55 protein-coding genes and 1 pseudogene (1 of these 56 only partly in view) are annotated in these 56,609 nt (G+C 64.4%); 35 read left to right on the top strand and 21 right to left on the bottom strand.

The features are described 5' to 3' along the window. A protein-coding gene (locus tag BT183_RS10385) for an amidohydrolase family protein (protein WP_072342453.1) crosses the window boundary here: on the top strand, positions 1-637 show its 3' portion. 221 nt of this gene lie to the left of the window's left edge; the window shows 637 of its 858 coding nt (coding positions 222-858); its start codon lies off the left edge, out of view; its stop codon occupies positions 635-637. 53 nt (positions 638-690) lie between these two features. Here the strand turns inward: BT183_RS10385 and BT183_RS10380 are convergent, their stop codons facing one another. After that, positions 691-1,497, bottom strand: coding sequence for an MBL fold metallo-hydrolase (locus BT183_RS10380; RefSeq protein ID WP_072342451.1), 807 nt, complete (start codon positions 1,495-1,497; stop codon positions 691-693). Positions 1,498-1,764: 267 nt separating this feature from the next. Here BT183_RS10380 and BT183_RS10375 point away from each other — a divergent pair, with 267 nt between their 5' ends. From BT183_RS10375 to BT183_RS10360, 4 genes are read left to right on the top strand one after another with little or no spacing between them, the layout of a single operon-like run. After that, positions 1,765-3,036, top strand: a complete 1,272-nt coding sequence (locus BT183_RS10375) for an ABC transporter substrate-binding protein (protein ID WP_244545305.1) — start codon at positions 1,765-1,767, stop codon at positions 3,034-3,036. 12 nt (positions 3,037-3,048) lie between these two features. Continuing rightward, the gene (locus tag BT183_RS10370) at positions 3,049-3,996 is read left to right on the top strand and encodes a carbohydrate ABC transporter permease (protein WP_244545304.1); all 948 of its coding nucleotides are present in this window, start codon (positions 3,049-3,051) and stop codon (positions 3,994-3,996) included. Next, positions 3,986-4,873, top strand: a complete 888-nt coding sequence (locus BT183_RS10365; protein WP_072342445.1) for a carbohydrate ABC transporter permease — start codon at positions 3,986-3,988, stop codon at positions 4,871-4,873. The genes BT183_RS10370 and BT183_RS10365 overlap by 11 nt, the downstream gene beginning before the upstream one ends. Before the next feature lie 3 nt (positions 4,874-4,876). Continuing rightward, positions 4,877-5,977: an ABC transporter ATP-binding protein gene (locus BT183_RS10360; protein ID WP_072342442.1), complete on the top strand. Its 1,101-nt coding sequence runs from the start codon at positions 4,877-4,879 to the stop codon at positions 5,975-5,977. A gap of 83 nt (positions 5,978-6,060) precedes the next feature. Here BT183_RS10360 and BT183_RS10355 read toward each other — a convergent pair whose 3' ends face one another. Beyond that, the gene (locus tag BT183_RS10355) at positions 6,061-6,924 is read right to left on the bottom strand and encodes a fumarylacetoacetate hydrolase family protein (RefSeq protein ID WP_072342439.1); all 864 of its coding nucleotides are present in this window, start codon (positions 6,922-6,924) and stop codon (positions 6,061-6,063) included. A gap of 344 nt (positions 6,925-7,268) precedes the next feature. Here BT183_RS10355 and BT183_RS10350 point away from each other — a divergent pair, with 344 nt between their 5' ends. The 3 genes from BT183_RS10350 to BT183_RS10340 are packed head-to-tail and all read left to right on the top strand — an operon-like array spanning position 7,269 to position 9,858. Then, positions 7,269-8,231, top strand: a complete 963-nt coding sequence (locus BT183_RS10350; RefSeq protein ID WP_084603441.1) for an ABC transporter substrate-binding protein — start codon at positions 7,269-7,271, stop codon at positions 8,229-8,231. Next, the gene (locus tag BT183_RS10345; RefSeq protein ID WP_244545303.1) at positions 8,216-9,040 is read left to right on the top strand and encodes an ABC transporter ATP-binding protein; all 825 of its coding nucleotides are present in this window, start codon (positions 8,216-8,218) and stop codon (positions 9,038-9,040) included. The genes BT183_RS10350 and BT183_RS10345 overlap by 16 nt, the downstream gene beginning before the upstream one ends. Further along, positions 9,037-9,858 carry an ABC transporter permease gene (locus tag BT183_RS10340; RefSeq protein ID WP_072342437.1) on the top strand — a complete coding sequence of 274 codons (822 nt, stop codon included), beginning with the start codon at positions 9,037-9,039 and terminating at the stop codon, positions 9,856-9,858. The genes BT183_RS10345 and BT183_RS10340 overlap by 4 nt, the downstream gene beginning before the upstream one ends. Here BT183_RS10340 and BT183_RS10335 read toward each other — a convergent pair. The 6 genes and pseudogenes from BT183_RS10335 to BT183_RS21275 form a co-directional block, all read right to left on the bottom strand. Further along, positions 9,785-10,546, bottom strand: coding sequence for a GntR family transcriptional regulator (locus BT183_RS10335; protein WP_072342435.1), 762 nt, complete (start codon positions 10,544-10,546; stop codon positions 9,785-9,787). The genes BT183_RS10340 and BT183_RS10335 overlap by 74 nt on opposite strands. Before the next feature lie 408 nt (positions 10,547-10,954). Beyond that, on the bottom strand, positions 10,955-12,511 hold the full coding sequence (locus BT183_RS10330) for a coiled-coil domain-containing protein (RefSeq protein WP_072342432.1): 1,557 nt from the start codon (positions 12,509-12,511) through the stop codon (positions 10,955-10,957). Next, on the bottom strand, positions 12,447-13,076 hold the full coding sequence (locus tag BT183_RS10325) for a hypothetical protein (protein WP_072342431.1): 630 nt from the start codon (positions 13,074-13,076) through the stop codon (positions 12,447-12,449). Before BT183_RS10325 ends, BT183_RS10330 begins: the two co-directional genes overlap by 65 nt. A 168-nt stretch (positions 13,077-13,244) precedes the next feature. After that, positions 13,245-14,369, bottom strand: a complete 1,125-nt coding sequence (locus BT183_RS10320) for a metallophosphoesterase family protein (RefSeq protein WP_072344565.1) — start codon at positions 14,367-14,369, stop codon at positions 13,245-13,247. A gap of 5 nt (positions 14,370-14,374) precedes the next feature. Then, a complete protein-coding gene (locus BT183_RS10315; protein WP_072342428.1) occupies positions 14,375-20,350 on the bottom strand; it encodes a DUF3320 domain-containing protein in 5,976 nt (1,991 codons plus the stop codon). Positions 20,351-20,685: 335 nt separating this feature from the next. Continuing rightward, positions 20,686-20,892 (bottom strand): annotated as a pseudogene (locus BT183_RS21275) (DUF488 family protein); the annotation flags it as partial. Between the two features lie 489 nt (positions 20,893-21,381). On the opposite strand from BT183_RS21275, the gene BT183_RS10305 reads away from it, so the two are divergent. The 3 genes from BT183_RS10305 (at position 21,382) to BT183_RS10295 (ending at position 23,346) form a co-directional block, all read left to right on the top strand. Continuing rightward, the gene (locus BT183_RS10305; protein WP_072344563.1) at positions 21,382-22,311 is read left to right on the top strand and encodes an SDR family oxidoreductase; all 930 of its coding nucleotides are present in this window, start codon (positions 21,382-21,384) and stop codon (positions 22,309-22,311) included. A gap of 9 nt (positions 22,312-22,320) precedes the next feature. Next, a complete protein-coding gene (locus BT183_RS10300) occupies positions 22,321-22,977 on the top strand; it encodes a TetR/AcrR family transcriptional regulator (RefSeq protein WP_072342426.1) in 657 nt (218 codons plus the stop codon). Positions 22,978-23,067: 90 nt separating this feature from the next. After that, positions 23,068-23,346 (top strand): tripartite tricarboxylate transporter permease, encoded by a 279-nt coding sequence (locus BT183_RS10295; protein WP_072342424.1) that lies wholly within the window; start codon positions 23,068-23,070, stop codon positions 23,344-23,346. Between the two features lie 72 nt (positions 23,347-23,418). Here the strand turns inward: BT183_RS10295 and BT183_RS10290 are convergent, their stop codons facing one another. Then, on the bottom strand, positions 23,419-24,768 hold the full coding sequence (locus tag BT183_RS10290) for an FAD/NAD(P)-binding protein (protein ID WP_072342421.1): 1,350 nt from the start codon (positions 24,766-24,768) through the stop codon (positions 23,419-23,421). Positions 24,769-24,787: 19 nt separating this feature from the next. Continuing rightward, positions 24,788-25,234 carry an RrF2 family transcriptional regulator gene (locus tag BT183_RS10285; RefSeq protein WP_072342418.1) on the bottom strand — a complete coding sequence of 149 codons (447 nt, stop codon included), beginning with the start codon at positions 25,232-25,234 and terminating at the stop codon, positions 24,788-24,790. Between the two features lie 318 nt (positions 25,235-25,552). On the opposite strand from BT183_RS10285, the gene BT183_RS20495 reads away from it, so the two are divergent. From BT183_RS20495 to BT183_RS10225, 10 genes are all read left to right on the top strand, one after another. After that, positions 25,553-25,768 (top strand): hypothetical protein, encoded by a 216-nt coding sequence (locus tag BT183_RS20495; protein ID WP_143145760.1) that lies wholly within the window; start codon positions 25,553-25,555, stop codon positions 25,766-25,768. Next, positions 25,765-26,376, top strand: coding sequence for an NAD(P)H-dependent oxidoreductase (locus BT183_RS10275; protein ID WP_072342411.1), 612 nt, complete (start codon positions 25,765-25,767; stop codon positions 26,374-26,376). Before BT183_RS20495 ends, BT183_RS10275 begins: the two co-directional genes overlap by 4 nt. Before the next feature lie 51 nt (positions 26,377-26,427). Beyond that, entirely contained in the window at positions 26,428-27,918 is a 1,491-nt protein-coding gene (locus BT183_RS10270) for an NAD(P)-binding domain-containing protein (protein WP_244545302.1), read from the top strand. 147 nt (positions 27,919-28,065) lie between these two features. Next, complete coding sequence (locus tag BT183_RS10265; protein ID WP_072342405.1) at positions 28,066-29,619, top strand: ABC transporter substrate-binding protein; 1,554 nt, start codon at positions 28,066-28,068, stop codon at positions 29,617-29,619. 2 nt (positions 29,620-29,621) lie between these two features. Then, positions 29,622-30,554, top strand: a complete 933-nt coding sequence (locus BT183_RS10260; protein ID WP_072342402.1) for an ABC transporter permease — start codon at positions 29,622-29,624, stop codon at positions 30,552-30,554. Beyond that, the gene (locus tag BT183_RS10255; RefSeq protein WP_072342399.1) at positions 30,554-31,420 is read left to right on the top strand and encodes an ABC transporter permease; all 867 of its coding nucleotides are present in this window, start codon (positions 30,554-30,556) and stop codon (positions 31,418-31,420) included. Before BT183_RS10260 ends, BT183_RS10255 begins: the two co-directional genes overlap by 1 nt. Further along, complete coding sequence (locus tag BT183_RS20245) at positions 31,417-32,418, top strand: ABC transporter ATP-binding protein (RefSeq protein ID WP_084603439.1); 1,002 nt, start codon at positions 31,417-31,419, stop codon at positions 32,416-32,418. Before BT183_RS10255 ends, BT183_RS20245 begins: the two co-directional genes overlap by 4 nt. Further along, positions 32,415-33,365 carry an ABC transporter ATP-binding protein gene (locus BT183_RS10235; RefSeq protein WP_072342396.1) on the top strand — a complete coding sequence of 317 codons (951 nt, stop codon included), beginning with the start codon at positions 32,415-32,417 and terminating at the stop codon, positions 33,363-33,365. Before BT183_RS20245 ends, BT183_RS10235 begins: the two co-directional genes overlap by 4 nt. Further along, a complete protein-coding gene (locus tag BT183_RS10230) occupies positions 33,362-34,438 on the top strand; it encodes an alpha/beta hydrolase family protein (RefSeq protein WP_072342393.1) in 1,077 nt (358 codons plus the stop codon). The genes BT183_RS10235 and BT183_RS10230 overlap by 4 nt, the downstream gene beginning before the upstream one ends. Further along, on the top strand, positions 34,435-35,979 hold the full coding sequence (locus BT183_RS10225) for an FAD-dependent oxidoreductase (RefSeq protein WP_143145759.1): 1,545 nt from the start codon (positions 34,435-34,437) through the stop codon (positions 35,977-35,979). The genes BT183_RS10230 and BT183_RS10225 overlap by 4 nt, the downstream gene beginning before the upstream one ends. Positions 35,980-36,277: 298 nt before the next feature. On the opposite strand, the gene BT183_RS10220 is transcribed toward BT183_RS10225, so the two are convergent. The 4 genes from BT183_RS10220 to BT183_RS10205 form a co-directional block, all read right to left on the bottom strand. Continuing rightward, complete coding sequence (locus BT183_RS10220) at positions 36,278-36,982, bottom strand: DUF1684 domain-containing protein (RefSeq protein ID WP_244545301.1); 705 nt, start codon at positions 36,980-36,982, stop codon at positions 36,278-36,280. A gap of 619 nt (positions 36,983-37,601) precedes the next feature. Continuing rightward, positions 37,602-38,576 (bottom strand): alpha/beta fold hydrolase, encoded by a 975-nt coding sequence (locus tag BT183_RS10215; RefSeq protein WP_072342384.1) that lies wholly within the window; start codon positions 38,574-38,576, stop codon positions 37,602-37,604. Positions 38,577-38,705: 129 nt separating this feature from the next. Continuing rightward, complete coding sequence (locus BT183_RS10210) at positions 38,706-38,888, bottom strand: hypothetical protein (RefSeq protein WP_072342381.1); 183 nt, start codon at positions 38,886-38,888, stop codon at positions 38,706-38,708. Then, positions 38,885-39,730, bottom strand: a complete 846-nt coding sequence (locus BT183_RS10205; protein WP_072342378.1) for a DUF6544 family protein — start codon at positions 39,728-39,730, stop codon at positions 38,885-38,887. Before BT183_RS10205 ends, BT183_RS10210 begins: the two co-directional genes overlap by 4 nt. A gap of 303 nt (positions 39,731-40,033) precedes the next feature. Here BT183_RS10205 and BT183_RS21270 point away from each other — a divergent pair, with 303 nt between their 5' ends. The 4 genes from BT183_RS21270 to BT183_RS10185 all read left to right on the top strand — a co-directional run bounded on the left by BT183_RS21270 (position 40,034) and on the right by BT183_RS10185 (position 43,917). Then, positions 40,034-40,897 carry a universal stress protein gene (locus tag BT183_RS21270; RefSeq protein ID WP_084603438.1) on the top strand — a complete coding sequence of 288 codons (864 nt, stop codon included), beginning with the start codon at positions 40,034-40,036 and terminating at the stop codon, positions 40,895-40,897. A gap of 219 nt (positions 40,898-41,116) precedes the next feature. Then, positions 41,117-41,596: a cytochrome c3 family protein gene (locus BT183_RS10195; RefSeq protein ID WP_072342372.1), complete on the top strand. Its 480-nt coding sequence runs from the start codon at positions 41,117-41,119 to the stop codon at positions 41,594-41,596. Between the two features lie 30 nt (positions 41,597-41,626). Next, positions 41,627-43,114, top strand: coding sequence for an FAD-dependent oxidoreductase (locus BT183_RS10190; protein WP_143145756.1), 1,488 nt, complete (start codon positions 41,627-41,629; stop codon positions 43,112-43,114). A 32-nt stretch (positions 43,115-43,146) separates the two neighbouring features. Further along, a complete protein-coding gene (locus BT183_RS10185; RefSeq protein ID WP_072342366.1) occupies positions 43,147-43,917 on the top strand; it encodes an SDR family oxidoreductase in 771 nt (256 codons plus the stop codon). Positions 43,918-44,019: 102 nt separating this feature from the next. On the opposite strand, the gene BT183_RS10180 is transcribed toward BT183_RS10185, so the two are convergent. From BT183_RS10180 to BT183_RS20490, 4 genes are all read right to left on the bottom strand, one after another. Continuing rightward, positions 44,020-44,826: a universal stress protein gene (locus BT183_RS10180; RefSeq protein ID WP_084603437.1), complete on the bottom strand. Its 807-nt coding sequence runs from the start codon at positions 44,824-44,826 to the stop codon at positions 44,020-44,022. 186 nt (positions 44,827-45,012) lie between these two features. Further along, positions 45,013-45,741 carry a DUF502 domain-containing protein gene (locus BT183_RS10175; RefSeq protein WP_072342360.1) on the bottom strand — a complete coding sequence of 243 codons (729 nt, stop codon included), beginning with the start codon at positions 45,739-45,741 and terminating at the stop codon, positions 45,013-45,015. A gap of 50 nt (positions 45,742-45,791) precedes the next feature. Further along, a complete protein-coding gene (locus BT183_RS10170) occupies positions 45,792-46,658 on the bottom strand; it encodes a universal stress protein (protein ID WP_072342357.1) in 867 nt (288 codons plus the stop codon). An 82-nt stretch (positions 46,659-46,740) separates the two neighbouring features. Further along, positions 46,741-47,301: a hypothetical protein gene (locus BT183_RS20490; RefSeq protein ID WP_143145755.1), complete on the bottom strand. Its 561-nt coding sequence runs from the start codon at positions 47,299-47,301 to the stop codon at positions 46,741-46,743. 166 nt (positions 47,302-47,467) lie between these two features. On the opposite strand from BT183_RS20490, the gene BT183_RS10160 reads away from it, so the two are divergent. The 9 genes from BT183_RS10160 to BT183_RS10125 are packed head-to-tail and all read left to right on the top strand — an operon-like array spanning position 47,468 to position 54,310. Further along, on the top strand, positions 47,468-48,712 hold the full coding sequence (locus tag BT183_RS10160) for a hypothetical protein (RefSeq protein ID WP_072342351.1): 1,245 nt from the start codon (positions 47,468-47,470) through the stop codon (positions 48,710-48,712). After that, positions 48,709-49,506, top strand: coding sequence for an RnfABCDGE type electron transport complex subunit D (locus BT183_RS10155; RefSeq protein ID WP_072342348.1), 798 nt, complete (start codon positions 48,709-48,711; stop codon positions 49,504-49,506). The genes BT183_RS10160 and BT183_RS10155 overlap by 4 nt, the downstream gene beginning before the upstream one ends. After that, positions 49,499-50,299: an NADH:ubiquinone reductase (Na(+)-transporting) subunit C gene (nqrC, locus tag BT183_RS10150; protein WP_072342345.1), complete on the top strand. Its 801-nt coding sequence runs from the start codon at positions 49,499-49,501 to the stop codon at positions 50,297-50,299. The genes BT183_RS10155 and nqrC overlap by 8 nt, the downstream gene beginning before the upstream one ends. Further along, entirely contained in the window at positions 50,299-50,958 is a 660-nt protein-coding gene (locus BT183_RS10145) for an NADH:ubiquinone reductase (Na(+)-transporting) subunit D (protein WP_244545300.1), read from the top strand. Before nqrC ends, BT183_RS10145 begins: the two co-directional genes overlap by 1 nt. Beyond that, positions 50,955-51,557 (top strand): NADH:ubiquinone reductase (Na(+)-transporting) subunit E, encoded by a 603-nt coding sequence (gene nqrE, locus BT183_RS10140; protein ID WP_072342339.1) that lies wholly within the window; start codon positions 50,955-50,957, stop codon positions 51,555-51,557. The genes BT183_RS10145 and nqrE overlap by 4 nt, the downstream gene beginning before the upstream one ends. Beyond that, positions 51,554-52,774, top strand: a complete 1,221-nt coding sequence (gene nqrF, locus BT183_RS10135; protein ID WP_084603435.1) for an NADH:ubiquinone reductase (Na(+)-transporting) subunit F — start codon at positions 51,554-51,556, stop codon at positions 52,772-52,774. The genes nqrE and nqrF overlap by 4 nt, the downstream gene beginning before the upstream one ends. Before the next feature lie 2 nt (positions 52,775-52,776). Next, entirely contained in the window at positions 52,777-53,739 is a 963-nt protein-coding gene (locus tag BT183_RS10130) for an FAD:protein FMN transferase (protein ID WP_084603434.1), read from the top strand. 8 nt (positions 53,740-53,747) lie between these two features. Further along, entirely contained in the window at positions 53,748-53,909 is a 162-nt protein-coding gene (locus BT183_RS20485) for a (Na+)-NQR maturation NqrM (RefSeq protein ID WP_143145602.1), read from the top strand. Beyond that, a complete protein-coding gene (locus tag BT183_RS10125) occupies positions 53,906-54,310 on the top strand; it encodes a CBS domain-containing protein (RefSeq protein WP_072342336.1) in 405 nt (134 codons plus the stop codon). The genes BT183_RS20485 and BT183_RS10125 overlap by 4 nt, the downstream gene beginning before the upstream one ends. Positions 54,311-54,690: 380 nt before the next feature. Here the strand turns inward: BT183_RS10125 and BT183_RS10120 are convergent, their stop codons facing one another. From BT183_RS10120 to BT183_RS21200, 3 genes are all read right to left on the bottom strand, one after another. Then, complete coding sequence (locus BT183_RS10120; RefSeq protein ID WP_072342333.1) at positions 54,691-55,026, bottom strand: hypothetical protein; 336 nt, start codon at positions 55,024-55,026, stop codon at positions 54,691-54,693. Between the two features lie 99 nt (positions 55,027-55,125). After that, the gene (locus tag BT183_RS21205; protein ID WP_072342329.1) at positions 55,126-55,689 is read right to left on the bottom strand and encodes a recombinase family protein; all 564 of its coding nucleotides are present in this window, start codon (positions 55,687-55,689) and stop codon (positions 55,126-55,128) included. A gap of 7 nt (positions 55,690-55,696) precedes the next feature. Then, positions 55,697-55,939, bottom strand: a complete 243-nt coding sequence (locus tag BT183_RS21200) for a recombinase family protein (RefSeq protein WP_342078962.1) — start codon at positions 55,937-55,939, stop codon at positions 55,697-55,699. A 472-nt stretch (positions 55,940-56,411) separates the two neighbouring features. On the opposite strand from BT183_RS21200, the gene BT183_RS20940 reads away from it, so the two are divergent. Further along, positions 56,412-56,609 (top strand): hypothetical protein (locus BT183_RS20940; protein WP_210185466.1); only part of this gene is annotated, 198 nt, incomplete at its 3' end.

Here is a 56,609-nt window from a genome sequence, read left to right as displayed (position 1 = left end):
CGCCAATGTGCTGGCCTGCATTGCGGCCATGGGTGCTTGTGCGCGCGGCGTCGGCGTCGTCACCCGCGAGACGCCGCCGGCCGAAATGCGCCGCCTCGCCGACGCGGGCATCGTCGGCGCGCGGATCATGGACCTGGCGGGTGGCGCTGTCGGGCTCGACCGGCTCGCAGAGGTCGATCGCCATGTGCGCGACTATGGCTGGTGCCTGGCGGTGCAGTTCGATGGCAGCACCATCCTGTCCCATGAGGATCTGCTGGCCGGCCTTTCGAGCCGCTGGATCCTGGATCACCACGGCAAGTTCTTCGCGGGCATCCGCCCCGACGATCCAGAGATCGATTGCGTCAAGCGCCTGCTCGATACCGGTCGCTGCTATTACAAGCTCGCCGGCTGCTACGAATCCTCGAGGTCCGGCGGGCCGGGCTATGAGGATATCGCGGCGGTCACCCGCGTGATCGCCGCCCATGCGCCCGAGCGCATCATCTGGGGCACCAACTGGCCGCATAACGGGGCCCGCCGGACCGCCGATTACCCCGATGATGCGAGGCTGTTCGACACCGTCATGTCCTGGCTCCCTAGCGACGCGGCCCGCCACCTCTGCCTCGTCGACAACCCGGCGGCGCTTTACTTCGGCGCTTGAGCACGCTCACGTCGCCGAGCAAGCCGACATCGATAGGCTCTTGGCCACCGTCGTCAGGTTGTTCCCGTCTGACCGACACCATGGTGCGCATATCCTGACGCGCGGCGTTCGAGGCGGACGAAGGGGGGCTGGCGCAGGTGCATGCCGGCGACCGTGAGGCCGTTGTCGGCCGCCATGGCAAAGGCGCGGCGGCGGCTGGCCTCGGCGCCGGCGGGATCATGGTCGTAAATGGTGGTGATCTCGGGATGGGCCAGCTGCACCTCTGGCAGGTGCACCACATCGCCCCAGATGAAGAGACGGCGCGCGCCCTGCCCGATGAGAAAGCCGCTGTGACCCGGCGTATGGCCGGGCAGGTGGATGGCGGTGATGCCGGGCAGGATTTCCGCGCCGTCGGTGAAGGTCGTCGCGGTCTCGCCATAGGCCTTGAGCGCCAGTCCGGTGAGATCGGCCGGATGGTGATCGCCGGCGGCGCCGGGTTCTGCGCGCGACCAATAGGCAGCCTCCTCGGCATGGAGCAGCATCCGGGCTTTAGGAAACATCCGCGCGCCGTCCCGGTCGACGAGCCCGCCGACATGATCGGCATGCAGGTGACTCATGATGACGAAGCCGATCGCCTCATGGGCGATGCCCAGATCGCGCAGATGCCCCTCGAGACGGCCGGCGGTCGCATCCAGATGCGGCCCGGAGCCGGCATCGATCAGCGCCAGCCCCTCTGAGGTCTCGACGAGAAAACAACTGCTGTCGGTGAAGGGCGCTTCCGCCGTCGCGGCAGGGCCGAGGGCCGCGCGCAGCGCATCGGGGCTCGTGTGGTGATAGGCGGAAAATTCGCTCTTGAGCACCCCATCGAACAGCGCCGTCACCGGAACGCCCCCGGCATCCCTTTGTGCGGGAGGGTGGGAAGTCTCTGCGCTCCAGACCATCGCAAGCCTCATGGAAGCGATTACACGAATCGCCTGAAGAGACCATCAGCTGTGCCACGCGGTCAAGAAGAACAGGCTGAAAAAGGCGATATGAATCTATCAAGGCCAAAATGTAAGCGCTTGACATTTTTCATGACCAGAGACAGCCTCCGAAGGCTCGTAACGGTCAGCTGAAAGCTGGCATGCCGACATGTAGGGGAGGTTCTCGTGGATAGATCGAAATCTGGCCTGATGGCTGCGACGGCGCTCTCTGCGCTCATCGCATTGCCGGTCTCGGCCCAGGACAACAGCGTCTCGTTCCTGCACTACTGGACGTCGGGCGGTGAAGCCGCGGCCGTCGCCGAAGTGCGCAAGGCCTTCGAGGCGCAGGGTGGCGTCTGGATCGACCAGGCCGTGGCCGGAGGTGGCGGCGACGCTCACGATCAGGTCCTGCGCTCGCGCACGCTCGCCGGCGATGCTCCCGGCGCGGCGATCCCGAAGGCCTCCGATGCCATCGAATGGGCCCGTGCCGGCTATATCGTCGATCTCGAAGCCGTTGCCGCCGAAAACAAATGGGACGAGATCCTGCCGGCCGCCTTCCTGCCCACCATCAAGCTCGATGGCCGATACATCGCCGTGCCGCTCTTTGTGCACCGGTTCGACTCGATGTGGGCCAACGCCAAGCTGCTTGCCGATAACGGGCTCGAGATGCCCGAGACGTGGGCGGAGTTCAACGCCGCAGCCGATGCGCTGCTGGCTGCCGGCATCACCCCGCTGGCCCATGGCGGCCAGTCCTGGCAGGACGAAATCCTGTTTGAGGCGGTGGCGATCGGGGTCGGAGGCGCCGAATTCTTCCGCAAGGCCTTTGTCGAGCTCGATCAGGACACCTTGCGCAGCGACACGATGCTGGCCGTATTCGACCAGTTCCGGAAGCTGCGCGGCTATGTCGATGCCAATTTCTCGGGGCGTGACTGGAACCTGGCCTCGGCCATGGTGGCCAATGGCGAGGCTGCGTTCCAGATTATGGGCGACTGGGCGAAGGGCGAATTCAGCGCCGCCGGGCTTGCGCTTGGCCAAGACATCCTGTGCTCGGGCGCGCCGCGCGACCAGCCGGGCGGCTATGCCTATGTGGTCAATTCGCTGAGCTTTTTCAGCAAGCAGCAGAACAACCCCGCCGCCAGCCCGGGACAGGAGCTTCTCGCCAAGGTGCTGCTCGAACCCGAAGTGCAGCTTGCGGCTAACCTCGCCAAGGGCTCCGTGCCGGCGGTGAAGGGGCTCGACCTTTCGAGCTATGACGCCTGCGCCATCAAGGCAGCCGAGTATCTGGCCGCCGCTGACGCCGATGGCACGCTGGTGCCGTCGGTGCAGGGCGGTACCGTCAACATCGCCTCGGTGCGCGGCGCCGTGATCGATACCGCGACGGCGTTCTTCAACTCGGACATGTCGTCGGCCGAGGGCGTTGAAACCCTCGCCGATGCCCTGCGCGACGCCACCGAATAGTCCGGGGCAACGGTGAGCCAGTCTTCACTGCGTGTCGAGCCTGCTCCGCACCCGCGCGGGGGCGCGGGCAGGTTCGGGCGCGGCCGGTCCGGTCTGGGCCGGCACGCTCCGGCCTGGCTCGCCATTTCGCCCTCGCTGCTGGCGATCCTCATCTTCGTCTACGGCTTCGCGCTGTGGACAGCCTATGTCTCGCTCTCCGCCTCGCGCATGGTGCCCGATTTCGCCCTCGTGGGGCTGCGCAATTACGAGCGGATGTGGGGTCAGGACCGGTGGCTGGTGGCGGCGGGCAACCTCGTGACCTTCACCGCGCTCTATGTCGTCGTCACGCTCGCCGTGGGGCTGCTGATCGCCATCCTGCTCGATCAGAAGGTGCGCGGGGAAACACCCTTGCGCACCATCTTCCTCTATCCCGCCGCCGTGTCGCTGATCGTCACCGGCATTGCGTGGAAATGGCTGCTGAACCCCGGAACCGGCGTCGAAGCCTTCATGCGCTCGGCCGGCTGGGAGGGTTTCGCCTTCGACTGGATCATCCGCTCCGAAACGGTGATCTACGCCATCGTGGTTGCGGCCGTCTGGCAGCAGGCCGGCTTCGTCTCGGTGCTGTTTCTCGCGGCGCTGAGGGGCGTCGACGGCGAGATGGTCAAGGCGGCGCGACTCGATGGTGCGGGCCCGATCAGGACCTACTGGTCGGTGATCATCCCGGCCATCCGCCCCGCCTTCATCAGCGCAGGCGTGCTGCTGGTAGCCTTTGCGCTCAAGACGTTCGACCTGGTGGTGGCGATGACGGCGCAGGGCCCGGGCTATGCCTCGGCGCTGCCCTCCACCTTCGTCTACGACATGGCCTTCCAGCGCAACCAGCTGGGCATGGCAGCGGCGGGCGCGATCTCGATCCTCGTCTTTGCCGCCATCATCGTGCTGCCCTATGTGGTCTGGGAGTTCCGCAAGAGCGATGCCCGCTGATCTCAACCCATCCGAGATGGTGGCTGCCCGCCGCCCCGCCACGCGGGCCATGCTCTATGTGGTGCTGGGCATATTGGGGCTGTTCTTTCTGGCCCCGCTCGCGGTCATGGTGCTGACCTCGCTGCGCCCGATCGAGGAAATCCGCAGCGCCGGCATCATCGGCATCCCGCAGACGCTCACCCTCGATGCCTGGCGGGCCGCCTGGAGCCAAGCCTGTATCGCGGCCGTCTGCGAGGGGCTGCAGCCCTATTTCCGCAATTCGCTGGTGATCGCTATACCGGCGACGCTGCTTTCGACGCTTCTGGGCGCGATCAATGGCTATGCGCTGACCAAGTTCCGCTTTCCTGGCGCCGACGCCATCATGGTGCTGATCATCCTGGGCTGCTTCCTGCCGCTCCAGGCCGTGCTGATCCCGGCCGCGCAGACGCTGAGCGCGCTGGGGCTGGCCAATTCGATCTATGGGCTCATCCTGATCTACACCGTCTATGGCCTGCCCTTCACGACGCTGTTTTTCCGCAACTATTATGTCGGGGTACCCAGCGAGATCGTGCGGGCGGCGCATATGGATGGCGCCGGCTTCTGGCGCATCTTCTTCCAGATCATGGTGCCGATCTCCTGGCCCATCGCCATGGTCTCGGTGGTCTTCCAGTTCACCGGCATCTGGAACGAGTTCCTGTTCGGGGTCTCTTTCACCACCGGCGCCTCGCAGACGGTGACGGTGGCACTCAACAACCTCGTCAACACCACGTTCGGGGTCAAGCAGTACAATCTCGACATGGCGGCCTCGCTCATCGCCGCCTTGCCCGTCCTCATCGTCTACCTGTTCGTGGGGCGCTTCTTCGTGCGCGGGCTCACGGCTGGCTCCATCAAGGGTTGAACCATGACGCGGCTTTCCATTTCGGGGCTGAGGAAGTCGTTCGGCGTCGTCGACGTGCTGAAAAGCGTCGATATCGAGGTCGAGGACAACGGTTTTCTCGTGCTCCTGGGGCCCTCTGGCTGCGGGAAATCGACGCTGCTCAACGTCATCGCGGGGCTCGAACGCGCCACCGCCGGCAGCATCCGGATCGATGACCGGGACATCACCGATGTCGAGGCCAAGGACCGCGACATCGCCATGGTCTTCCAGTCCTACGCGCTCTATCCCAGCATGAGCGTGGCGCGCAATATCACCTTCTCGATGGAGGTGCGCGGCGTGCCGCGGGCCGAGCGCCGCAAGGCGGCCGAGACGGTGGCGGCCTCGCTCCAGATCGAGCATCTGCTCGATCGCCGGCCGGCGCAATTGAGCGGCGGGCAGCGCCAGCGCGTGGCGATCGGCCGGGCGCTGGTGCGCAGCCCGAAAATCTTTCTCTTCGATGAGCCGCTCTCCAATCTCGACACGCAACTGAGGCTCGAGACGCGGGCGCTGATCAAGCGGCTGCATCAGCGCGTGGGGGCGACCTCCGTCTATGTCACGCACGACCAGTCCGAGGCCATGACGCTGGCAACCCGCATCGCCGTGATGGCCAAGGGCGAGGTGGCCCAGTTCGGTACGCCAGCCGAGATCTACGCCCGGCCGGCGAGCGTGTTCGTCGCCCGTTTCGTGGGCTCGCCGCCGATGAACTTCCTTGCGGGCACGATTGTCGGGGAGGGCGCCGGAAGGACGCTGCAGCTCGATGGGTTCGCGGACATCGCCCCGGTGGCGCTCGAGGCCACGGGCCTGCCGGTATCTCCGGGCCATGCCGTGACTGTGGGCATTCGCCCCGACCGGATCGTGATCGGCGAGGGTGCCAGCCGCGACGGGCTCAGGCTTTTGGCCACCATCGACCTCGTCGAAGAAACAGGGACGGACGTGCTGGTCTATCTCAAGGTGGGAGGGCTCGAACTCATCGCCCGCCAGCCCCCCGAAGCGCGTCTCACCCCGGGCACGAGCGTCCCCATCCTCCTGCCTGTGAAGGACCTCCACCTGTTCGACCGGGAGACCGAGCTGCGGATCGGGTTCTGAGGTCCGTGCAGGGTCAAGGGCCGGCCCCGATGGCAACGAGGCCGGCCTTCGCGTGCGACCAGCGGCGCGAACCGCTCAGCGGCTCAAGCCCTCGCCTCCGCCACGACCGGGTTGGACAAGGTGCCGATCCCTTCGATCTCCACCTCGATGACGTCGCCATCGCGCAAAAAGACCTGTGGCCGGCGCGAGGCGCCGACACCCGATGGCGTGCCGGTGGCGATGAGGTCGCCGGCTTCGAGCGTCATGGCCTGCGACAGGATCGAAATCGTGCGCGCTACGGAAAACACCATGTCCGAGGTCGATGCATCCTGCATCACCTTGCCATTGAGGCGCGAGCAGAGGCGCAGATCACGCCCGCCGGCCGGCAATTCGTCGGCCGTTACGACGACCGGCCCGTAAGGTCCGGTGGCGTCGAAATTCTTGCCCACCGTCCACTGGCTCGTCAGGCGCTGATAGTCGCGCACCGACACGTCGTTGAAGGCGGTGTAGCCGAAAACATGCGAGAGAGCCTCGTCCTCGGCGATGTTCTTGCCGCCCGACCCCAGAATGACCAGCAACTCGGCTTCGAAGTCGATTTCGTCCGACAGCGCTGTTTTGAGGATCGGCGCGTTGGCCGGCAACATGCTGCTGGGCAGCCTGGAGAACACCGCCGGATAATCGGGAACCTCCGAACCACCCTCGCGCGCATGCTCCACATAATTGAGGCCGAGGCAGAGGATCTTGCCGGGGCGCGGGATGAGCAGGCTGAGGGTAACGCTCGAAAGCGGCACGCCCTGCGGTGCTTCGGCGAGCGCGGCGACCTGCGACTGCACCGAAGGTCCGGCGAGAATCAGGCTCATCAGGTCCGTGGGCGCGTCGGGGAACAACGGACCGACCTCGACGACGTGATCATCGCGAATGACCCCGAGCTTTGCAGCCCCGCCCGTCGTGAACATGGTGAGTTTCAAGAGACACATCCCTCCAAGGACACCATCGTCGATTATCGACGATTTTTCATTTGTGGCTAAAATAGACATGAAGATTCAGCATACGCAAGCCGGGCTTTCTTTCGAGTTTGCGACGCAGGACGGAGAAAGGCGGGCACTCTGCATGGCATTCCGCGCGGTTTCCGGCCGCCTCGGCGATGCGACGGAGGCTTGCCGCGCAGCAGGACGGATTATCGATTGACCGATTTGGTTTCATGATCCTATATTTTTTACGCGACTGAAGAGCATTCTCGACAGCGCACGGAGAGGGAGGATCACCGTTGATTTCGAGACGCAGTTTCCTTGCGGCCTGTGCGGCCGTCAGCATGGCGGCCACTGGCGGCGCAGTGGCGCAGGACCTCACCAAGGTGACGGTGGCCATACCCAATCCATCCATCGTTTACGTGTTCCCCCTGGCCGTCGCGATGGAAGAGGGCTTCTTTGCAGCACAGGGCCTCGATGTCGAAGTCCAGGTGGTCGACGGTTCGGCGCAGGTCATCCAGATGATGGCCGCGGGCCAGGCCCAGATCGGCAATCCCGGCCCGGCGCCGACGCTCGCGGCAGTGGAGCGCGGCGTCGATATCGTCTTCATGTATAATCATTCGACCAAGAACGGCTGGCGTATCGGGGTGCCAGAAGGCTCCGATGTCACCAGCCTCGCCGATCTCAAGGGCAAGACGGTGGGGGCCGGTACCGCTGATGGCTCCGATGCCGGCTTTGCGCGCTCGGTGCTGGCTTCCGCCGGCCTTGGACCCGACGACTACAACCTCATCGCCGTGGGCGATGGCGGGCTCGCCATCGCGGCTGTGGCGCGCAATGACATCGACGCCTACGTCGCCGGCATCAACGACGCCGCGATCATGAGCATGCGGGGCGTCGAGCTGACCAACCTCACGCCGCCCGAATTTGCCGGCTTCTTCAGCAACGGGCTCGCCGTGATGCGCCCCTGGGCCGAGGAGAACCGTGACCTGGTCGTCGGTTTCGGAAAGGCCTGGGTGCAGGCGGTGCGCTTCGGCATGGATGACGCCAACGAGGACAAGGTTCTCGCCGACATCGCCGCCGTCAGCCCCGCCGAAGGCGAGGATCCGGAGTTTGCGCGCGCCTTTTTCAGGGTCTTCAAGGACCACATCTCGCGCCTCGACGACACCAAGGGCTGGGGCTACCAGGATCCTGCGGCCTGGAAGCGCTGGGAAGAGAGCATCGTGGCCAGCGGCGGCCTCAAGGGCCCATTGCCCGACCTCACGCGCGCCTACACCAACGACTACATCGACGAGTGGAACGCGAACTGACCATGGTCACCAACACTGCTGCGGGCACTCCACCCGCAGCATCCCCGATCGTCTACGAGCTGGCCGGCATCACCAAGTCCTATGCCGGCCAGAGGCTCACAGCCCTCGAACGCGTCGACTTCGTCCTGCGCAAGGGCACCTTCGCTTCCGTCATCGGCTCGTCGGGCTGCGGCAAGTCAACGCTGCTCAAGATCATGGCCGGCCTGATCCCGCCCTCGGGTGGCCGGGCCACGCTCGATGGCACCCCGGTAACCGGGCCGAGGGCTGATATCGGCATGATGTTCCAGCAGGCCACGCTCCTGCCCTGGCTCACAACCCTGCAGAACGTGCTGCTGCCCATCGAGGTGCGCGACGGCAAGGCGGCCGCGAGAGAGGCGCGCCCCAGGGCCATGACCCTTCTCCAAACCGTCGGCCTCAAGGGCTTCGAGGCCTCCTATCCCGACCAGCTGTCCGGCGGCATGGCGCAACGCGCCGCGATCTGCCGCATGCTGGTCTCCGAGCCCGTGGTGTTCCTGCTCGACGAGCCGTTCAGCGCGCTCGACGAGATCACGCGCGACTTCATGAACATGGAATTGCAGCGGCTGTGCGCCGCCTGGGAAGCCACGGCCTTCCTCGTCACGCACTCGATCAACGAGGCGGTCCTCCTCTCGGATGTCGTCTATGTCATGGCGGCGCGGCCGGGGCGGATCGCCGAAATCGTGCCGATCGACCTGCCACGGCCCCGGACACTCGACATGGTCAACAGCCCCGAATTCGGCGCCTATGTCCGCCGCATCCGCGAGCGGCTCGATACGGGGGCATTCAAGTGAGCACGCCTGATACCGCTCGAAGCGACACCGTCTGGGTGGAGCATGTCGCACTGATCGACCGCATTCCGCGCAGCCTCGGCATGGCCGCGCTGCTGGTGGGCTTCGTCCTCGCCTGGCAGCTCCTGTGCATGAGTGGCGCGGTTCCTGCGATCCTTCTGCCGACGCCGGCAGAGACGGGCGCGGACCTGCTGTTTGTCGGCCAGAACCTCCTGAGCGGCGGCTATGTGCTCAAGGCTGCCGCAACCACCGCCAGCGAAATGCTTCTCGGTTTTGCCATCGCAACCAGTCTTGGGATCGCGCTCGGCATCCTCGTGGGCGAGACGCGGTTCGGGGAGCGGGCCGTGATGCCCTATCTCGTGGCCATCGACACGATGCCCAAGATCGCCTTCGCGCCGCTTTTCGTGGCGTGGCTGGGCTTCGGCATCGCCTCCAAAGTGGCGCTCGCTGCGTTCATGGCGACATTCCCGGTCGTGGTCGCGACAGCCGCAGGACTGGCCGCGGTTGATGCCAATGCCCAGATGCTGTTCCGCTCGATGGGCGCGAGCCGTCTCAAGACGCTGACGCGGCTCAAGCTGCCCATCGCGCTGCCCTATTTCTTTGCCGGGCTCAAGATTGCGGCCGTCAGCGTCACGGCCGGGGCAATTGCCGGCGAGTTCATGGGCGGCGGGGAAGGCATGGGGCAGCTCATCCGCGTGGCCGCCGGCCAGCTGGCGACGGCACGGGTCTTCTCGCTGATCTTCTATCTCAGCCTTTTCGGGCTGACGCTTTTCGTGCTCGTGGGCTGGATCGAGCGGAAGGTGGTTTTCTGGCGTCGCTGAGCGGGGCCAGGAAATGACTCTCGATCAGCTCGAGCGTGCGATGATAGTGGCGCACGAGTTGATCGACCGCCAGATCGGCATTGCCTTCGAGCGCTGCATCCGCAATGGCACGGTGATCGTCGGGCCGACTTTCGAGCACCACGGGCTGGGCAGTCTCCGCAATGATCCGGTAGCGATCGGACCGGTCGCGCAGATCCTGGCAGAGCTGCAAGAGGATCGGCGAGCCGCAGGCGCTGATCAGTGACTGATGGAAGATCCGGTGCCGCTTTTCCCATTCCGGATTGAGCAGCGTGTGCTCCGGGTTGAGGTAGCGCGGGAAGCGCGACAGCCAGTGCAGCGCCACGATCAGACCCTCTTCCCATTCCGGCGTGCGATTTGCGATCGACTGGCGCAGCGCGCGCTCCTCGACCCAGCAGCGGGTGTCGACCAGATCGCGCAGGATTTCGGCGCTGACGGGGGTGATGAAGAACCCCCGCTGCTCTTCCCGATGAACCAGCCCCTCCGACGCCAGCCGGTTCAGGGCCTCGCGGATCGGGCTCTGCGAGGTGGCATAGGTCTGCCCGAGCTGTTCGATGCGCACTTTGGCACCAGGTTCGAGCCGGCCCGCGAGAATGTCGGCGCGGATCTTGTCATAGACCATCGTGGTGGTCGTGGCCTTGCTCGACACCTTGGGGGCCTTGGTCGGCATGAGAGTGTCGGAAGATGACATGGGTCACGCAATCGAATGAGCTATCGCCTCTCGATCAAACCACACATCGGCCAATTCTGTCGATAATTCTCTGGCTTCAGCGCTTTGGCAGACTGGAGCACACTTTGTGTCCAAGCGGATGACGCAGAGCGGAGGCTTACGCTTTCCGCCCGCGCCTGAGGCGCCGGTCTTTGGATGCTTTCAAGGCGAGGACATTCGTGGGCCCATGAGTACCACCGTTGTGCACCACCAGAGCCGCCAGAACTCATGGAAACGTCAGAACCTTAGAAAGACCAGCAGGTTCTGAAAAGGGATGGCGGAGAGAGAGGCTGCCAGGTTCCCGTCTCGCCCAATCTCAGTCTGTCGCCTTTCCTTTTATTCGTTAGATATTTGGCCCGTTGACGTAGATCAGAAGGCAACGGTGATGTCGTCAAACAACAGGCCGATGAGCGGGCGAAGCTCGGTGATGACGGGCTTCAAATAGAGATCGCGGGCGGAGGAGCGGGCGGTGGTTAAGGCCTGCCTGAGCCGGTCGAGCGTCTTGACTTCGATCTCGTAGCGCCGGGCCTTTTGCCGGGCAGCGGCGAGCATGTCCTGGGTTTCGAGCCAAGTCTCCTCCACAGCATTATTGGCCTGGACGCGGATCTGGCCGTTGAGATCGGCAAGTTCCTGGCTGTGGAGCTTGATCTCCTGATCGGCGGCCTGGGCGACGGCGCGGACGCGTTTGAGGGTCAGCTCGGTCGCCGCCAGATCCTGGATGGTGGCGCGCAGCGGCTCTACCGACGCTTCCGAGGCATCGCGGCGGTCGCGGCTGGCATGGGCCGCGCCGGCGAGCGCCTGGTGCTTCGACTGGCGCTGGTCGGCGGGGCCGAGGATGGTTTCCAGAGCCCGCAATTCGCCATGCGTTTCGGCCTGGGCGGCGTGGGCATCAACCAGACCCTTGCGGGTGGATTCGACCAGCGGCAGCACCTGGCGCGCTTCGTTGCGGCTTGCGGTGATCCGGGCTTCGGCGAGGCGCAACCCCTCGATGATGGCGCTGGCGTCGAATTTGAATTCGAGGGCGTCGCCGCGCAGGGCATCGAGACGAGTGACGGTTTCCCGCAGGGTTTCCACACCCTCGGGCGCGGTCTGCTTGAGCATCTGGCGCTCGAGGACCAGTTCATTGGCCTTTTCACGCGCCTTGGCCTGGCGCTGGCGGGCAGCGGCGAGGCTGCCGACGCCAGTACCAGCGAGCAATGAACGGATCTTGCCTTTTGTCAGCGTAATGGCCTCGGCCGCGTCGTCCACGTGCTGGCTGCGAATGGTCAGGCGGCCGAGATGGCCGATGTCGAGTTCGATCGTGCCGCTGAAAACCTGGTCGCTGTCATGCGTCAGCGCCTTGCCTGCAAGGGAAATCTGGGGATCGGCAGGATTGGCATAGGCCATGCGCAGGCTGGGCAGGGCGGTCGACTGCAGCGCGTGGAGACGCGCCAGCTCGATGTCCAGAGCCTCCAACTGCTCGATCGCTTTTTCCGACACCTGCAGGGTGGCCAGCAGGGCTTCGCCGGTCTCGATCCGGGTGCGGATGGCCACGGCCTGGTCGAGCAGATCGCTTGCCACGGCGTAGCGCTCGGCGGCGTCGCGGGCAGCCTCGGCGGCATCGAGCATGGACTTGTTCTCGCGCGCCGTGCGCTCGTCGGCTTCGGCCGCCTGCATGGCAGCCTGCAGGCGGTCGTTTTCCGCCAGCGCCTCATTGTGACGCGCCTCGGCCTGCTGCAGGCGCTGGATGGCGAGGCCGGACTGCCGCTCGACCACGCTGGCGCGAGCGAGGGCATTTTCATAATTCCCGAGGGCTGCTGCGGCGGTGCGATATTGCTCCTCCGCCAAAGCCAGATCGGCTTCGGCAGCGCGCAGGGCGTCGCTATGCGATTGCGCGGTGCGATAGGCGGCTTCGGCCGTGGCAATGGCCTCTGCGCGCGCGGCCACTTCGTCTGGCGCCCTCGATCTCGGCCAGTCGACGCGTGGCGGCGCGGCGACGATCCAGAGCGTCGCGCAGCAGGGTGAAGTCGGCGGCCAGTTGCTTTTCGCGTGCCTCCAAATCTTCGCAGTCGTCCAGCGCCTCGCGATAGGGACCGCCAGCCTTTGGCTTCATGCCCGCTGTGACGAAGCGCGCAAGCGCTTCCTCGCAGGCGGCAAGAATTTCGGCCATGCGGCGTCCGCCGGTGAGCGCTTCGACCTCGCCTTGCACCGAGGAGAGCAGGGTTTCGCGCACGCGGCGATCGCTTTCCTCGTCCGACTTGCTGCGCTTTTCGAGGCCCGTAAGGCCTTGTCGCACCCAGAGCAGGCCTGATGGTCCGCCTGCGCCGCCGCGCGTCAGATCGGCGATGAATTTTTCCGCTTCGTCCGATTGGGCGACGAGGCGGCCGCTACGGAGCTCCGTCACGCGCGCCTGGCGGCCGCTGTAAAATTGCTTGGTGAGCCGAAAGGCGCCGTCCTCGGTTTCGATATCGGCCTCGACCAGCGGATTGCCGCCCGCATAGGGGCGCAGCATCTGCACGCTGCCCGGCGTGCCGGTATGGGGCTGGAAGAACAGGGCGTGCAGCGCCTCGAAGGAGGTCGACTTGCCGAACTCATTGGCGGACGCCGTCGCCGATGTTCTCGATTGCGACGCCGCGACCGGCGAAGCGCTTCACATTGTGGAGGCGTAGGGCGCGGAGCTTCATGCGTCGATCTCCGCGCAATAGGTGAAGAGGCGCATGAGCGCCGCCTGGGCCACGGCGCGATCTTCGGCCGACCGGGTAGCGTCATCGCCTTCGGCCAGCAGGGCCTCGGCGGCGAGACGAAGCGCCCCGGCATGATCGATGCGTTCAAGGTCGCTGGCCTCGCAGGCTGTCAGCAAAGCTGCGTCATCGACTTCGAAATGGGCGAATTCGGGGGTGAGGGCCTCGGTCATCGCTGCCAGTGCCGTGCGCGTGGCGATGCGGGCATGGCCTGAAAGGCTGAGGCGCAACAGGGTCTGGCGACGATCGCCGGCCGGTGGCAGAAGGGCGTCGAGCGCTGCAAGGCCATCGTCATCGCCCAGCAGTTCGAGCGGCTTTGTTTGCCAGGCGAAACTGGCCGTGGGGACGGCAGACACTTCGGGCACCGCGCCAGAGGCGGCGATGGACACCAGAAGCGCTTCGCCGGGCCGGGCATGTTTGAAGCGATCCGGCTCGGGCGCGCCGCTGTAAAAACTGCGCTCATTAAGGCGCATCTGGCCGTGCCAATCGCCTAGCGCCAGATAGTCGAGACCGGCCAATGCCGCCCGATTGGGCGCGATGACATCGCCCTTGGCGCCGTCCTCGGAAAAATCGAGCACCGGGCCATGGGCGAGCGCCAGCCTCAAACTGCCCTCGGGCGTTGTGGCGCCGGTCATCCAGTCGGTGAGATCGCGTCCGGGACGACGCGTGGTGCAGGGCGCGGGCAGCAGCACGACATTGGCGGCCAGCTCGACCGGCTTTGGCTCCAGCGCCAGGATCACATTGGGCGGTAGGATGGCGCGAGCGCGCTGCCAGAGTTCGTCGGCCAGGAGGGAATCGTGGTTGCCGGGCAGGATGACCCAGGTCAGGTCCTCCGCCTGCCGCATCTCCTGCATGGCGTGATGCAGCATTTGCGGGGTCGGCGTTTCGGTGTCGAAGGTGTCGCCGGCCAAAAGCACGGTGCCGGCGCCATGGGCGCGGGCCTGCTGGGCAAGGCGGACGAGGGCGCCATGACGCGCCTCGCGCAGGCGGCCGCGCAGGTCTTCCGGGAAATTGCCGAAGCGTTTGCCGATATGCAGATCGGAGGAATGAATGAAGCGAAACATGATCTTCAATTGTGCATAGATTGGCGGGCGCGCGCGATAGCCTCGTCGAGCCTTGTGCGCGAACTGGCCGCGAGGCGCTCGACGCCGAGGAGACGGGCTAAATCGGACGCGGGATCGCGCTGGTCGAACAGATCGGGATGGGCAATGACTACCGATGCCAGTTCGGCGATGGCAATGTCGCCGATGCCGCGCCGGGATTCTTCGTTGGCATGGGGGCGGTAGTCGAGGAGCGGTGTGACACTGTCCTTCCGCCACAGAAAGGTGCCGCTGCTCTCCTCGGTGCGGTCAACGTCGCGCAGATAGATGTCGATCCTCGCCCGGATGCGCTGGCCGGTGCGCTGCCAGCCATGGGCGCGGGCAATGCGCTGAGCGAGGACATCGTCCCGCAGTGGGGCTTCCTGCGCGATCACCGCATCGACCATGGATTTGAGCGTGCCGCGATAGTCGAACTCGTAGAAGCGGTCGGGATTGGCGGGAAAAGCGGAGAGGTCCGTGATATGGTACCGCGCAACCTCAGGACTTGGCGGCGACACTGAGGGCGCGATCACCGGGGCCGGCGGCTGGACCGGCGTCGCCGCTTCCATCAGCCGCATGGGTTCGGGCGCCGCCATTGGTGGCAGGTCCGATGGAACCTCCGGCAGCACATCTTCGGGCATGATATAGGCCGGTGCGGCCTCTTCGCTGAGGCCGGTTTCGGTTGCGGCTTCGACCTCCTCGCCCATGTCCCAATGGCGGGTGGAGGCCGCTTCTGCGTCCGCCGCCTCTGTCTCGGCGCGCTTTGCGCGCACGGTTTCTAGCTGCTCGGTCAGTGCGGTGTGGAGGCGCTTAATGGCGCCAGCGGGGTCAAACCACCAGTCGGTCGACCAGACGCGCAAAATGGTCCAGCCCAGGCCGCGCAGCACCTGCTCGCGCACCTTGTCGCGGTCCCGCGCCGTGGCGGAGCTATGGTAGGTGGCGCCGTCGCATTCGACGCCGGCGAGATAGGTGCCGGACCGATCGGGATCGCGAATGCCCATATCGACACGGAAGCCCGAAATGCCGACCTGCGGCACGATCTCCCAGCCGCGGGCTTCGAGCTGAGCGGCAACGGCCTCCTCGAAAGGCGATTCCAGCGCCCCGACCGAGCCTTTGTCCTGTGCCGGCAGGGCAATAGCGCCGCGCTCGGCAAAGTCGAGGAAGGCTTTGAGGTGCCTGACACCCAGCGCTTTGGTGCGATTGACGTCGATCTGGTCGGCGGTGAAGCCGGAAAAGACCAGCAGTTCTTGGCGGGCGCGGGTGACGGCGACATTGAGGCGGCGCTCGCCGCCGTCGCGATTGAGGGCACCGAAATCCATGCTGCGCTTTCCGGCAGCATCCTCGGAGAAGGTGATCGAAAAGAGGATCACGTCGCGCTCGTCGCCCTGCACGTTTTCGAGGTTCTTGACGATAACCGGTTCGATGCGATCTTCGGCGAAGAACCATTCGAGCTCGGGCTGGTCGCGCCGGGCGGCGTCGAACAAGTCCTGGATCAGCGATTGCTGCTGGGCGTTGAAGGTGATGACGCCCAGCGTCGGGCGCTCCCCTTCGGGCAGCGCCAGCGAGGCGCGCAGCCGGCCAACGGCCTCGTCGACAATGGCCTGGCCTTCGATGCGATTGGAGCGGCTTTTGCCGCGATCATAGGTGCCGGCAACCCTGTGCAGCTGCACCGCGCGGTCTTCCACGTGGGGCGAGGGGAAGGTGACGAGGCGGTTCTGATAGTAATGGTGGTTCGAAAAGGCGATCAGCGATTCATTACGGCTGCGATAGTGCCAGCGCAGGTCGCGCACCGGAATGCCTGAAGCCTTCACCTCGTCGAGAATGCTTTCCAGGTCCTTTTCGTGCTCGGCGACCTCTTCATCTTCCTCGTTGCGGCCGAAGAAATTGGTGGGCGGCAGCTGTTTTGGGTCGCCGACGACAATGGTCTGGCGAGCGCGGGCAATGGCGCCGACCGCATCCCAGGTGGTGATCTGCGAGGCTTCGTCGAAAATGACAACGTCGAACAGCGACTGATTGGGCGGCAGATATTGGGCGATGGAGAGTGGGGACATCAGTATGCAGGGCGCCAGCTTGCCGAAATTTTCCGGCATGGCGCCGATCATCTCGCGGATCGAGCGGCTGGGGCGCTGCAGTTCCATCTGGTGGCGCAGCAACCCGAGTTCGGAATTGCGAGGCACAGACTGGATGGCTGGCAAGCCATGGGTGATGGCACGGAGCACACGCTGGGTGGCCTGGGCGCGCACTATGTCGTCGATCTCTCGGAAATCGGCGATGGCATGCTCGTGCTGGAAACGGCGGAAATCGCGCAACACCGGATCGGTGTCGAGCACCAGCGGCGCCCACCAACGGGCATAGGCTAGCTTGAAGGCTGTGGCGGCCTGGTCGGGCTGGATCATGCCGGCTTCAAGATCGGTGACCAGTGGCCCGAGGCCATGCTGGATGGCCTGCTGGCGCGAGCGGCACCAACTGGTCCAGTCGCGCAGCAGATGTGCGACCTGCGGCAGCTCGGTGAGAAGGCCCTGCAGATCGCCCAGCGGGGTGGGGCCGCTCAGCGAAGGAGTGCTGCCGGCACTGGCGGAAAAGGCCGCGAGGGCTGTGTCGAAGCCCGCGCGTGAGACGACAAGGCGCCGCGCGGTCTGCCGCGCCTGATCCTCGGCGCCGGAGCGGAGCGTCTGGTCGAGCGCACGGATCATGGTGCGTACGGCTTCGCCGTCGCTGGCAAAGGGCGAGAGCACACGGCGCATCCGGCCGGCAAGGGTCAACAGATGGGCGACCTGTTTGGTGTCGGTATCGAGCCCGGCAAAGCCGATGGGCTTGGTGGCGAGCGGGTTGGCTGCGATGGCGCGGGCCCTGGCCTGCATGGCCAGGAGACCCGGCAGGTCGGTATCGGGATCGGCCGTGCCGCTTTCGACAAACGTCTGGAGCAGTTTCTGAGCCTTGCGCTTGTCGAGCTGGGCCTTGGGCCAGAAGGCAGCCTGCGCTTCTCGCCATTGCGCATCGATGGTGTCGAGGTCGGCACGCTGGACTGCCGCGTTGTCGTAGTTAGCGGAGAGAAGAGCATGGGCAGCGGCGTAGGCGGCGATGTCGGCTTCGAGCGCGGCGAGGGCCTTGGGGAGATTATTGAGATCGGGATCTAGGAAGAGGGTGAGGTCGTAGCCGGTGCTGTCGATCAGCACATGGGCAATCTCCCCGAGCACGGCAATGTCAGCCAGAGGCGCATCGGAGCGCGGCTGGAAACCGATGGCGCCGAGAAATGCACCAAGGCTGGAGGCGAGGATATCGCTGGCGGCGCCGAGGTCACTGGCCCGGGCGAGGAGATCGGCCTGCCAGGCAGAGGTCCACTCGGCATGGTCGACCAGATGCAGCGCCGGGCGTGTCTCGATCGAGCGGAAGGCGAGGCCGACTTCATCGGCCATACGTTCGAGATCCTGACGCTGCAGGTGATCGTGGGCATCGAGATGGGACCATGCGAGTTTGGGCGCGATCTGGCTCTGCCCACGGAGCGCCAAGCCCAGGGCGGCATAGGGCGTCAGGCCATTGCGATAGGTCTTGTGCAGGGCGGTGACATAGCGGTTGAGCTCGTCGCGGCGCAGGCGGAGCTCTTCGTTGACCCGCACCCACTCGTCGTCGCTGGCCTTGGTGCCCTTTTCCCAAGAGGTCTTGAGTTGGCCGAGGAAATTGCGGCGATCGGCCTTGCTGGAATGCAGTTCGATGCAATGATCGCCAAGGCCATGTTCGCGCAGGCGGCGATATACCACGTCGAGCGCAGCGGTCTTTTCGGCGACGAAGAGAACGGATTTGCCTGTAGCCAGGCAATTGGCGATCATATTGGCGATGGTCTGGCTCTTGCCGGTGCCGGGCGGGCCGATGATGACGAAGTCGCGCCCCTCGGCTGCGGCGAGGCTGGCCGCTGTCTGCGAGGAATCGGCGGGGAGCAGCGAGACAACATCGGCGGGCGGGCGCTTGTCGAGGCTGGCTTCCCCGGCAAAGGGCTCGCCGGCGCCGGCGAAGGCCTGTTCGGGCGTGTCGATCAGGTGGCGAACGACGCGGTTTTCACGCAGGGCCTCGGTGCGCTCGACCAGATCCTTCCACATCAGGAATTTGGCAAAGGAGAAAGTGGAAAGCGCCGTTTCGTCCACCACTTCCATACCGGGCACATCGCGTACGGCCTGCCGCATCACAGTAAGGAGGCGCGGCACGTCGACGCCATTGGCGTCCATAGGCAGTTCGCCATTGAACTGCGGCAGCCGGAGGTCGAACTCGCCTTCGAGGAATTGTAGCAGCGTGGCGTTGAAGCGCGGCTCATCCTCGTGAAAGCGTAGTGAAAAGGCCGAGCTGGCGCTGCGGCGTTCGAGCTTTACGGGCACGAGCAGCAACGGAGCTCGGTAGAAGCGGGTAGCATCGGTCTTCTTCTTCCAGCGCAGAAAGCCGACGGCAAGAAACAGCGTATTGGCTCCGCCCTCGGCTAAATCGTTCCTGGACTGTCGGTGCAGTTCGATGAGGCGCGAATCGAGGTCGCGGCCCGAGAGGGGCGAGGGCAGTTCGCCGCGTTTCAGGGCCTCGGCGGCAAAGCCCTGCTGAAGGTCCTTGCCATGCACTTCGCGGTAGAGCGCGGGATCGCGTTCGCCCAGCGGATTTTGCTCGGGCAGCGAAATAAGGCGGATGGCCGTGCCGCCAGCGAGGATATCCTCAAGCGCGGCCGCATCGGCGCAGAGGAAGGGGATGGTCTTGCGGCCTTCGGCAAAATTGAGCAGGCGATTGCGAAGCGTTAGGTCGAGCAGCTTGCGCTGCCAGCGATCGATGCGGCCGGCTGCGGTGGTGGGCTTGATCTCGACGATCTCGGCCGGGCCCGTGCCGATATCGGGGGCAGCGGGCAGGGGCAGGGCACTGACGGGAGTGAGGTCATCGCTGGTGGCGCGCCGCAGCGGTTCGTGCGAGGCCAGCGGGGTGATGCCGCCACTTCTGGCGCGGTGGACGTCGATTGCGGCGACGAAATCTTGTGCATTGGCCCCGTCGAGGCGGCGTTCGAGCAGGCGCTGGGCGGCATCGAGCGGCATGGCGGGGCGGTGAGAGACGCCGGTGGTCTCGAAAACCAGCAGTTCGCGCGACGCCAGTGCCTTTCGGATCTCCATCGCGTCGAGCTCGATGCTTCTCGAAAGTGTCCGCTTGGTGAGCCAGACGCCGACGGCGGCGTGATCCCTGAACAGCAGGACAACTGGATAAAGCCCGGCGCCCTCCAGCGCCGCGGCGAAGAGCAGGCTGGTGTCGAGGCAGGTCGCAAGCCGCTCGGTTTCGATCGTCGAAGGGCGGCGCACCTTCTGGCCGCGCTGTTCAAAGCTGGTTGGCGGCTCGGCATAGTGCAGTCCCATGCCGGTAATGGCGGAATAGATCGCTGCGGTGAGGAGGAAGGCGCGCTGCGGGCTGCCGCTCTGATAGCCGTCGAGGCCCGAACTGTGTCCATGTGCGGCGAGGTGATCTGCGGCCTGACGCAGAATGCCGGCGCTGGACGGGTCATTGGGCATGACGAAAGCGGGCAGCAATTGCGCCATGTCATGGACGCCGCCCCACTCGTCGCGGGCAAGCAGGCGGACATCCACGCGCTCTTCAGCCAAAATTTCGGCGCCGCGCTTCAAGACCAGTGAAATGCGGCCGCGCTCGGCTTCATTGAGACCGCCGAGATAGGCGGGATCGAGATCGACCCTTCTGTCGCTCAGGGAGATTTCGTCGCCTTGCAGCAGGCGGTCAACCGTCCAGGTCTTGGGCCGGAGGAAGGCAGGGTCGGCGGTCAGATCGAGTGTAAGGTTTTGAAGGTTACCGCCGGTCGCATTGGCAAGCCGGATCGAGCGGAGGACCGGAATTGCATTCTGGTAAGATGCATAAGTGAAGCTCGCCGCAATGTCGGCATGTATTGCCAGCCGCTCGGCGAAATCCAGCGACGCACTATTGGTAACTGTCTCTGAACTCATGTGCCCCACCCCCGAGTTGAAACACTAATCTCCAATCATCAGAAATGGAACTCTGATTTTCGGTGTCGGTAAATGACCGGCCTTAAGGCGGGACACTCCTGCAAATCACCCTAATTCAGGATTGCCTGTTCCAAGAAATGGCCGCTTTCAGGAGATTGACGATCGATTTGGAAAGGCTGGAAAGAGGGCGCATTGCCGGCCGACCGGTGCTACTTGTCCCTCATGCGTCAGGCGTCAGGTCTGCAAAACCGACATTGACGAAAAGGTCTGTGACTGTGGCTGTGGGCAGTGCGGCCGGAACGAGGAGAGAGCCATGACAGCCACTCGGTTCGCGTTCAAAGCAGAGCAGGGCGGTTCGGTGGCGCTGGGCCAGATCCTAAAGCTGCGAGTCGAGCCGCGTGAACCGACGCCAATCTTGCGTGGTCATGCTTGCGGGCAGCTCCCCGTCCTTCCGGGGGCGTGCCGAGTGCCTTGAGATGAATGTAATCGATGTCCGCCGCGCGAAGACCTCGGGCTAGAATCTCCTTGGAAAGCCCAGACGACTCGAAAGTGGGACGGCGCGGATACTGCGAGCAGTTCGACGCTCGCTCGTTTCAGCGTCGCGATGACTTCGGCCTGTGCTGCGCCTGGTAGCCGATGGTGAAGACGTCCCTTGTTTCTCTAGCGTGAGAGTTTGCGCGCCAATTCGGTGAAGGGGCACACATCAGCCTCAAACGGAACGTGCCGACGCCGAAACGATGTAGCAGGCAGGCATTCGGGCGCAATGATGGGATCCATGCGGAAGTGACGAAAGTCTGTCTGCGCCTTGTCCCACCCAACCAGTTACCATAACGGCGGCAAAAATCAGCCTCGCCTGCGGCTCAGCCTCGCCCGTCGATATCAGCGAAGTCCAGACCGGCCTGACGCCTGTACGACACCTCAAAATCTGTCGAGCTCCCAATCTGGATTCACGCCGCCGGAAAACCAAAGCTTGACAGAAGACCGGCGGTCTCCTATTTAGAGACTACTGGTTTCTTATGAGGATGCGCAGCATGACCTACTCCGAACGTGACATTCCCGATCTCTCCGGTAAGACTGCAGTTGTTACCGGCGCCACCGGCGGCCTGGGTTACGAGACCGCGCGCATGCTGGCCGTGCACGGCGCCCGCGTCATCCTCGCCGGCCGAAATGCCGAAAAAGGCAGAAAGGCCATTAGCGACATTCGCACCGTTGCAGCCAATGCCGACATCGCCTTCGAACTGGTCGACCTTGGTAGCCTCGCCTCGGTCGCGGCACTCAGCGACCGGCTGATATCAGCGGGCGAGCCGCTCGACATCCTGGTCAACAATGCAGGCGTCATGACACCACCCACCCGCAAGATCACGAGCGACGGCTTCGAACTGCAGTTCGGCACGAATTACCTGTCACACTTTGCGCTAACCGCTCGTCTGCTTCCGCTGCTGCGGGCGTCGCCCAACGCACGCGTCGTGTCGCTGTCGAGCGTTGCCGCCCGGCAGGGAAAGATAGACTTGAGCAACCTGCAGTCGGAGCCTTACACGCCGATGGTGGCCTACGGCCAATCCAAGCTGGCCTGCCTGATGTTCGCCTTTGAGCTGCAGCGTCGCAGCCAAGCAAACAACTGGGGCGTTACGAGCCTAGCTGCCCATCCGGGCGTCGCGCGCACCGACCTTATCGTCAACGGTATGGGCGAGCAGAACCCAGCGGCCTTTGCGCGACGATACCTGACATTCCTGTTCGCACCCGTGCCGCAAGCTGCCCTGCCGACGCTATTTGCCGCCACCGCAGCTGATGCCGTCCCCGGCGCCTATTATGGCCCGAAGGGCCTCATGGAAGTGAGAGGCAAGGTGGGCGTCGCAACCACGCCCAACGCAGCACTCGACGTCGCCTTAGCGCAACGCCTCTGGGATGAGACGGAGAAACTGACGGGCGTCCCCTTCCCGGGGACGGTCCGCGCGGCTTAGACTGGCGGCATGACCCTCGCCCAATCCTTCCAGCGTGCTCGACAGCCCGAACAGATCACGCTCCGCCGCAAGCAACTGCTTGCGGCGGCCGCCGAACTGTTTGATGCCGAGGGGCCGTCCGGGGCCGGCCTCAATGCGATCGCTGCCAAGGCCGGCTTCACCAAGTCCAATGTCTATCGCTATTTCGAAAGCCGCGAGCAGGTCCTGCTCGAGCTGTTCCGCGACGAATTCGTGAAACTGGTGGACGCCATGGAAGCTACCATCGGCGCCCAGCCCAGCGGCGACGTGCCGGCCCTGGCTGAAGCCATCAGCACGACTTTCCTTGCGCATCCAAGGTGCTGCGCTTTGATCGCTATCCTGACCACCACTCTTGAGCAGAATGTCTCGGAAGACACCATTGCCGCGACCAAGCTGCACATGAATGCGCAGACCGCGAGGATTATTGCGGCGCTGACCGCGCGCCTGCCCGGCACCACGCCGGCCGATTGCGGCTGGGCAATTGCCATGATCGGCACCCTGCTTGTCGGTATGTGGCCGAATGCTAACCCGCCCCCGGCCGCCCGGGCCGTGCTGGCCCGGCCCGAGTTCAAGCATGTCCGCATGGATCTGTCGCGCGACCTCAAGAGGGCCGCGCAGGCGCTGCTGCAGTCGATCGCCTGGTCGTAGCGCCGTACAGCCCCCCTCGACGCATTGCGCAGCGCGATCGTCATCACGAGACCCAGGACAAACACGCGCATTGGCACCGCACGTAATCTGATGCACGGCATCTATGCCGGCCCCTCCACCGTCATCATCTTCATCTGCGTCGGGGTCTATTCGCTCACCTACAGCTTCACCGATGTCGTGCTGGTGCTCGGCTTCGGGCTCCTGGGCTACGGCCTGAAGCTGGCCGGCTACGAGCCCGCGCCGCTGCTGATCGGCTTCATCCTCGGCCCGCTGATCGAGGAATATCTGCGCCGGGCGATGCTTCTGGCGCGGGGCGATTTCCTCACCATCCTGCAGCGCATGCCGATCTTCGCCCCACCGTGCTTTTAGGGCTCACCCAGGGCCAGCCGGCCGGCAAGATCATCGTGCGGGCAGACAGCGAATTCTTCCGCGTCGGCGATCTCAAGGGGCATCGCTTCGGCACTTGAGGCGTTCGGCGAGGAGGGATGCCTGGACGCGGATGTCGGGCATGGCCTCGATCTCGAAGAAGGTGCCGCGGGTCAAGGGCCCCAGCGCGAAGACGCGGGCGGATGCCACACCGTCGCGATCGACGACCGCGAGGTCGGGGGTCACATCCATCCCGATCCGCAGCGCATCGGGACGCGCGCTGCCCCTTGCGATCAGCGCGGTGACCAGCGGGTTGGAGCTCTGCGTCACATCCACCGAGACCCCGCCGCAATCATAGATGCGGTCGATATCGCGCGAGAGGGTGCGCGTTTCGCCCTTGGGCCGATACTGCATGCGCGCCCTGGTGCCCACTGCTTCCACACCGATGAATTCGGCGGCCAAAAGGCGGATGCGGCCGGTTTCGACCGCTGCGCCGAGGCGGGCATGGATATCGGGCGGAATGCGGTGGCGATGGATGTTCCAGAACGGCCGCACATGGCGCAGGAAGCGGCGGCGCGCCTCCACCGTCCAGCCCTGCCAGATGCGCTGGTTGAAGGGCCGCAGCGCATCGACCACCGAGCGCCAGTCGCCGCCGCGCTGCTCGACCTCGATGCACAAGGCGCGGAACCAGCGGGTGAAATAGCCGGTATCGGTGCCGAACGGCACATCGGCGGCTTCGAGCGGAATGGGCGTGACCTGGCGATGCGCCTGGGGCAGCAGCCCGCGCCGCGAGAGCACGGTCACCGGACCGCGGTGGCCGGAATGATCGAGGCGCAGCCAGGCATCGACCATCGAGAGGCCCGAGCCGAGGATGACGACCTCCGCCTCGGGGTCGAGATCGGTATCGGCGTCGGACCCGACGCGGACGGCGACGCCATTGGCCCGTGGCGGCTTTTCCTCATGGCCCACGCAGATCACAGCCACCTGGCCCACGAGGCTCGTGCCATTGTCGAGCGCGACCTCGACGCCGCGTCCGCTCGTCACGAGGTCGACGGCGCTCGCCTTGGCAAGCGTCAGCCGCCCGTCATTGGCCGCAAGGGCAGGCGCAACGAGGCTCCACAGATACTGCCCATAGAGGCGGCGGGGCACGAAGGTGAAGCGCTCGGAGGGACCGATCAGCCCGCGCTCGACGAGCCAGTCGAAAAAATGCTCAGGCCGGTCGGGAAAGGCGCTCATGCCCTGGGCCGGCACGTTGAGCACATGCTCGCGCTGGCGGGCCGAATAGGCGACGCCTTCGCCCACCCGGTCGCGGCGCTCGACAAGGGTGACGCGGATGGGGCGGGTCACATCCTCGAGCAGTTGGGCTGCCAGCGTGACCCCGCTGGCGCCACCACCCACGATGATGACAGAGAGCGCGGCCGTCACGCCCGAAACTCCCGGCCGTTCAGGCGGGGCGGCGCAGGTCGCGCAGCAGCCCGAGATCGTTGGCGCGCATCGAGGCCAGCGATGTGTTGTCGAGCACCTGCGCCACCGAATTGCGCACCTCGAGCATGATGCGCCGCACCTGGCAGGTCTCGAGATTGCAATCCTCGCAGGGCTCGAACCGGGTGTGGCTGGCGCAGGGAATGGGCGCGAGCGGCCCGTCGAGCACGCGCACGATGGAGCCCACCATGATCTGTTCGGCCGGCCGGGCAAGACGGTAGCCGCCGGCCTTGCCCTTGCGGGTCAGCACCAGACCCGCGTTGCGCAGCTCGCCAAGGATCGCATCGAGAAACTTTTTCGAGATGGTGTTGGCCGCCGCGATATCGGCCGACATCGCCAGCTCGCCCGGCGGAAGGCCGGCGAGGTGCACCATCGCCTTCAGCCCGTATTTTCCCTTTGCGGTCAGCATGCGCCAATTCAATCCAGCAAAGCATCGATCGGCACCTCATATATTCTATTGAGCCGGTCTACAACGACATGCGGGGCGTGATGGTGTCGCAGCATGCCGGGGGAGGATTTTCCACGGCATCGCCGCGCAACGCAACAGCAATACTCGACTTAGTCACTAGATATTATAAAGATTACGCCGTCGGTCGGCATCCGAGCGACTTGGCGGTTCCCTGTCCGCCAGCGCCGATCCCGTCGCGTCTTCCCTCCTCCCTTGGGCGCGACGGGACCTGCGGCCGCCAAAGCCGAGCGTTCACAGCCCCGCAGTGGAGATCACGATATGAACCGTGCCAGTCCCGAGCCTTCGCTGTCCAGCCTTGCCGACGCAGACGACACTACCGGCCCCGGTATCCGTATCGCGCGGGAGCGGCACTGGCGGTTGCTGCCCGAAGAGCGGCAGCATCTGATCCTTGATGGCCGCTGGCCCGAACATGATCTCGACCACGCCGGTAGCGCCGCTCTTTTCAGCGCCTCGGAAAGGCGTCGGCACAGATGACGGTGCTCTCCCTGTTCGATCCCTCGGCGATCCCGCCATCCCGACCACGCGTGGCGGCCTTGAGCGGCAATATTTCACGGCCGTCGCGGGGCCGCGCGCTGGCAGGTGAACTGGGCCGGCGCGTCGCCGGCGCCGTCCGTGGGGAACTCGAGCAGTTCGACCTTGTCGATGCCGGCCAGGACCTCGGACTTGCGCGGACGCGCTCCGAACTCTCTCCTGCGGGCCTCTCCATCCTGCAGGCCATGGAAGCCGCCGATCTAGTCATCGTGTCGGTCCCTGTCCTGCGCGGCGGCTATCCGGGCCTCTTCAAACACCTGATCGACTTCCTCGATCCCGAGGCGATGCACGCCCGGCCGGTCATTCTGGGAGCAACGAGTACATCGCCTCAAGATGCCGGGCTGATCGAGCATCAGCTCGTTCCGCTGTTCCAGTGGCTGGGCGCGACCATCGTGCCCGAGACGGTGTTCGCCCAGGACCGCAGCTTTCTCGACTTTCGCCAGATCGACCCTGACGTCGACCGGCGCATCGCTATGGCCAGCGCGCATGCCGCACGTCTTCTGCAGGCCGGTCAGCGCAGATCGGCGTCACGGCAGCGCGACACGGCCTGACGCAGGGTCAGGCCGGGCGAGGTTCAACCGGGCGAAAAAAGAGGGACGATGATGGCTGAAGCCGAGACGAGCGCTGGCGACCTGCGCAGTTGGGTGCCTGACAGGCCCGGCATAGATCACAATGTGGTGGTGGTGGGCGGCGGCCAGAATGGCTGTGCATTCGCGTTCGCCTTGTCGCGCTCGGGCATCGGCAAGGTCTCGATCATCGACGCGGCTCCCGATGCCGATCATGCCGGCGTATGGTTGACGCGGGCTCGCATGCGCAGGCTGCGGACACCCAAGGCGGTCTCGGGCCCCGAACTCGGCGTCAGGGAGCTGAGCTTCCAGTCCTGGTACGAGGCCACCCGCGGCGCTGCGGCCTATGACGTGTTCGATCGCATTTCCCGGACCGACTGGGCCGACTATCTCTCCTGGTATCGCACGACGCTCGGCCTGCCGGTTCGCTATGGCACGCGCCTCGTCCGTATCGAGCCCGACGGCGCCTTCTTTCGCCTGCACCTGGTCGAAGGCGACCGGCCGGTTGTCGAGACCGCGCGCAAGATCATTCTGGCCAATGGCGTCGCCGGCAGCGGCGGCCCCTCCATCCCTCCGGTCCTCTCGACGCTGCCCCGCAGCCATCTCGCACATACCGCCGATGCGATCGATTTCGACCGGCTGGCCGGCAAGTCCGTTGCCGTGGTCGGAGCCGCGGCATCGGCCTTCGACGCGGCCGCTGTCGCGCTCGAAAGCGGCGCCGCCAATGTGCACCTGTTTGTCCGGCGCGACCACATTTCCAGCCTGCCGGTCTATCGCAACCGCTTTTATCCCGGCGCCTTCGAGCACTACTCCAACCTGCCCGACGCAGTGCGCTGGCGGCAGGCGCTGCTCGGGCGGGATGCGGGATCGACGCCGCCGGCGGAATCGATCGACCGTGTCACGCGCCACCGCAATTTTCACCTGCATCTTTCCGCGCCATGGTCGAGCGCCATCGTGCGCAACGACAGGGTCGAGGCCGGAGTAAACGGGGAAACCTTCGCCTTCGATTTCGTCATTGCCGGCACGGGCTATTTCACCGATCTCTCGGCACGGCCCGAACTGGCCGACATCGTCCAGCACATCCGCCTGTGGCGAGACCAGTATGTCCCGCCCGAGGGCGCGGCTTATGAGGAGGGCGGGGCCCATCCCTATCTGGGCCTGGCCCACGAGTTCCTCGAAAAGACGCCGGGTACAGCGCCGTATCTGCGCAACATCCACGCCTATAATCCGGGCGCCTATGTCAGCTTCGGCCTGCCCACCGGGGATATCTGGACGATGCGCCGCGACGTTCCCATCATCACCAAGCGCATCGGGCTCGACCTCTTCCTCGATGACGTCGCCCATCACGATGCCAGGATGCTTGCGCCGCTCTCCCCGGAGTTCGGCATCGAGCGCTACGCATCCGCCATCTGGCGCGGCCGACAGCCGATCCTGGGTGAAGGGAATGCAGAGCCTGCCGACGTGCAGCCCCGTGCCGAAACAGGGAGCGCCGTGCCGGCCGTCGCGAAATCGCGGTCGCGATCCTGACGACTCGTCACGAAGGGGACGCGCTTTGCTCAGGCTGTGCGATAGGCAAAATAATTTATCCCTAAAATAGATCGACTTAATGGTCATTAAGCCGCAGTCTCACGGCCAACAGAGAGCCCTCGGCTCTCGATTTTGGGGTGAGCTTTCATGAAGACGCACATCAAACGGTGGCAGCTGGCGCTGGCCGCCATCCTCCTGACCTCGGTCGCGATCCTGCCGGCAGGGGCGCGCGACCTTAACGTGGCGATCAATGCCGATCCCTCGCAGGTCGACCCGATCACGCTATCCGAGCTGATCTCGGGCGACATCCTCAAGAACGTCTATCAGGGCTTCACCGATACCGACGCGGAAGGCAATGTCGTCCCGCTGCTGGCTACGAGCTGGGAAGCCCATGAGGATGGGCTGGGCTTCACCTTCCGATTGCGCGAAGGCGTAAAGTTCCACACCGGCAACGTCTTTGGCGCCCGGGACGTGAAGGCGACCTTCGAGCAGCTGCTCATTCCGGGCAACAAGGGCGGAGGGGCGAGCCAGTATCTCAATCGCATCGTCGGGGCCGAGGCCGTCAAGGCCGGCACCACGACCGACCTCGAGGGCGTCAAGGTCGTGGACGACCTGACCGTCGAGGTTCGGTTCACCGAGCCCGAAGTGCTGTTTCCGATCTATCCCTTCAACTTCTTCGACGCGAGCCTCGTGGGCGAGGCGGGCAGCAATTTCTTTGCCGAGAATTCGGGTGGAACCGGCCCGTTCCGGTTCGTCGAATGGAAGCGCGGCGAGCAGGTGGAGCTGGACGCCTTTGCCGATTACTGGGGCGGCGCGCCGGCCATCGACGGCGTAACCTTCAAGATCGTGCCCGAGGAAACCACCCAGCTTGCGCTCTACGAGACGGGCGAGCTCGACGTGCTCTACCTCTCGGCCGCAACGGGCCGGCGCGTGCTGCGCGATCCGCAATATGCAGACCAGCTCCAGAGCGCCACGGCAGCCCAGATCAACTATCTGGGCTTCAACGCTGCGCTCTACGAACCCTTCAGGGACAAGCGCGTGCGCGAGGCCTTCTCGATCGCTCTTGATCGTGAGGCCCTGGTCAACGGCCTGTTCGGGGGCGCCGCACAGCCGCTCTATGGCCAGATTTCGCCCGGCGTCGGCGGTTATGATCCGGAATTTCCGGCCATCCCGCACGATCCCGAACGCGCCAAGCAGTTGATCGCGGAGGCCGGATATGCCGATGGCCTGCCGCCGCTCACGCTTGGCAGCCTTGAAAGCAGCCGTACGGAAGCCACTTATTTCGCCGATCTCTACAGCCAGCTGTTCAATGTCGAGGTCACGCTCCAGACCCAGGAGCGGGCGACCTTCATCCGCGCGCTTAATGCGAAGGAAGTGCCCTTCTTCCATTTCGGCTGGACGGCGGGCTATCCGGACGCGCTCTATTTCCTCTCCCAGGTCTGGTACTCCAAGAGCCCCTATAACCGCACCGGCTACAGCAATCCCGATTTCGATGCGCTGATCGAAAAAGCCACCGCGACCACCGACCCGCAGGAGCGCTACGCGCTCTATCATGAGGCCGAGCGCCTGCTCGTGCTCGAAGACTGGGGCACCAGCGGCACCTATGTCCGTACCCAGCTTGCTCTGGTGAAGCCCAGCGTCAAGGGTGTCACGCTGACCCCCTTCCGCTTCCAGCCCTATGCCGACGTGACGATCGACTAGGCATGTCGCAATACCTCGCCCGCAGGATCGCGTCGTTCGTCGCGATGATCGCAGTTGCGGTCATCGCGACCTTCATCGCCAACCGGTTCGTCCCGGGCGATCCCGTGCTGGTCATGCTGGGCGACCAGAGCTCCAACCTCGACCTCGCCGCGAGGCTGCGCGCCGATTACGGGCTGGACCTGCCGCTGCATGAGCAGTTCGTGCGCTATGTCACCGGCCTCCTGCGCGGCGATCTCGGCCTGTCCTTCCGCTTTCCCGGCGTTCCGGTCGGCGAAGTCATCGCCGATGGGCTGCGCATCAGTCCGGTGATCGGGCTTGCGGCGCTCGTGCTCTCCCTGACCCTGGGTACGCTGCTGGGGGCCATCGCTGCGGTGCGGGCCGGCAGCCTTGTCGATACCGGCCTAATGTTCGTCGTGGTGATCGGGCTCAGCGTTCCGGGCTTCGTGGTGGCCACAGGGCTGGTCTGGCTGCTGAGCGTCAGGCTGGGCTGGCTGCCTGTGGCCGGGTGGGGAACGCCGCAGCAGGCGATCCTGCCTATAATCGTCGCCGCCATCGGACCCATCGCCTATTTCGCGCGGCTGACGCGAACGTTCCTCCTTGAAACGCTGGGCCAGGACTATGTCCGCACGGCGCGCGCCAAGGGGGTGCCGGAGCGTGGCGTGGTTCTCCACCATGCGCTGCGCAATGCCACGGTGCCGTTGCTGACGGTGGCCGGCATCATGATGGGCGGGCTCATCACCGGCACCATCGTCGTGGAGAACATCTTCAACATCCAGGGTCTCGGGCGGATCGCTGTGACCTCGATAGCGGCACGCGACTATCCGGTGACGATGGGCATCGTGCTGCTTTTCACCCTGTTTTACGGCACCATAAACCTGCTCGTCGACATCGCCTATGTGCTGGTCGACCCGCGCATCCGGCTGGCGGTATCCTGATGAGCCATGCCCCCCTTGCAGCAGGCGCCCCGGGAGCGCGCATCCCTGGCCGGCTTCTGCGCAGTCCGAGCGCCGTCATAGGCAGCGTCATGGTGGTGTTCATAGTCCTTGTGGCGGTGTTCGCCCACTGGCTGGCACCGCATAGCTATACCCGCACCGACCTGTTCATGAGCTGGTCCCTGCCCGATGCGCGTTACCTTCTGGGGGGAGATGCCGTCGGCCGGGACATTCTTTCGCGGCTTCTGGTGGGCGCACAAGTGTCCCTCACCATCGCTTTCTCCGTGCTGACCATCGTCCTGATCGTCGGCACGGTGCTCGGCACCATAGCCGGCTGGCATGGCGGCTGGGCGGACGGGCTGATCACGCGGGCAACAGACCTCACGCTTGCCTTTCCCGAGCTGATCATCGCCATCATCGTCGCAGCGATCATGGGGCCGGGGGTGCCGGCGGTGATCGTGGCGCTCTCGCTGGTGGGCTGGACAGGCATTGCCCGCATCGTGCGCTCGCTCACCCTGTCGCTCAGGAACGAGGCCTTCGTCGAGGCAGCCATGGCCGCTGGGACGCGCCCCGCGGCCATCATCGTGTTCCACCTCCTGCCCAACATGGTGCCGGCGCTGGTGGTGCGCGCCACCGCAGGCATCGGCTTCATCATCATGGAGGAAGCCACCCTGAGCTTCCTCGGGCTCGGCGTGCAGGAGCCCCAGCCGACCTGGGGCGGCATGATCCGTGATGGCTTGCCGGCGCTGCGCACCGAGCCCTGGATGGCCATGGCTGCCAGCGCCGCGCTCGCCTTCACCATCGTCGGCTTCAATCTGTTCGGTGATGGATTGCGCGATGCCCTCGATCCGCGCGGGGCCCGGCGATGACCATCCCCGTCGACCTTCATGAGGCGCTGACCATCGAAGACCTGCGCGTCGGCATCGGGCGTGGCCGGGACCGCGTCGAACTGCTCGACGGCATTTCGCTCTCGCTGCGACGCGGCGAGATCCTCGCGCTTGTCGGCGAAAGCGGCTCCGGCAAGTCGATGACGGCGTTGGCCGCGGCGCGGCTTCTGCCTCCGGGGGCGGAATTGGGCGCGCGGCGCCTCGTCGTCGGGGGCGCCGATGTTGCGTCTGCCGGGGGCGCAGCGCTCGATCGCATCAGGGGAAAGAGCTTCGGCTTCGTGTTCCAGGAGCCGATGACCAGCCTCAATCCGCTGCTCACCATCGGCGAGCAGATCGCCGAGCCGATCCGCCTGCACCTGCACCTCGACAGGGCGGCCACGCGGTCTCGGGTGATTGACCTGTTGGGCGCGGTGGGCTTCCCCGCCGCCTCGACACGCCTCGACGATTATCCCCACCAGCTCTCGGGCGGGCAGCGGCAACGCGCCATGATCGCCATGGCCATCGCCTGCAATCCGCCCTTTCTCTTTGCCGACGAGCCGACGACGGCGCTCGACGTCACGACCCAGGCGCAGGTTCTGACGCTTTTGCGGTCCCTGTGCCGGGAGCGCGGCATGGGCATGCTGTTGATCACCCACGACCTCGGGGTTGTCTCGGCTGTCGCCGACCGCGTTGCCGTGATGTATGCCGGGCGCATCGTGGAGACGGGACCGGCGGCCGCGGTCCTCGCAGCACCGCACCACCCTTATGCCGACGCGTTGCGGCGCGCCCTGCCGCGCGTGTCGGCCAAAGTGGCACGCCTCGAGGCGCTCGAGGGCCAGCCGCCATCTCCGCGCGCCTTTCCCACCGGGTGCCGCTTTCACCCCCGGTGCGCACGCGCCACGGCCCGCTGCAGGACGAGCGTGCCCGCGCTTGTGCCTTCCGGCCTCAGGACCGTCGCCTGCTTCAATCCGATCGCAGAGACCAAGGAGACCGCCCCATGAGCGATCCCGTCCTGACCCTCGATCGGGTCTCGCGCGACTATGTGCGGGCTGGCAGGCGCCTTGCGGCGGTGGATGAGGTGGACCTCGTCGTCCATCGCGGCAAGACGCTGGGCATCGTGGGAGAATCGGGCTGTGGCAAGTCGACGCTCGCGCGGCTGGCCCTGCATCTTGTTCCCCCCTCATCGGGCCGCGTGCTGCGTGAGGGCCAGGATATCGCCCGGCTCGATGCCGGGGCGCTGAGGCGACTGCGCGCGCGCATGCAGATCGTCTTCCAGGACCCCAACGCCTCGCTCAACCCCCGCTGGCGGGTGGGCGCGATCATTGCCGAGCCGCTCAGGGCGCAAGGCTGGAGCCGCCAGAAGCGCCTGGATCGCGTGAGCGAGGTGCTCGATCTGGTGGGATTGCCGCAGGATGCGGTCGATCGTCTTCCCAGCGCCTTCTCAGGCGGCCAGAAGCAGCGGATCGGCATCGCCCGGGCGTTGGCGCCCGAGCCGGACCTGTTGATCTGCGACGAGGCTGTTTCCGCCCTCGACGCCTCTATCCAGGCCCAGATACTCAACCTCCTCACCGACCTGCAGGCACGGCTGGGGCTGACCATGGTGTTCATCTCGCACAATCTCGCCGTGGTGCGTCACGTCAGCCAGCGTGTGGCGGTGATGTATCTGGGGCGGATCGTCGAACTGGCGAGCGAGGCCGATCTCTTCGACCGCCCTCAACACCCGTACACCCGCACCCTGATCGCCGCCGTGCCCGAGCCGGGCCGTCCGCTTCAGGCCGGATCCGTAAGGGGCGAACCGCCCGACGCGCTGGCGCCACCCTCCGGGTGCCATTTCCATCCCCGCTGCCCGCTGGCCCAGAACATCTGCCGGCGGATCAGCCCACCACTCATCGAGGCGGCTTCGGGGCATCTGGCCAGCTGTCACTTTCCGGGAGCATCCGCTTCATGACCCTCATCGAAACCACGCGCTACTGGGCCAAGCCCGGCCAGGCGCAGGCTGTCCGCGACACCCGCATCGCTGCATCCCGCATCAGGGTTGAACTCGGGCTGCCCGCCGGCTCCATCCGCGTCAGGCGCGATGATGGCGACGGACCGGACGTGTCCTGGAGCCAGACCTTCCGGGACGAGGCCAGCCATGCGGCCGACCTGCGCGCCCGCGACCAGAGCGAGGAATTCGCGGCCGTCCGTGCGCGCATGCGCGACCTCATCGATCATTTCGAACGGCATGTGGAAGCCCCGATCGCGGACGAGGACGGCTTCGCACCGGCGCCCGAAATCAACCTCGTGCCCGCGCGCTGCAGCTTCGTCTCGGCCGGCCGGCAACTCGTGGGCTATCTCTACCTGCCGCCGGGCGAGGGCCCGCATCCTGCGGTGGTCTACAGCCATGGCAGCAGTCTCGACCGCGGTTCTGCGGAAGTGGCCTCCCCGGGGGTCGCAGCCAATTTCCTCGCCTGGGGGATCGCGCTGTTCTTCCCCCATCGCCACGGCTATGGCGACTCTCCGGGGCCCTCATGGCGGGAGGAGGTGGCCGAACCGGTCTTTTCGGAAGCCTATAATCGCGGGCTTCTGGCACGCCTCGACCGCGAAAGCGACGATGTGGTGGCCGCCGCCGCCTATCTTCGCAGCCTGCCCGAGATCGATGCCGACCGGATCGCGGTGGCCGGTTCGTCCTTTGGCGGCGTCAACACCCTGTTTGCGGCCGGCAAGGATGCGAGCCTGCGCGCCGCGGTGGAATTTGCCGGGGCCGCGATGAACTGGGATCGCAACCCCATCCTGGCCGAGGCCATGCTCGAGATCGCGCGGCAGCTGACCCCGCCGATCTTTTTTGCCCAGGCGGCCAATGATTTTTCGATCCGGCCCACCATCGAACTCGCCCAGGCCCGGCTCGATGCCGGCAAGCCTGTCGTCTCCCGGATCTATCCCGCCTTCGGCGTCAGACCCATGGAGGGGCACCTGCTCGCCGGACGTGGTCCACAGGTCTGGGGCGAGGACGTGCGTCGGTTCCTGGGGCGCTGGCTGTGACCCTCGTTCTTCCCCCGCCTGTCCGATGGGACAGGGAAGCCGATGTCGTCGTGGTCGGCTGCGGCTATGCAGGCGCCATTGCGGCCATTGCCGCCCATGACGCGGGTGCCGGTGTCATGCTGTTCGAGAAAGGCGATACGCCGGGCGGCATATCGATCTGTTCGGCTGGCGGGGTGCGCGTGGCCCGGAGCCAGTCCGATGCCCTGGCCTATCTCGAGCGCACCAATGGCGGTCGCGCACCCTCGGAATTGCTGGAGGCGCTGGCCGAGGGAATGGTGGCGCTGCCGCAACGGCTCGGGGCACTTGCCGATGCGGTCGGGCTGTCGACGGACTACCGGGCATCGGCGGGGAACTATCCGTTTCCCGGCGGGGACACTTTCGGGTTCGTGACGGTTTCCCCGATCGAAGGGTTCAACGAAAAGCAGCATTATCGGCATGTGAGGGGGGCGGCCGAGGGCGTTCGACTGTTCCACATGCTGGCTCTCAACCTGCAACGGCGTGCCATAGTGCCACAACTGCGCACTCCCGTGACGCGGCTTTTCGCCCAAGATGGCCGCATTGTCGGCGTGCTGGTCGAAACGCCCGGCGGAGCCCAGGCGGTCTTTGCGCGCGGGGGCGTGGTGCTTGCGAGCGGTGGGTTCGAGGGCGCGCCGGATCTGCAGGCCCGGCACTGGCCGGCCCAACCGGTGCTCACAGCGGCCTATCGCGGCAATACCGGAGATGGCATCAGGCTGGCCCAGGCTGCCGGGGCCGATCTCTGGCACATGTATCACTGGCATGGATCTTATGGATTCCGGCATCCGGACCCCGCCTATCCCTTCGGTATCCGCACCAAACGCCTGCCGGACTGGCTGCCGGGCGCGGGTCCGCCATCGGGCGTGCAGATGCCATGGATACTGCTCGACAAGCGCGGGCGCCGCTTCATGAACGAGTACGAGCCCTATCTGCAGGACACGGGCGCCCGGCCGATGGAGCGCTACGACCCGGACCATCAGGATTTCGCCGCGCTCCCGGCTTGGCTGCTGCTCGACAGCGCAGGGCTCGCCAGATGGCCGCTGGGGCGGCCCACATCGCACGAGCCGGGCATCGCCTATGACTGGAGCCCGGACAACAGCGCCGAGATCGCCAATGGCATCCTGACGCTCCTGCCCGACATCGATGCACTCGCCAAAGCCACCGGCATTTCCGTCGCGCGATTGTCAGACACCATCGGCCGCTGGAACGCGGCCTGTGCGCAGGGGCGGGACGAGGACTGGGGTCGTCCGGCAACGAGCATGGTGCCACTGGGCGCCGGCCCCTTCGTGCTCGCGAAGGCTTGGCCGATCGTCTCCAATACCCAAGGTGGTCCTGTGCATGACGCACGCCAGCGTGTGCTCGGACCCGACGGCGACCCCGTCACCGGCCTTTATGCCGCCGGAGAACTGGGGAGCCTGTTTGGCCACCTCTATCTTTCGGGCGGCAACATCGCGGAATGCTTCGTAGGCGGCCAAATCGCCGGTGAGAACGCGGCGCGCGCCGCTGCAGGCCGCAGCGCTGAATAGGCGGTTCTCCTGGATATTTCATCGCTTCGGTCGTCGGGGCCGGACAGTTTCGCACGGTCCCGTTTGAAGACTACGGTCTGTCGCCATTTTGACCGCGGATTGACCCTGCTGAATCCACCTTCATTGAGGCGTCCCCTCGCTAGCGGTGTCCACAGGTGCTGGAGGCTGCTAAAAAAGCCGGATTGGCCGGAACAGCACCGCGATCTAGACTGGAACCGTGAGGGCCGCCACCGCCCTAGGCGATTGACGTGTTGGCTAGCCGGTGAATCCGACCCATCTGCGATTCCGGCGGGTTAAGTCATTCCCAGTCCCCCTGCGGACCTCGCGCAAAGGAATGGCGCATTTCGCCGGCTTCTATCCGGACGCCGAGAATGTTGGTGGGGGGCGGCAGTGGGCAGACGGCATGTTCGGTAAACGAACAGGGAGGATTATAGGCCCTGTTAAAATCGAGCACGATGCTGTCCTCTTTGGGGTGCTCCCCGATGATCTGGCCACCCTGCACCGTCTGGGTCGCACCTGGGCTGCCGACCATCACTTGCCCGGCGTGACCATGCAAGCTGACGTGCGTGCCGCCGACAGCCTTGAGCGCCTCAACCGGCTTACCATCGATTAGGCCCAGCCGCGGGTCATCCATAGTGTCCCCAAGTAAGCGGTCCATCTGTACACGGACTTGAGACCTGAGCTTGTCGAAAATGCGGGCGATGGGGGAGTTGCCCGGAGCGCCAAATTCCTTGAAGGCCTGTTCGACCTCAACTTGCAAGGCTTCGAGTGGCGCTCGTAGAGCATCGACATATATGCGAGCCTGAGCGCCCTCAACGGCCGCCACAGTGCGAGCCGCATCAAGGCATATCTCTCGGAAGCCTTCCTCGGCAATCTGCTGCTCGGCGCGCAGGTGCGCTCCGCTGTTAAGCCTCCCGACGCGAATCGCCTCAAACATGGCCTGTTGGCCACGCTCCCGTACCTCGGCGAGCTTGCGCACGCCGGCCCGGCTCGCGGCTGCCACCACTTGCTCCCGAACGGCCACGTCCCAATCCACCCCGACTGCGGACAGCATATTCAACCCATCGCCTGATGCAAAGATTGGCGAGCAACGCGAGGCCGTCAGCGGCAGCTTGGGTGGCGTCCGCCCTGGCCGAAGTCCGAGCGGTTCCATACGGGGCCGTCACTCGCCCGAGTGATGGGCGGCATTGCCCGCTCCACAAATTCCCGCCGAATCCCGGCTGATCCCGGTCAATCGTTCGGAAGCGTCCATCGCCGAACATGGCCGAACACTGCACAGCCTTAGGGCAATCCTTAGGGCGAGTACCGGTTTGGTCGGACCAACAGCAGCAAAATCAAGTGCTTAGGTAAGGTTTATGGCGGAGGGAAGGGGCCTGGCATCCAACCTTCTCCACATTAGACGGGCTTCATAGCGCCTGGATCGAATGCGCAGTCACGGTTTCCGAGATGCCAAGCAATTCGCGACAATTGCGCCTTTCTCGGTGACTTGGATCGCGACTTGGTGGGCGAGGCGTCGTCGTGATGCCCGCGCGACTTCGATGGCTTTGTGAAGCAGCGCCGTGGCAACCGATAATTCTAGAGTCCCTCCTTGTGGCTCACGCCTACGACGGTGATGCAAGACGTCAAACGTACCCATTCTGCTTTAGGAACCTATCGACCTGCATGAAGCACTCGGCATCGTGGCCGATGCCGATATGCCCGCCGTCCGCGAAGATGTGCACCTGCGCGCCAGGGACTTGCTCGGCAATGTAGCGGGCGGCTGCCGCCGTACCGAACCCATCGTCCTCGTAGGAAATTGCCAAGGTGGGCGCCGTTATCGACTTCAGCGCCATTGGCGCAGGGTTGCCGGCCAGCAGTGCGTCGTTCAGCAGCCCCTTCGCTCGGCGACTTACCGGCAAGATGGAATCGAGGATGTGGCGGGCACGCGCCTGCTCGCCCGTATTGGCAGCCCTCACCAGCGCTGGGCTGGTAGCGAGCAGTGCTTCAGTCAGAAGATCAGGCACCGTCGCTATTGCGAGCCAGAAGAGGAAATCGGATTTCAGCACCTCCATGGCCATCTGCATCTGGCCGGGCGGGACCGACTGGACAGGTTCGTCGCGCGGTACGTGGGAAGCCGGCACGAGCGGTATCAAAGCTGCGCAGCGATCGGGGTGGCGAATGGCGAACGCCATGGCAGAGAGGGCACCTGCCGACCCGCCCGCGACGGCAATTCGGTCGATCTCAAGCGTATCCAGCAGGTCGGCAAATGCGTCAGCCTGATTTTCGGATGACGGATCGTCTGGAAAGTTGGATCGCAGGTACCCAAAGCGGGACGGCGCAAGCACGCGGTAACCCCCCTCCCAGTAACGGCGGGTGAAGAAGAGCCCTTGGTCAAACCCGCCGCCGGTTCCATGCACCATGAGGAGAGGTGTCCCTGCACCCGCCTCGGCATATTCGAGGTCGCCGAAGCGCGACCGCACCACCTTGCTCAGCCCAGGGGAGACCAAAGCCTCGGCCTTGGCCATCGCCGCATGGTAGGCCGCAGCCGCCCCACCGCTGGCTGCGACCAGGCCTGAAGCCGCAATTGCGGCACCGATCAACGCCCTTCGAGATATCATTGATCAACTCCTGTGGGCCAGCATCCGGCGCCGAGGCGCAACGGAGCTGGGAGGCAGCGCCGGAGTCATCGTCGGCCGTGCGAGGCAGATCGGGTCAGACAGAAAATGCGCCCCTGGGGTTCGCCTTCTTCACTTGAGGCTGCGGAGTGTCGCGGCTACCAGCCCCCGCGCTTCGAGTTCCTTGCGGATGCCTGGTGGCATGTCGCGGCAGCCACATTCGGCTGCGTGAGCCAGGTGCCAGGCCAAGCGGGCCTCGATCGACGCATGTCGCGGCAGCTGGTGGGCCAGGTGCCAGTCACGGTTGATCGTCATGGTTCTCCACCTCCGGGATCGTAGCTGATGACTTCACCCCGCCAATAGACGAACAGCCCGTCTGGAAGGACCCAGCCCACTTCGCCATAGGATGGGATGCGGTGGCGGCCGAACTGGGCATAGCGGGAATAGACGCCGTGCCACGGGATGTGCACCGTTGTGCCCCTGGTTTCCATTGGGCGGTCATCCGCCTCCATTCGGACGATGTCTCCGGACGGGTCGAAATAGAAGCGCACTGTTGCCTCACCGGTCGCCGACCGTGCTGTCACGGACACGGTCGCGTCGTCGATCTGCCGCCAGTCGACGCCACGCAGGTTAAGGATCGCATCGGGATAGACAGGCAGTTCGGAGAGATAGCGCATGAGTTCGCCCTTGTCGTAGTCCGCACCCGAGCCGCCCGCGACCTGGAAGGCGCCCAGAACGCGCGCCGAGAGCTCGCCGTGGCCCTCCACGAAAGCATCGAACACAGAAACTGGCAGGCCAGACATCCTGCCTCGTGCGGTCCACACGATGCCGGGGACCAGTATTCCCGTCCACTGATCGGCTTCGATATCGATCGGCCTGGCGCCCTTTGCGGTCTGCAGCGTCGCCCTGTGGCGCGCATGAAACACCGTTGATGCGCCTTCGCGGCCGCCTGCCTTGACGGCATAAGATCGGACAATGTCGGGAAGGACAGGTGCGGCATCATTTGCCTGCGACTGGCTCGCGATCAGCAGCTGTTTAAGGCCGTCCGTCCGCTTAGCAAAGCCACGCGCTGTCGACCGGACGGCGACGAGCCCAATAAGCGCGATCAGGACTGTCGCTGCCACAAAGCCCGCCAAAAGCCACACGATCCGCTCCACCTACCCGAGCAAATCATAGGTTGCGCGGGTGAGAGCGTATTGATTCAGGTCAAGTGGCAGCATCGTAGCGACAGTGGCTGTCTGCCTGGCAATTGACTTGGGTCAATGCGCAGTGGCGAGCCTCGGTATCCCAGTAGGCACATACGCATCTACTCGCTCTCGGGTCACCCCGATTAGCGAGCTTCAACGGTGCCTTGGCCGGTGCCTGTGAGAAGACAAATGTGAATTGGTTACCCGCCTCGCCGGATTTGGCCCTCTAAACCTCGGACCAAAAGCGGGCCTGATCAGGGAAAGATTGGGCTAATGGCGGGAAGCCCATGCAAATCAAAAGAAGGGAGAGCAATGCTTAACGATGTTCTAATCCCACTGCGTACGCAGCCCTTGCCGGACACTCCGGAGACTGCCCGAAGTCTCCTTAGGTTGGCCGCCACGTTTTGCACCCATGCAAGCCTTTGTCCGCTTGAAGTCTCCGTCCGTCGCATGCGCCATTGGTCTGCTGCATTCTCCGGTCTTGGCGAAGCTTCGGTTTTTGAGCGCGTCAGCCGAGAAAACGCGGACTGCCTTCTCGCTGTGGCCAAGGAGTCTCATCAAATCTCAGTTTCCGCTCGAGTATTGCCAATCGTGCTCGGCGAGACGATGTCATCGCTTTCGTTAGCTGCACGCTGTCATGATATGACCATGATCGCATTTACTGACCCTAAGGCGGGTGCTGCGCTTGCAGAGGTGGCCCTTTTTGGGACAGGACGCCCGGCGATGCTGATACCGTCAGCCATTCCTGATGGGCCACGGCCATTCGCGAGGGTAGCAATTGCTTGGGATGGTAGCGCTACTGCGAGTAGAGCACTCCGGGATGCAATGCCCCTGATAGTTGCAGCCGACAAGGTCGTCGTCATTAATGCGCCTGCCGACAAAGCACTCGAGTCAGGTTGCGAGAGAGGTCTGACGGATTATCTTGCCCGCCGCCGTATCAATGCAAAGTTCGTCAAGGTTGACACCGAAATCCTTGATATAGGGTTGGCTCTGCAACACTCCGCGGGTGTCGCCGGTGCCGACCTGCTCGTAATGGGCGCATATGGGCATAGCCGCCTACAACAGTTCATCCTCGGCGGAGCTACACGGGGGGTTCTAACCAACCTTCAGCTGCCTGTGTTGATGTCGCACTCATAGTCGGGCCCCTGACGCCGGACGAACCATTTGAGGGAGCTTGCAGCTTGTCGCTACTTGCTCGCCGGATCGCTCACGCGTCGCGGTAAGATTTGGGGCCCACGGCAGGACGTTTTCCTTCGGACCAAATCGGCTTCCCGCTCCGGGTTCGGCGGTGGTTGACCTAGATCAAGGAGCCGGCGCCACCCTTGAGGCAATGTTCCGCTACAGGAGGAGGACACCATGCGACTGCTCGTTGTCCGCACGCTCATTTGCATGGCGTTGTTGCAGGCCGTGGCTGTAGCGGGACAGGAGTATGAGGCGGACCTTCGCTTCCTTGAGAGATGGGGTGGAGGCAGCCAGATGTCGAACTGGCATCCTAGCCTAACCACCGCGCGCTCTCACTTGCTCTCCGTTGCCGACGAAACAGCACTGTTGATCGATAGGCACACAGCAGCCGGCGTGCCTTGTGAGAGTTGTCATGTCGGCGGGCTGGGTATGCGTTCCCCACCGTCTGCCCCCAATTTCAACTCCACCTGTGTTGCCTGCCACGGCACCATGATCGACCTACAAGCCGGTGAACTCAAAGCGCCCAATCCCCATGTCTCGCCTCATCTGGCACCTGGGGAAGTCCCACAATGTACCGAGTGCCATCGCGTGCATGAGCCGGGCGAGGTCACCTGCAATATCTGCCATCGAGGTTTTCGCTTTTCCATCGACTGACCCATTCCCGTGAAGTTCCAGGAGGCTATCATGACCCCGAGCATCGATTCCCGCATAACCCGGCGTGGCCTGCTAGGGGGTATCGGCCTGGGGGCCGGTGCACTCAGCCTTGGCTCATTCCATCCGGTGCAAGCGGCGTTACTGCCCGAGCCTGAGCAAAGCGAAACCTTCGATGTAGTCGTCATTGGTTCGGGCTTGGCAGGGTGCTCCGCGGCGCTCGAGGCCGCGTCCAGCGGTGCTAGGGTCGTAGTCCTTGAGAAAGCCTCCCAGAGCCGGATGGGTGGCAACTCATTTCTGGCAGGAGGGAGCTTTTCGCTACCCTTGGCCGAAACGGATGCCGCGCGTGCCGATTACGTGGCCGACTATGAAGCGTATACGCTTGGCCGCGGCAACGCTGCGATATTTGCCCTGATGGCTCAGCACATCCATGCGGACGTCGCTTGGCTGAAGGACAATGGAATTGAGGTTCTGCCTGCCGTCGAACGCCCGCCAAACCGCGTGGCGACAGCGACGGTTGCTCCTGCCTCCTTTGCCGGGATGCCCGTTCTGTTTCGCAGGATGAAGGCGCGACTCGAGGAACTGGGAGCCCGGTTCGTCTTTGACGCCAAGGCCCGCCAACTGATCATGAGTGAAGATGGGGCCGTGGTGGGCGTGCGTGCCATTGGTCGTAGAGGTATGGTGGACTACCGTGGCACCTCGGTCGTGATCGCGACGGGGGGGTATGCGGGCAATTCCCAGTTCCTCGAATCTTATTCGGATCCCAATGCAGGCGCATTGATGGTCCGGGGAATTCCCCACGCCACCGGTGACGGGCTCCTGATGGCGCAGGGTGCCGGTGCGGGCCTCAAAGGCATGGGTGGGCTAATGGCTTTGCACATTGCCGCCGTAGATGGAGTTGAGACGGCAGCAGGCCAACCTGCCGCCGTCGTGCCCTATGCGGTGAGCATCAACCGCAATGGCCGACGCTTTGTGGATGAATCTCTGGGTTATGTGACGCATGGAAAGGCCGTGCTCGAACAGCCCGGTCAATCGACTACCTTGGTGTTTGACCAGCCGATCCGGGAAAAGGCAGCCGAGGGAGTGATTTCGACATTCACCCGGCTCGGGCTGACCGTGCACCAAGCAGACACTCTGGAGGAGTTAGCCGAAAAAGTCGGCCTACCGACTGCTGCACTTCAAGAGACCATCGAGAGCTTCAACCAGAGTGTCGAGAACGGGGCGGCCCCCGCCGCAAATCCCCCCAAGAGGACACTTGCCACCCGCATCGAGACGGCGCCCTTTTACGCGTTCAGCCCCCTTGTGCCTGGGATCACCCTTACATTTGGGGGGATCATGATCGACGAGCGGGCGCGCGTGCTTGAAGCCGATGGCCGGGTCATCCCGGGTCTTTTAGCGGCTGGTGAGGGCGCCGGGCCTGTCTTCTTCCAAGACTACATCGGAGGTGGGTCGATGACCAACTGCCTGGTCATGGGGCGCATCGCTGGCCGCGAGGCCGTTTCAGTAACACGCACTGCCTGAGGCGGCATCGAACCTGGATAGGGAGAAAACACATGTCCCTGATGCGAGAAAAAGTTGCTCTGGTCACGGGCGCGGGTGCGGGGATCGGACGGGCCACAGCACTGCGCTTTGCCCAAGAGGGCGCAAGGGTCGTGGTCTCGGACGTTGATTCAGAGGCCGGCCATGAGACGGTGCGGATCATTCGAGAAACCGGAGCCGACGCCAATTTCGCACGGGCCGATGTCTCAAATGCCGCCGACGTTCAGGCGATGATAGACCACGTCATCGGCTCGTATGGCCGACTCGACTGCGCCTGCAACAATGCGGGGATCGAAGGTGCAGTCCTCCCACTAACCGACCAGAGCGAAGAGAACTTCGACCGCATCATAGCGGTCAACCTCCGGGGTGTCTTTCTCTGTCTCAAGGCTGAAATTTCTGCCATGCTGAAAACGGGCGGTGGGTCGATCGTTAATCTCTCATCGGTTGCCGGACTGATCGGCTTTCCGGGTCTGTCGCCCTATGTCGCGTCAAAGCACGGCGTGAACGGGCTCACGAAAAATGCTGCTCTTGAATATGCCAAGCAGGGAATTCGGGTGAACTCGATATGCCCCGGAGGGATTGATACAAGAATGCTCGACTCGCTGGCCGCGCAGGCGACCGGCGGAAAGGCCTCGACCTCCGAGATGATGGCGCCTCTGCATCCGCTGGGGCGGATCGGAACGGCCGATGAAGTCGCTAACCTCATCGTCTGGCTCTGTTCGCCGCAGGCAGCCTTCGTTACTGGCGCCCATGTCCCCGTGGATGGGGGCTATGTCGCACAATAATCCGAAAACGGTGTAATTGTCGCAACAAATAGCCGCCACGCTTCCCGCGCTTGCAGGTACGTGGCGGCCGTTCTCCCGTGGCGTGTGCTGCCTCCGGCGCTGTCAGTGCGACATGAAGATTGGCAATCGCGTCTCGGCGAATACCGCTTCGGTGGCGCCTCCCAGGATGAAGTCCCTCAGTCTGCTGTGCCCGAATGCCCCCATCACCAGCATGTCGGCCCGGTGGCGAAGGGCGCCGTCCTGCAATGCCAGTCCCACCCCCTCGCCGTTTGCAGAAACGTCCTCGCAAAATGCGTCAAGGCCCCGACGGGCCAGATAGGCCTGCAGATCCGCCACTGTCTGCTCGCTTATTGTCTTGTCGTCGAACGCCGTGATGATGGTGAGCGAACTCGAGGTCGAGATCCACGGCATGGCATCGTGAACGGCACGGGCTGCCGCCCGACTTCCGTCCCATGCGATGGCTATGCGGCTGATCTTTGCCGCATTCGTTTGCGCGGGCACCAGCACGACCGGCCGACCGGCATCAAAAACCAGCGTTTGACCCAGTTGCCGGCTCTCGATGGTCTCGGTACCGATCAAGGTGAGATCGTGGCTGCGGGCGCGCACGGAGATCGCCTGTTGGATCTGACCCTCGCTGATACGGACAGCCTCTATCGTGGCCTGCCCGTCCAGCTGTTGCCGAAGGGCCTCGGCCGCTGCATGCTGGCGCGTTTCGAGGTCTTTGGCCATGCCGGCGACGCCAATTAGTTTCGAGCCCCAATGGCCTTCGAGCCTTGGGAGGACTGCCTCGACGATGAGGGCGGATGCGGCTTCGCCAAGTTGCCGGCCCACTCGAACGGTTTCGGCAACATGCTCAGGCGTCGGAATATCAGGATAGAGGAGGATCGGAACCAGTAGATCGATTTTCATGGTCTGTCCCTTTGCTGTTGCGGCTTTATCGCACGAGGGACAGCAACGTCGCCATGATCTGGATCAATTGCTCGGTGGCAGCAATACAAGCAGGACCTAGCGGCAGCTGAAAAGGAAGATCGAACGGGCTGCGATTGGCGCTCCCAACGCCGCCAAAAAAAGGCCTGGTACCATTCTGTCATCAGTTCAATCAGGGCCGGCCCTGGTGCTCTGCGACGCTCCCCCACGGTCTTCCTCTCCGACGTCAGAGCGGACACTCTGGCGATAGTTCACTGCACTTGGCGCGTTCGAGCCCGCGGTCACGATGAAGGCCATTGCGTCCTCGAAGCTCCAGTCCGTCAGTACCACGTCCTTAAGAGGCAGTATTTCAAGATACCCTGACGTAGGATTGGGCGTGGTCGGGACATAAACCACCCCGAGTTCGGTTCCCGTGTCGGTATCGACAAGGGTCCGGGTGAGCAGCCCTACCGTCTTCATCGCAGGAGACGGAAAGCTGATCAGGACAACGCGCTGTTTTTTCTTCTCATCACTATTGCCGGCCACTTCAAGAAAGCGCTTGACCGCGCGGTATATCGTATCAATTAACGGGATATGCTGGACGATATCATCGAATACTGCGAGAAGTCTCCGGCCGACGACACGCTCGGCAAGCCAGCCGAGAATGTAGAGCGCCAGGACGACGACGGCCACGCCGACAACGGAAAGCACCAGATCGTTGGCCAGCAGATTGGCCAAAGGCGGAGCGGTATGCCTTACGGCCCGTGCCACTCCAAGGACCAGGGGTCGCCCTACGCGGGCCAGTTGATCAAAGAGGAAAGCAAGCAGGACCCAAGTTACGACCAATGGCGCGGCCGCGACGATTCCGGCCATCAGGCGGCGACCCATCGTGTTCTTGCGGCGGCGAGGCAGGTCCACTTGCTAAACGCTCCGGTAGCTATACAGGGCGACAGGCCCAGGTCCACTGTCTACGAGGAGGGCACGATCAGCACATCTGCCGGCGCCCTTTCCAGAACTGACCGGGCAACACTTCCGAGCAAGGCTCTTGCGATAGCGCCGCGGCGGTGGCTACCCGTAACGACGAGATCGACGGGCTTTTCCCATGCATAATGGTCGAGCAGCATCGCTGGCTCGCCATAGACGACCACCAGCTGAAGTTGTTCGGCTTCAGCGGGACCAAGCTGATCGTTCAGCCACTGGCGGCAGGTCTTTGTTGCACCCTCTTCAACACTACGTCGCGTGCCTTCCAGATCGCCGATAAGGTTGGCGTAGCTGAGATCGACGGCGTGAAAGACAGTCAGGATCGCGTTGGGAAAACAGCGTCGGGCGAAACGAAGCGCGCCAACCGAGTTCTCCGTCAATTCTACTGCAACCACGATATGCCGGTATGGCGCTAGAGGCTTGCGCTTGACGACGAGGAGTGGTGTACCGGTATGGGAGGCGAGTTCGCCGACAAGGCGACCGGGTTGACTGGCGCCATAGACCTCTTCCCGGGCAACACCCGTCACGATCAGCTCGCTCCCCGAGCCTTCGCTCGCTTTGCGCACGAGCTCAAAGGGATCGCCGCGCTCAACCAGCACCTGAATGTCGAGCGCCTCCATCTCCGGAAGTTCCAGACGAAGTCGTCGGCGCGCCACCTCAACCAGATTGGGTGACCGACGCCAGGACGGACCGTGATCCCAAAAGGCGTAATTGTCAGCTTCGACCGCATGGACGACGAGGAGCTGCGCATTGAACTCTGACGCCAGCATCATCGCGCGCTCCGTGGCCCGATCGCTTCGCGCTGTCAGATCGGTGGCGAGGGTCAGGCGGCGAGGGACGGTTGCTTCAGTCATGAGGGGCCTCTCTCGCGGGGACGGGCCGACGCGAACAAAAAGCGACGCGTACCACGCGCCTCGACACGTGGCCTCATCGCCATCAATCCTTGTCTGCGAGCGCTTCGGGCACGGGATCGAGCGCCAGAGGCGTCGTTATGGCAGCGTAGCCGGCAAACATCTCACGCTCGCCCTCTCCGGTCAGCTGGCGCCGGTGATAGGGTGCATCGAAGATGCCCATCCAAGCTTCGAAATCCTTTTCCTGCCTGAGGAAATACTTATCGCCGCCATGGCAGGAGAGGCAGTTGTCGACGAAAAGCTGCTTCCCGTCGGCCGGCAGCGCCGCGACGATCGACGTGACGTCGGAAGCTTCGGTAGGGGCGGGGGCGATACGGGCAAGATAGTCGCCGAGGGCGGCCAGGACTGCAGGGTCGGCACTTCCCTGCAACTCCGCCTGCCAAGCTTCTGCCGATCTGGACTGGCCGAGTAGCGTCTCAAGCGTAGCTACATCGTTGCCTACCCGATCTGCCAGCGCCTCCCTGGGACCGGGCGGCAGAGCGCTGGCGGCGTCAGCCAATGAGGGCAGCGACAGTACGCAGGAGACAGAAGCCCCGAGAATCAGCGCCGCTACGTGGCGGATGGCGGGGAAAATATCTAGGGTCATGTCTATCTCCGTTATGATCTTGTGCGTTCGCCAGCCGATGCAGGAACTGACGGCAGGTCAAAGCCATCTTAACTCGGTACAGGCGCCCGAGAATTGACCTCGGTCAATATGCAGGATTTCATTCTGATCAATATGGTCGTGGCGTCCAGACCGAATCGGGAGCGGCATGAAGATCAGGATTGCGGGCAGGTTGAACTACTGGTTTGACTTCGCCCATTACGGGCAAGAAACCCGCATCGCCATAAGCACCTGCGGAATACAGGGCGGTGACGTGCCACGCCTGCGGCCGGCGTTGCACATCACCGAGGGCACCAGCGTCGCCGCCGGCGACCTGCTGATTACGGACAGAATACGCCCCGAGATACGCATTGTGGCACCGGTCGGGGGCATCGTCCGGCAAATTGTTCGCGGCGCTCGTCGGGGCGTAGATCGCTTGGTCTTGGCAATGGAAGACGATGCCAAAAGGCGCTTTAATATTCCCGATCCACTTGACCGCCCCAGCCTTGTGGCGCTGATGATTGAGGCCGGAATCTGGCCCAGCCTACGTACCCGACCCTTCGAAAACGTGCCGCGATCGGATCAGAAGCCGGATGCGCTCTTCATCACCGCAATCGATACCCGACCTCTGGCGCCTGATCCGGCAGCAGTTATCGCGCCGCGCCGCGAGTGGTTCGACCGGGGGGCATCGGCGCTGCGGCACCTCAGCACCGGCCGGACCTATCTCTGCCATGCGGCGGGTGCCAGCCTTCCCACGCCCGAGGGCGTAACGGCAGCAGCATTCTCGGGCGCCCATCCGGCCGGGCTTGTCGGCACGCACATTCATTATCTCCATCCGGTGGGAGCCCGCGGCCAGGTCTGGCATATCGGGTATCAGGACGTCATCGCGCTTGGCCACCTGCTGGCGAAGGGCACGATCTGGACCCGCCGGATCGTCGGCGTTGCTGGCGACGGGATCAACCAGCCCATGCTAGTCGAAACGGTCCCGGGAGCCGACATACACGAACTGACCCGCAGCGTATTGCCTGCCGCCGCTGTCCGATTGATGTCGGGTTCGCCCATCGATGGTCGGATCGGGCGGTATCTGGCACGCGGCGACGTGCAGGTTTCCGTCCTGCGCCACGCACCTGTACCGGAACGGCGCGGACTTACGACCAGAGCGGCCGACTGGCTGATGCGCGGCAACTACGCGATCGTGCCGAATGCGCTGCATGAACGGGCCGCGCCTCCCGGAGTCCTGGCCATTCCGTTCCTGCGCGCCATCAGTGTTGGAGACGTCGAGACGGCACGCCGCCTAGGGGCCCTCGAATTGGCCGAGGACGACCTCGCGCTTCTCGGCCATGTCGATTGTCGTGGCGGCGATTATGGTCGCATGCTGCGCCAGGTGCTCGATCATCTGGAGGCAGAACGATGATCGGTCCGCGTCTCGTTCAATTCTTGCTGCATCCGCTGATGCGCGGGCAATTGCCGGTATTTGCCGGGCTCCTCCTGCCACTCATCTACCGGCTAATCAGCGAAGGCCCGGCCATCATCGGCCCTTTCACAGTCCTTGGCGCTGTGGCGCTGGTCTGGCAGGTGGTGTTCGCCCGAGGGCGCGGCCAGAAGTTCGGACTCGAGGGTCTCGTCATGGCGCTCCTGATCGCGCTTCTTGTTCCCGCGTCGGCGCCGGTCTGGCACCTGGTGCTCGGCGGTACGTTCGGCATCGTTATCGGGCTTCTCGTATTTGGGGGACATGGCCGCAACATTCTGCACCCTGCGGTGGTGACTCTCGCCTTCCTGATGTTCTCGTTTCCGACCGAAGGCTATCGCGCCGGGATCGCCCTGCCGCTCTGGACGATGGTACCGGCGCTGCTGCTGCTCGTCGGATCGGGTCATGCAAACTGGCGCATCCTGCCGGGGGCCGTCGGGATGGTCATGGGACTGGGCGGGCTGTGGAACCAGGAGGCGCTTGTGGCTCTACCCGGCGAGGGGATCTTCTGGCTCGTGCTGCTGGTGCTCGTTGCCGACCCCGTGGCCTCGGCCGCCACGAACTGGGGCCGCATCGGACATGGGCTGCTTTTCGGACTGCTCGTCGTGATGTTTTTCGGCGCTGGTCCGGCGCTGGGTGCACTCGTCTTTGCGACGCTGATGGCAGCGATCTTTGCACCCCTGCTCGACCAGACGGTCATGGCACTCAACGCTGCGCAGAGAGCGAGGCGCCATGGCTGAGCTACGAAACCCGTGGCGGCGCTTCCTTGCGCGCCCCAATTCAGACCGGACCAAGACCGTCGGGATCGCCCTCATCGTCGCCGTCGTCTGCGGGCTTTGCATCTCCACCACCTCGGTGCTGCTGCGCCCGCTGATCGCCGTCAACGTGGAGGCCGATAGACAGGGGCGCATGAGCGCGATGCTGGCGGGGCTGCCGGGCATTGGCGCGATACTTGCGCAGGCGGGGGCCGACGCCGTCGAGGCGGTGATCATCGATCTCGACCAGGGTCGCATAGCCGAAGACCTCGACCCGTCCGGCTTTGACCAGGCTGCGGTAGCAGCGGACCCGTCAACCAGCACGGCGCTGGCGCGAGCCGAGGATCTGGCTGGCATAGGCCGGCGCGAGAACTTCGCCCAAGCATATGTCGTCAGGAGCGAAGGCGAGCGCGCCCTCGTTGTCCTGCCGGTCTACGGCAATGGCTATCAGTCGACCATCAGGGCCTATCTGGCACTCGAAGCGGACCTTGCCACCGTCGCCGCCTTCACCGTCTACGAGCAGGGCGAGACGCCCGGCCTCGGCGCCCGCATTGCCGAACCGGCGTGGCAGGCGCAATGGGCAGGCAAATCGGTGTCCCGCGACGGCGAAATCGTCATCGAGGTGGTGCGCGGATCATCGGCCGGGGACGAAACGGAGGTCGATGGCATCTCGGGGGCGTCTGTGACCGGCTACGCGGTGACGGACATGATCCACTTCTGGCTTGGACCGAACGGCTTCGGCCCATGGCTCGATAGGCTGCGGCTCGAGGACCAATGATGTTTGAACATCTCCGGACCGTAACGGACCCGCTGGTCGACAAGAACCCGGTCACCGTCCACATCCTGGGCATTTGCTCGGCCCTTGCCGTGACCACCTCAGTTGCCACTGCGCTCACCCTGTCGCTGGCACTCATCGTTGTGCTGACGCTGGCTGCGGGGATCATCTCACTGATCCGACATCACGTCCCGAGCGCGATCCGGCTTATCGTGCAGATCACCATCATAGCATCGCTGGTGGTCGTCGCAGATCAGTTGCTGCAGGCCTTCGCCTATGAGATGAGCCAGCGCCTGTCGGTCTTCGTCTCGCTGATTGCCACCAACTGCATCGTGCTGGGACGTACCGAGGCCTTTGCCCTCCAGAACCGACCCGTGCCATCCATGCTCGATGCGCTCGGCAACGGCGCAGGCTATGCCCTGGTGCTGCTCGTGGTGGCCAGCATCCGCGAACTCTTCGGATCGGGCACACTACTGGCGCGTCCGGTGCTGCCGCTGGTCGCCGATGGCGGCTGGTATGAGCCGATGCGGCTCATGCTTCTAGCGCCCAGCGCCTTCATCATCCTGGGGCTGCTGGTCTGGGCAATTCGCAGCCTGCGACCCGGCCAGCAGGAAGCCCGCGAGTTCGCTCCACTTCCGCAGCAGCGGCAGGTGCAGCCATGATCGAACTCTTCCAACGGTCCATCTTCGAGGAAAACCTCGCCCTCTCCTTCTTTCTCGGGATGTGCACCTATCTGGCCGTGTCGCGACGGATCGAGACGGCAATCGGGGTGGGTATTGCGCTCATCATCGTGCAGGGCATCAGCGTTCCGCTCAACCATCTGCTTTATGCACACCTGCTCCGTGCGGATGCGCTGGGCTGGCTCGGCCTGCCGGGAACTGACCTCCGCTTCATGCGGCTCATCACCTTCATCGGCATCGTCGCTGCGCTGGTGCAACTGCTCGAAATGCTGCTCGACCGCTACTTTCCCGCGCTCCACCGTGGGCTCGGCATCTACCTGCCCCTCCTTGCCATCAACTGCGCCATCATCGGGGGCAGCCTGTTCATGGTGGAACGCCAGTACGACCTTGCCGAAAGTGCCGTGTTCGGCCTTGGGAGCGGCATCGGCTGGGCCCTTGCCATCGTCACCCTGGCTGCCCTGCGCGAGAGGCTGCGGTATGCAGACGTACCGCGAGGACTCGAGGGGCTGGGCATGGCCTTCATCGTGACCGGCCTCATCGCCATGGGGTTTTCCGCCTTTGCCGGGGTGCGGGCGATATGATCGATGTCGGCCTTGGGCTCCTCTTCATCTGCCTGCTCCTGGTACTCCTGGCCGTGCTGCTCCATGGCGCCAAAGATCTGCTCCTGCCCTCCCGGCCGGTAACGATCACCGTCAACGGCAAGACGTCAATCGCCGGTTCGGCTAATCTAAAACTGCTCGACATCCTCAATGAAAACGGCGTCGCGATCCCATCGGCCTGTGCCGGCGCGGGCACCTGCGGCCTGTGTCGGGTCGAAGGTGTGACGGGCGCTGGAGCGGCGCTGCCCACAGAGCGAGCAAGGCTAAGCGTGGCCGATCTCAACTCAGGGGCGCGCCTCGCCTGCCAGGTCGTGGTGCGCAACGATGTCTCGGTCACCGTCGACGAAGCGATGATGGACATCGAGAGTATCGAATGCCGTGTCGTCTCGGTCAGCGCACTGACGCCGCTCATACGCGAGATCGTATTTGAGCTGCCCGAGGGACAAGCGTTTCCTTTCAGGGCTGGTGGCTTCGTCCAGGTTGCCGCACCAGCCTACGAACTGGCCCTTTCCCAGATCGACGTTCCTGAAGGCCATCGCCAGCAATGGGCGGCAATGGGACTGGATCGGTTAGTTGCGCGCAGCACGGCGCCGATTTCCCGGGCCTATTCCATTGCCAGTCGCCCGCAGGACTCAGGGCTGATCGTCCTCAACATCCGCCTTGCAACCCCGCCCCCGGCCGTAGCGCACGCGCCTCCCGGTGTTGTTTCGTCATGGCTCTTTGCCCGCAAGCCTGGCGACACCGTCACGCTGTCCGGGCCGTATGGCCATTTCGGCGCACAAGCTACCGACCGGGAAATGATCTTCATCGGGGGCGGTGTCGGCATGGCGCCACTGCGCGCCATCATTTTCGACCAGCTCGAACGCCTCGCCACTAACCGGACGATCAGCTTCTGGTATGGTGCCCGCTCTCAAGCTGAGCTCTTCTATCGTGACGAACTGGACGACCTCGCCCGTCGCCATGGCAATTTCCGCTGGACCCCGGCTCTCTCAGATCCGGTGAGTGGCGATGGATGGCAGGGCCCGACGGGGTTCATTCACGACGTCGTCTACAACACCTATCTTCGGGACCATCCGGCACCGGAAGCCTGCGAGTACTACCTTTGCGGGCCGCCGCTGATGATCGAGGCGGTGCGCGCTATGCTCGACGATTGCGGGGTCGAGGCGGACGCTATCTTCAACGACGATTTCGGGATCTGACCATGCCGATCACCAGACGCAACCTCCTGCTTGGGCTCGCCGGCATGACGACGGTCGCAGCGCTGCCTGCCTCGGCCGGTGCAGGCGAGGCCGTGCGGCTGTCGGGCCGGGGATTTGGCACGGGCTGGTCCGTGATCCTGCCGCACGGCACCGGGGCAGAAGTGCCCGAAGCCATCGCCGAGACGCTGGCAGGCATCGATGCCGCGATGAGCCCTTTCCGCCCCGACAGCGGGCTCTCCCGGTTCAACCGGGCCTCCGCCGGATCTCACGTCGTCGACCGTGACTTTGCCTCTGTCACGGCCGAAGCGCTGCGGCTGGCAGCCTGGAGCGATGGGGCGTTCGATCCGACAGTCGGGCCACTGGTCGGCCGTTACGGATTCGGGCCAATGCACGGTGAGCGGGGTGGCAACTACAAGGGGCTGACCTGCATTGCGGACCGTGTCGGCAAGGCCGATGCTGCCATGTCACTCGATCTTTGCGGCATCGCCAAGGGTCATGCGGTCGATGCCGTCGCGGCAAGGCTCCGCCGGCTCGGCCATAGCGACATGTTCATCGAAATCGGCGGCGAAGTTTTCGCCGGCGGTGTCAACAATGGTCCAGCCTGGCGCGTCGGCATCGCCAATCCGCAGAGTGGCGGCGTGGCATGCTCCTTTCCCATTTCGGACTTGGCAATCGCCACCTCTGGGGATTCCGTCAATGTCTACGAGGTGGACGGCCGACGCTACAGCCATACGATAGACCCCGGAACAGCCGAGCCCGTGCTCAATCGAGTGGCCTCAGTCAGTGTCGCGCACCGTTCCGCCATGACCGCCGACGGCCTCGCGACCGCCATGATGGTGATGGGCCCTGAAACTGGCCTCGCCCGCGCCCATGCGGATGACCTTGCCGTGCTCTTCCTGCTGCGCGACCCGGCAGAGGGATTGATTGCGCAGGCCAGCCCGGCCTGGCTGGCGCTCAGCTCATAGGAGATAACATGTCGACAATCCTCGCCACCATCCTCCTTGTTGCCTTCGCCATGCTGGCCCTCGCACTCGGGGTGCTGTTCGGCCGTCCGGCCCTCAAGGGCTCCTGCGGCGGCATTGCCTGCCAGGGTGTCTGTGCGGCCTGTCCCGACCGGGCGAAGGATCGGCCATGACCCAGACGGATCTCGCCCGCGTCGGCGACGTGATGAAGACCGATCTCGTCACCCTTGCTCCGACGATCGAAATCGTCCGGGCCGTCTCGATCCTGCTCGAGGCTGGTGTTTCGGGGGCCTGCGTGCTTGATGGCGAGGGCGACCTCGTTGGCGTGCTCTCCAAGCGCGATTGTCTCAAGGCGGCGCTGAGCGCCTCCTACTACAAGCAGTGGGGCGGCACGGTGGCTGACTACATGTCGCCGGACCCGCATGTGCTCGACGCTGAACTCGACCTCGTCAGTGCCTGTGAGGTGATGATCGCCAGCCCCTATCGCCGTTTCCCGGTCATGCGACAGGGTCGCTTTGCGGGACAGATCAGCCGTACGGATCTGCTGCGGGCCCTCAGCCTGCAGTGGCGTTGAGGCTTCGTCCGGCCGCTAGCGGGGTCGTACGCCGACGCTCCCTCACCGCCCAATGCCGCGAAGTCTCGCTCCATATCGGCCTCAAGCAACTCCTGCACCGCCGTGGAGTTCACATCGTGTGACGGCCTCGGCACGTTCGAAACTCGGGGCATTGGCACCCCGAAATCGTGAGAGGGGCGTCATCATCGGCATCCGCATGGCAACGAGCGCGCGTTGCTCAAAAACTGCGACGGGGCCTAGTGATGCGCCATCGCATCAGCGATTCGGTCGGTGGTGGCGTCGGGGCCAAGGGGTGCGATGAACAGGGGCTGGCCGCGAAAGGCTTTCATCGGCATCACCCTGCTCAACAACTGCGCGGTGCGTGCAGCTCGCCTAAGGCGCTATGGACGGTTCAGCCGAATCTGCACCTGATCCACCATACCGTACGGCGTCATTACAGCGATCCGATGCCATTCGAGATCTGCCCAAGCGACAAGGTCCGGCGACTGCAGCTGATCGCGCAGCCCCGCAGGACCGATCTCGAGCAGCGGGTCGGGCAGGCGAGCCAGATCCAGTGCACCCATACCCGTTGTCAACGCGGCCAATGCCATCCACAACCCTGTTAAAGTAATGCCGATTTCGAGCCATATGTGGCCTTCCGCGAGCAGGATATCCATCCCCAGCCAAGTCAGGATCATGGCCAGCAGCGCGATTAATGCGACTACGCCAAATGACATCAGGACTGCGCGCCAACGGTGCGGCCCCGAGGCGTGCAGGCGAGCGGGGTCGGAGCAAGGGCGAGCATCGGACATGGTGTATAGGAAGCCGCTTGTCGGTTACGCGGTCAAGAGGGCGGCGGCCAAAGGCGAGGGGCAAGCCGGACATCTCGCGCCGCGTCCGGCGGCCGACCGCGCAGGGCCGACAAGCTCGAGATCGTACGGGCGATCCTCTGGACCATGCCTGGATCGCCGCAGTGAGCTGCTTACAGGTCCCAAAGCGAGTACAGAAAATTGCACATTTGGGACACACCGTCGCCCCCAGCGTTGTTCCCCTCTATAAAGGCTTGTTGGTACAGCCCGCGCCATCAGGTTGCGAACGTTGGAGACCTGCCATGTGCCACCTCGGGCAGTGCGAATGCCTCGGCTGTCGAGGGCGGTGGCAATGCCGCGATAGCTGGTGATCCCCCCGAGCTGAAGCTGCTGAATGATCGGCATCACTGACGTCGCGAAACGATCGGCCTCGGCCACCGATACCGCCCTGCCGCGGGCGGCCGCCTCCGCCGGATTGACGCGATTGCCCAGCCTGGTGCCCGTTGCCTTCCTGGCGTCAAGCGCCGCCTTGGTCCGCTCGGAGATCAGGCGACGCTCCTTTTCGGCGAGCGCCGCATAAAGGTGCAGCATGAAGGGGTCAGCATCGGCGCCAAGTTCTGCAACGATGAAGGGGGACCCGCTGCGCCATCAGTCCGGAGCTGAAGGCGACGTCGCGCGACAGGCGGTCGAGCCTGGCGACGACAACCGGGCAGCGTGCCTTGCCGGCCTCTGCCAGCGCCTGGGCGAGGCGAGGGCGCCTGTCGAGGGCGTCGGCACTCTTGCCGGTCTCAAACTCGAGCTGCTTGCAATGATTGCGAAGTACTCGCTTGTAACGCGACAGAACGAGTGAAATCTCTGGGATTGGGTGGGATCAACCCGGACGTGGCAAGAAAACCCCGGCATTCCGTAGGTTTCGGCGGTCCAGCGACCCGACGAACCGCCACACCTCGAATGGCATAGGTATTAGCTAGAGTCAGCCCGTTGGAAGAACTGTTCGTGCAGCATTGCCTCTGCCGAGCCGCGATGTGCCAAGATTACCCTTATGCATCAAGAAGGGCGTCTCCGGTCTTCGCCGTGGCACGTGGTCAAGGGGTTGGCGAGAGTGATCGACGAATGAGCGGGCTATCTGAAGCAAATAGAGCCGGCCCACACTTGTCGCCCCGTGATCGCGCACCCAAATCAAGGTTGTGTCCGGGCCCCTCTGGCACCGTCCAGCAAGTCGGTGCGATGTCGGTTCACAGTCAGGAGGGCTTGGCTGTAGGACCGGTATTCGCCGGTTCCCGGTTCTCCTGCATCGAGAGGAGAATCTGCGGATGGCCAAGTACACTGACGTCGATGGCGAAATGTTCTCAAAGCGGCCGATCAGCCGGAACGAACGGTTTGATGTCGAGGCCGGGGATGACCCGCATCTGAGTATCCACATCTCCTTCATGGAGGCGGCGGTCGCAGCGGGCATGATCATCGCCCATGCCGATGGGAACGCGTCCATCTCCGAACACCGGCGAATAATC

Source organism: Devosia enhydra, from assembly GCF_900119845.1.
Taxonomy (GTDB): Bacteria; Pseudomonadota; Alphaproteobacteria; order Rhizobiales; family Devosiaceae; genus FPKU01.
This window is presented reverse-complemented; position numbering and strand designations above follow the sequence as displayed.

Bases quoted from the DNA above. Each gene is read 5' to 3' on its own strand.
- BT183_RS10365 (WP_072342445.1), top strand. From the start codon at position 3,986: ATGCCCGCTGATCTCAACCCATCCGAGATGGTGGCTGCCCGCCGCCCC.
- BT183_RS10360 (WP_072342442.1), top strand. From the start codon at position 4,877: ATGACGCGGCTTTCCATTTCGGGGCTGAGGAAGTCGTTCGGCGTCGTC.
- BT183_RS10350 (WP_084603441.1), top strand. From the start codon at position 7,269: ATGGCGGCCACTGGCGGCGCAGTGGCGCAGGACCTCACCAAGGTGACG.
- BT183_RS10335 (WP_072342435.1), bottom strand. From the start codon at position 10,546: ATGCCGACCAAGGCCCCCAAGGTGTCGAGCAAGGCCACGACCACCACG.
- BT183_RS10325 (WP_072342431.1), bottom strand. From the start codon at position 13,076: ATGCTGCGCCCCTATGCGGGCGGCAATCCGCTGGTCGAGGCCGATATC.
- BT183_RS10320 (WP_072344565.1), bottom strand. From the start codon at position 14,369: ATGTTTCGCTTCATTCATTCCTCCGATCTGCATATCGGCAAACGCTTC.
- BT183_RS10315 (WP_072342428.1), bottom strand. From the start codon at position 20,350: ATGAGTTCAGAGACAGTTACCAATAGTGCGTCGCTGGATTTCGCCGAG.
- BT183_RS10305 (WP_072344563.1), top strand. From the start codon at position 21,382: ATGACCTACTCCGAACGTGACATTCCCGATCTCTCCGGTAAGACTGCA.
- BT183_RS10300 (WP_072342426.1), top strand. From the start codon at position 22,321: ATGACCCTCGCCCAATCCTTCCAGCGTGCTCGACAGCCCGAACAGATC.
- BT183_RS10295 (WP_072342424.1), top strand. From the start codon at position 23,068: ATGCACGGCATCTATGCCGGCCCCTCCACCGTCATCATCTTCATCTGC.
- BT183_RS10285 (WP_072342418.1), bottom strand. From the start codon at position 25,234: ATGCTGACCGCAAAGGGAAAATACGGGCTGAAGGCGATGGTGCACCTC.
- BT183_RS20495 (WP_143145760.1), top strand. From the start codon at position 25,553: ATGAACCGTGCCAGTCCCGAGCCTTCGCTGTCCAGCCTTGCCGACGCA.
- BT183_RS10275 (WP_072342411.1), top strand. From the start codon at position 25,765: ATGACGGTGCTCTCCCTGTTCGATCCCTCGGCGATCCCGCCATCCCGA.
- BT183_RS10270 (WP_244545302.1), top strand. From the start codon at position 26,428: ATGGCTGAAGCCGAGACGAGCGCTGGCGACCTGCGCAGTTGGGTGCCT.
- BT183_RS10265 (WP_072342405.1), top strand. From the start codon at position 28,066: ATGAAGACGCACATCAAACGGTGGCAGCTGGCGCTGGCCGCCATCCTC.
- BT183_RS10260 (WP_072342402.1), top strand. From the start codon at position 29,622: ATGTCGCAATACCTCGCCCGCAGGATCGCGTCGTTCGTCGCGATGATC.
- BT183_RS10255 (WP_072342399.1), top strand. From the start codon at position 30,554: ATGAGCCATGCCCCCCTTGCAGCAGGCGCCCCGGGAGCGCGCATCCCT.
- BT183_RS20245 (WP_084603439.1), top strand. From the start codon at position 31,417: ATGACCATCCCCGTCGACCTTCATGAGGCGCTGACCATCGAAGACCTG.
- BT183_RS10235 (WP_072342396.1), top strand. From the start codon at position 32,415: ATGAGCGATCCCGTCCTGACCCTCGATCGGGTCTCGCGCGACTATGTG.
- BT183_RS10230 (WP_072342393.1), top strand. From the start codon at position 33,362: ATGACCCTCATCGAAACCACGCGCTACTGGGCCAAGCCCGGCCAGGCG.
- BT183_RS10215 (WP_072342384.1), bottom strand. From the start codon at position 38,576: ATGATATCTCGAAGGGCGTTGATCGGTGCCGCAATTGCGGCTTCAGGC.
- BT183_RS10210 (WP_072342381.1), bottom strand. From the start codon at position 38,888: ATGACGATCAACCGTGACTGGCACCTGGCCCACCAGCTGCCGCGACAT.
- BT183_RS21270 (WP_084603438.1), top strand. From the start codon at position 40,034: ATGGCGGGAAGCCCATGCAAATCAAAAGAAGGGAGAGCAATGCTTAAC.
- BT183_RS10195 (WP_072342372.1), top strand. From the start codon at position 41,117: ATGCGACTGCTCGTTGTCCGCACGCTCATTTGCATGGCGTTGTTGCAG.
- BT183_RS10190 (WP_143145756.1), top strand. From the start codon at position 41,627: ATGACCCCGAGCATCGATTCCCGCATAACCCGGCGTGGCCTGCTAGGG.
- BT183_RS10185 (WP_072342366.1), top strand. From the start codon at position 43,147: ATGTCCCTGATGCGAGAAAAAGTTGCTCTGGTCACGGGCGCGGGTGCG.
- BT183_RS10180 (WP_084603437.1), bottom strand. From the start codon at position 44,826: ATGAAAATCGATCTACTGGTTCCGATCCTCCTCTATCCTGATATTCCG.
- BT183_RS10170 (WP_072342357.1), bottom strand. From the start codon at position 46,658: ATGACTGAAGCAACCGTCCCTCGCCGCCTGACCCTCGCCACCGATCTG.
- BT183_RS20490 (WP_143145755.1), bottom strand. From the start codon at position 47,301: ATGACCCTAGATATTTTCCCCGCCATCCGCCACGTAGCGGCGCTGATT.
- BT183_RS10160 (WP_072342351.1), top strand. From the start codon at position 47,468: ATGAAGATCAGGATTGCGGGCAGGTTGAACTACTGGTTTGACTTCGCC.
- BT183_RS10155 (WP_072342348.1), top strand. From the start codon at position 48,709: ATGATCGGTCCGCGTCTCGTTCAATTCTTGCTGCATCCGCTGATGCGC.
- nqrC (WP_072342345.1), top strand. From the start codon at position 49,499: ATGGCTGAGCTACGAAACCCGTGGCGGCGCTTCCTTGCGCGCCCCAAT.
- BT183_RS10145 (WP_244545300.1), top strand. From the start codon at position 50,299: ATGTTTGAACATCTCCGGACCGTAACGGACCCGCTGGTCGACAAGAAC.
- nqrE (WP_072342339.1), top strand. From the start codon at position 50,955: ATGATCGAACTCTTCCAACGGTCCATCTTCGAGGAAAACCTCGCCCTC.
- nqrF (WP_084603435.1), top strand. From the start codon at position 51,554: ATGATCGATGTCGGCCTTGGGCTCCTCTTCATCTGCCTGCTCCTGGTA.
- BT183_RS10130 (WP_084603434.1), top strand. From the start codon at position 52,777: ATGCCGATCACCAGACGCAACCTCCTGCTTGGGCTCGCCGGCATGACG.
- BT183_RS20485 (WP_143145602.1), top strand. From the start codon at position 53,748: ATGTCGACAATCCTCGCCACCATCCTCCTTGTTGCCTTCGCCATGCTG.
- BT183_RS10125 (WP_072342336.1), top strand. From the start codon at position 53,906: ATGACCCAGACGGATCTCGCCCGCGTCGGCGACGTGATGAAGACCGAT.
- BT183_RS10120 (WP_072342333.1), bottom strand. From the start codon at position 55,026: ATGTCATTTGGCGTAGTCGCATTAATCGCGCTGCTGGCCATGATCCTG.
- BT183_RS21205 (WP_072342329.1), bottom strand. From the start codon at position 55,689: ATGCTGCACCTTTATGCGGCGCTCGCCGAAAAGGAGCGTCGCCTGATC.